50 protein-coding genes and 1 pseudogene (1 of these 51 running past the window's edge) are annotated in these 53,159 nt (G+C 69.4%); 13 read left to right on the plus strand and 38 right to left on the minus strand.

The features are described 5' to 3' along the window. A protein-coding gene (locus tag CHC08_RS13340; RefSeq protein ID WP_089207559.1) for a hypothetical protein crosses the window boundary here: on the minus strand, nt 1-699 show its 5' portion. It extends 687 nt beyond the left edge of the window; the window shows 699 of its 1,386 coding nt (coding positions 1-699); its start codon is at nt 697-699; its stop codon lies off the left edge, out of view. Beyond that, nucleotides 686-1,204 (minus strand): SigE family RNA polymerase sigma factor, encoded by a 519-nt coding sequence (locus CHC08_RS13345; RefSeq protein WP_218825300.1) that lies wholly within the window; start codon nt 1,202-1,204, stop codon nt 686-688. The genes CHC08_RS13340 and CHC08_RS13345 overlap by 14 nt, the downstream gene beginning before the upstream one ends. A 146-nt stretch (nt 1,205-1,350) precedes the next feature. On the opposite strand from CHC08_RS13345, the gene CHC08_RS13350 reads away from it, so the two are divergent. Then, entirely contained in the window at nt 1,351-1,665 is a 315-nt protein-coding gene (locus CHC08_RS13350; protein WP_089207561.1) for a winged helix-turn-helix transcriptional regulator, read from the plus strand. Nucleotides 1,666-2,135: 470 nt separating this feature from the next. Here the strand turns inward: CHC08_RS13350 and CHC08_RS13355 are convergent, their stop codons facing one another. The 8 genes from CHC08_RS13355 to CHC08_RS13390 all read right to left on the minus strand — a co-directional run bounded on the left by CHC08_RS13355 (nt 2,136) and on the right by CHC08_RS13390 (nt 10,187). Further along, nucleotides 2,136-2,804, minus strand: coding sequence for a M15 family metallopeptidase (locus CHC08_RS13355; protein ID WP_245878292.1), 669 nt, complete (start codon nt 2,802-2,804; stop codon nt 2,136-2,138). A gap of 177 nt (nt 2,805-2,981) precedes the next feature. Beyond that, a complete protein-coding gene (locus CHC08_RS13360) occupies nt 2,982-4,187 on the minus strand; it encodes an ABC transporter permease (protein ID WP_089207562.1) in 1,206 nt (401 codons plus the stop codon). Then, complete coding sequence (locus tag CHC08_RS13365) at nt 4,184-4,873, minus strand: ABC transporter ATP-binding protein (protein WP_089207563.1); 690 nt, start codon at nt 4,871-4,873, stop codon at nt 4,184-4,186. The genes CHC08_RS13360 and CHC08_RS13365 overlap by 4 nt, the downstream gene beginning before the upstream one ends. Then, nucleotides 4,870-5,970, minus strand: a complete 1,101-nt coding sequence (locus CHC08_RS13370; protein ID WP_089207564.1) for an efflux RND transporter periplasmic adaptor subunit — start codon at nt 5,968-5,970, stop codon at nt 4,870-4,872. Before CHC08_RS13370 ends, CHC08_RS13365 begins: the two co-directional genes overlap by 4 nt. Then, nucleotides 5,967-6,458, minus strand: coding sequence for a hypothetical protein (locus CHC08_RS13375; RefSeq protein WP_089207565.1), 492 nt, complete (start codon nt 6,456-6,458; stop codon nt 5,967-5,969). The genes CHC08_RS13370 and CHC08_RS13375 overlap by 4 nt, the downstream gene beginning before the upstream one ends. A 412-nt stretch (nt 6,459-6,870) precedes the next feature. Beyond that, a complete protein-coding gene (locus CHC08_RS13380) occupies nt 6,871-8,130 on the minus strand; it encodes a sensor histidine kinase (protein ID WP_089207566.1) in 1,260 nt (419 codons plus the stop codon). Between the two features lies 1 nt (nt 8,131). Beyond that, entirely contained in the window at nt 8,132-8,860 is a 729-nt protein-coding gene (gene cseB / locus CHC08_RS13385) for a two-component system response regulator CseB (protein ID WP_089207567.1), read from the minus strand. A 220-nt stretch (nt 8,861-9,080) separates the two neighbouring features. Then, the gene (locus CHC08_RS13390; protein ID WP_089207568.1) at nt 9,081-10,187 is read right to left on the minus strand and encodes a DNA alkylation repair protein; all 1,107 of its coding nucleotides are present in this window, start codon (nt 10,185-10,187) and stop codon (nt 9,081-9,083) included. A gap of 178 nt (nt 10,188-10,365) precedes the next feature. Here CHC08_RS13390 and CHC08_RS13395 point away from each other — a divergent pair, with 178 nt between their 5' ends. Together CHC08_RS13395 and CHC08_RS13400 are read left to right on the plus strand one after the other, a co-directional pair. Further along, on the plus strand, nt 10,366-11,028 hold the full coding sequence (locus CHC08_RS13395; RefSeq protein WP_089207623.1) for an MmyB family transcriptional regulator: 663 nt from the start codon (nt 10,366-10,368) through the stop codon (nt 11,026-11,028). 188 nt (nt 11,029-11,216) lie between these two features. Next, a complete protein-coding gene (locus tag CHC08_RS13400) occupies nt 11,217-11,960 on the plus strand; it encodes an SDR family oxidoreductase (protein WP_089207569.1) in 744 nt (247 codons plus the stop codon). A 22-nt stretch (nt 11,961-11,982) separates the two neighbouring features. Here CHC08_RS13400 and CHC08_RS13405 read toward each other — a convergent pair whose 3' ends face one another. The 4 genes from CHC08_RS13405 to CHC08_RS13420 form a co-directional block, all read right to left on the minus strand. Beyond that, a complete protein-coding gene (locus CHC08_RS13405) occupies nt 11,983-13,038 on the minus strand; it encodes a lytic transglycosylase domain-containing protein (RefSeq protein WP_089207570.1) in 1,056 nt (351 codons plus the stop codon). A gap of 298 nt (nt 13,039-13,336) precedes the next feature. Further along, entirely contained in the window at nt 13,337-14,248 is a 912-nt protein-coding gene (locus CHC08_RS13410; RefSeq protein ID WP_089207571.1) for a carbohydrate ABC transporter permease, read from the minus strand. A gap of 2 nt (nt 14,249-14,250) precedes the next feature. Beyond that, nucleotides 14,251-15,177 carry a carbohydrate ABC transporter permease gene (locus tag CHC08_RS13415; protein ID WP_089207572.1) on the minus strand — a complete coding sequence of 309 codons (927 nt, stop codon included), beginning with the start codon at nt 15,175-15,177 and terminating at the stop codon, nt 14,251-14,253. After that, a complete protein-coding gene (locus tag CHC08_RS13420; protein WP_245878293.1) occupies nt 15,174-16,523 on the minus strand; it encodes an extracellular solute-binding protein in 1,350 nt (449 codons plus the stop codon). Before CHC08_RS13420 ends, CHC08_RS13415 begins: the two co-directional genes overlap by 4 nt. Before the next feature lie 359 nt (nt 16,524-16,882). Between CHC08_RS13420 and CHC08_RS13425 the strand changes: the two genes are divergently transcribed. Both CHC08_RS13425 and CHC08_RS13430 read left to right on the plus strand, forming a co-directional pair. Beyond that, a complete protein-coding gene (locus CHC08_RS13425; RefSeq protein WP_089207574.1) occupies nt 16,883-19,339 on the plus strand; it encodes a glycoside hydrolase family 3 N-terminal domain-containing protein in 2,457 nt (818 codons plus the stop codon). Further along, nucleotides 19,323-20,369, plus strand: coding sequence for a LacI family DNA-binding transcriptional regulator (locus tag CHC08_RS13430; protein WP_089207575.1), 1,047 nt, complete (start codon nt 19,323-19,325; stop codon nt 20,367-20,369). The genes CHC08_RS13425 and CHC08_RS13430 overlap by 17 nt, the downstream gene beginning before the upstream one ends. 14 nt (nt 20,370-20,383) lie before the next feature. On the opposite strand, the pseudogene CHC08_RS51475 reads toward CHC08_RS13430, so the two are convergent. After that, nucleotides 20,384-20,649: pseudogene (locus tag CHC08_RS51475) on the minus strand (TetR/AcrR family transcriptional regulator); the annotation flags it as partial. Between the two features lie 163 nt (nt 20,650-20,812). Further along, nucleotides 20,813-22,471, minus strand: coding sequence for a cytochrome c biogenesis protein DipZ (locus CHC08_RS13440; protein WP_089207576.1), 1,659 nt, complete (start codon nt 22,469-22,471; stop codon nt 20,813-20,815). A gap of 401 nt (nt 22,472-22,872) precedes the next feature. On the opposite strand from CHC08_RS13440, the gene CHC08_RS13445 reads away from it, so the two are divergent. Then, nucleotides 22,873-23,187, plus strand: coding sequence for an isochorismatase family protein (locus CHC08_RS13445; RefSeq protein WP_089207577.1), 315 nt, complete (start codon nt 22,873-22,875; stop codon nt 23,185-23,187). Between the two features lie 122 nt (nt 23,188-23,309). Here the strand turns inward: CHC08_RS13445 and CHC08_RS13450 are convergent, their stop codons facing one another. The 6 genes from CHC08_RS13450 to CHC08_RS13475 are packed head-to-tail and all read right to left on the minus strand — an operon-like array spanning nt 23,310 to nt 28,820. Continuing rightward, nucleotides 23,310-23,858, minus strand: coding sequence for a hypothetical protein (locus CHC08_RS13450; protein ID WP_089207578.1), 549 nt, complete (start codon nt 23,856-23,858; stop codon nt 23,310-23,312). Further along, nucleotides 23,855-24,313, minus strand: coding sequence for a hypothetical protein (locus tag CHC08_RS13455; protein ID WP_089207579.1), 459 nt, complete (start codon nt 24,311-24,313; stop codon nt 23,855-23,857). Before CHC08_RS13455 ends, CHC08_RS13450 begins: the two co-directional genes overlap by 4 nt. A gap of 39 nt (nt 24,314-24,352) precedes the next feature. Next, entirely contained in the window at nt 24,353-25,135 is a 783-nt protein-coding gene (locus CHC08_RS13460; RefSeq protein ID WP_089207580.1) for a hypothetical protein, read from the minus strand. A gap of 25 nt (nt 25,136-25,160) precedes the next feature. Next, on the minus strand, nt 25,161-25,658 hold the full coding sequence (locus tag CHC08_RS13465; protein ID WP_089207581.1) for a hypothetical protein: 498 nt from the start codon (nt 25,656-25,658) through the stop codon (nt 25,161-25,163). A 49-nt stretch (nt 25,659-25,707) separates the two neighbouring features. After that, complete coding sequence (locus CHC08_RS13470) at nt 25,708-27,249, minus strand: phenylacetate--CoA ligase family protein (RefSeq protein WP_089207582.1); 1,542 nt, start codon at nt 27,247-27,249, stop codon at nt 25,708-25,710. Then, nucleotides 27,246-28,820: a pyridoxal phosphate-dependent decarboxylase family protein gene (locus CHC08_RS13475; RefSeq protein WP_179282026.1), complete on the minus strand. Its 1,575-nt coding sequence runs from the start codon at nt 28,818-28,820 to the stop codon at nt 27,246-27,248. Before CHC08_RS13475 ends, CHC08_RS13470 begins: the two co-directional genes overlap by 4 nt. 770 nt (nt 28,821-29,590) lie before the next feature. Between CHC08_RS13475 and CHC08_RS49525 the strand changes: the two genes are divergently transcribed. Then, complete coding sequence (locus CHC08_RS49525; RefSeq protein ID WP_179282027.1) at nt 29,591-29,755, plus strand: hypothetical protein; 165 nt, start codon at nt 29,591-29,593, stop codon at nt 29,753-29,755. A 235-nt stretch (nt 29,756-29,990) separates the two neighbouring features. Here CHC08_RS49525 and CHC08_RS13480 read toward each other — a convergent pair whose 3' ends face one another. The 5 genes from CHC08_RS13480 to CHC08_RS13500 all read right to left on the minus strand — a co-directional run bounded on the left by CHC08_RS13480 (nt 29,991) and on the right by CHC08_RS13500 (nt 35,268). Beyond that, nucleotides 29,991-31,046, minus strand: coding sequence for an aldo/keto reductase (locus CHC08_RS13480; RefSeq protein ID WP_089207584.1), 1,056 nt, complete (start codon nt 31,044-31,046; stop codon nt 29,991-29,993). A 113-nt stretch (nt 31,047-31,159) separates the two neighbouring features. Continuing rightward, nucleotides 31,160-31,867 carry a type 1 glutamine amidotransferase domain-containing protein gene (locus tag CHC08_RS13485; protein WP_089207585.1) on the minus strand — a complete coding sequence of 236 codons (708 nt, stop codon included), beginning with the start codon at nt 31,865-31,867 and terminating at the stop codon, nt 31,160-31,162. A 347-nt stretch (nt 31,868-32,214) separates the two neighbouring features. Beyond that, nucleotides 32,215-33,720, minus strand: a complete 1,506-nt coding sequence (locus CHC08_RS13490; protein ID WP_089207586.1) for a tripartite tricarboxylate transporter permease — start codon at nt 33,718-33,720, stop codon at nt 32,215-32,217. Nucleotides 33,721-33,740: 20 nt separating this feature from the next. Beyond that, nucleotides 33,741-34,202 carry a tripartite tricarboxylate transporter TctB family protein gene (locus CHC08_RS13495; protein WP_089207587.1) on the minus strand — a complete coding sequence of 154 codons (462 nt, stop codon included), beginning with the start codon at nt 34,200-34,202 and terminating at the stop codon, nt 33,741-33,743. A 1-nt stretch (nt 34,203) separates the two neighbouring features. Beyond that, nucleotides 34,204-35,268 carry a tripartite tricarboxylate transporter substrate-binding protein gene (locus CHC08_RS13500; protein ID WP_218825302.1) on the minus strand — a complete coding sequence of 355 codons (1,065 nt, stop codon included), beginning with the start codon at nt 35,266-35,268 and terminating at the stop codon, nt 34,204-34,206. A gap of 173 nt (nt 35,269-35,441) precedes the next feature. Here CHC08_RS13500 and CHC08_RS13505 point away from each other — a divergent pair, with 173 nt between their 5' ends. Beyond that, a complete protein-coding gene (locus CHC08_RS13505) occupies nt 35,442-36,125 on the plus strand; it encodes a response regulator transcription factor (RefSeq protein ID WP_089207588.1) in 684 nt (227 codons plus the stop codon). Nucleotides 36,126-36,131: 6 nt separating this feature from the next. Then, nucleotides 36,132-37,685 carry a sensor histidine kinase gene (locus CHC08_RS13510; protein ID WP_089207589.1) on the plus strand — a complete coding sequence of 518 codons (1,554 nt, stop codon included), beginning with the start codon at nt 36,132-36,134 and terminating at the stop codon, nt 37,683-37,685. Nucleotides 37,686-37,828: 143 nt separating this feature from the next. On the opposite strand, the gene CHC08_RS13515 is transcribed toward CHC08_RS13510, so the two are convergent. The 9 genes from CHC08_RS13515 to CHC08_RS13555 form a co-directional block, all read right to left on the minus strand. Beyond that, nucleotides 37,829-38,788: a TAXI family TRAP transporter solute-binding subunit gene (locus CHC08_RS13515; protein ID WP_089207590.1), complete on the minus strand. Its 960-nt coding sequence runs from the start codon at nt 38,786-38,788 to the stop codon at nt 37,829-37,831. A 102-nt stretch (nt 38,789-38,890) separates the two neighbouring features. Beyond that, entirely contained in the window at nt 38,891-39,538 is a 648-nt protein-coding gene (gene prfH / locus CHC08_RS13520) for a peptide chain release factor H (RefSeq protein ID WP_089207591.1), read from the minus strand. Beyond that, nucleotides 39,535-40,725, minus strand: coding sequence for an RNA ligase RtcB family protein (locus CHC08_RS13525; protein ID WP_218825303.1), 1,191 nt, complete (start codon nt 40,723-40,725; stop codon nt 39,535-39,537). The genes prfH and CHC08_RS13525 overlap by 4 nt, the downstream gene beginning before the upstream one ends. Before the next feature lie 273 nt (nt 40,726-40,998). Further along, entirely contained in the window at nt 40,999-41,643 is a 645-nt protein-coding gene (locus tag CHC08_RS13530) for a DNA alkylation repair protein (RefSeq protein ID WP_218825308.1), read from the minus strand. A gap of 163 nt (nt 41,644-41,806) precedes the next feature. Beyond that, nucleotides 41,807-42,184: a VOC family protein gene (locus CHC08_RS13535; protein WP_089207594.1), complete on the minus strand. Its 378-nt coding sequence runs from the start codon at nt 42,182-42,184 to the stop codon at nt 41,807-41,809. Between the two features lie 431 nt (nt 42,185-42,615). Continuing rightward, entirely contained in the window at nt 42,616-43,773 is a 1,158-nt protein-coding gene (locus CHC08_RS13540) for an alpha/beta hydrolase family protein (protein WP_089207595.1), read from the minus strand. Nucleotides 43,774-43,785: 12 nt separating this feature from the next. After that, nucleotides 43,786-45,204 carry a S41 family peptidase gene (locus tag CHC08_RS13545; RefSeq protein ID WP_089207596.1) on the minus strand — a complete coding sequence of 473 codons (1,419 nt, stop codon included), beginning with the start codon at nt 45,202-45,204 and terminating at the stop codon, nt 43,786-43,788. After that, entirely contained in the window at nt 45,201-46,253 is a 1,053-nt protein-coding gene (locus tag CHC08_RS13550; protein ID WP_089207597.1) for an ABC transporter permease, read from the minus strand. Before CHC08_RS13550 ends, CHC08_RS13545 begins: the two co-directional genes overlap by 4 nt. Beyond that, nucleotides 46,250-47,140 (minus strand): ABC transporter ATP-binding protein, encoded by an 891-nt coding sequence (locus CHC08_RS13555; RefSeq protein WP_089207598.1) that lies wholly within the window; start codon nt 47,138-47,140, stop codon nt 46,250-46,252. The genes CHC08_RS13550 and CHC08_RS13555 overlap by 4 nt, the downstream gene beginning before the upstream one ends. A gap of 264 nt (nt 47,141-47,404) precedes the next feature. Here CHC08_RS13555 and CHC08_RS51480 point away from each other — a divergent pair, with 264 nt between their 5' ends. Both CHC08_RS51480 and CHC08_RS13565 read left to right on the plus strand, forming a co-directional pair. Further along, on the plus strand, nt 47,405-49,027 hold the full coding sequence (locus CHC08_RS51480) for a sensor histidine kinase (protein ID WP_245878294.1): 1,623 nt from the start codon (nt 47,405-47,407) through the stop codon (nt 49,025-49,027). Then, entirely contained in the window at nt 49,024-49,695 is a 672-nt protein-coding gene (locus CHC08_RS13565) for a response regulator (RefSeq protein WP_089207625.1), read from the plus strand. The genes CHC08_RS51480 and CHC08_RS13565 overlap by 4 nt, the downstream gene beginning before the upstream one ends. Before the next feature lie 25 nt (nt 49,696-49,720). Here the strand turns inward: CHC08_RS13565 and CHC08_RS13570 are convergent, their stop codons facing one another. Next, a complete protein-coding gene (locus CHC08_RS13570; protein WP_089207600.1) occupies nt 49,721-50,023 on the minus strand; it encodes a helix-turn-helix domain-containing protein in 303 nt (100 codons plus the stop codon). Nucleotides 50,024-50,093: 70 nt separating this feature from the next. On the opposite strand from CHC08_RS13570, the gene map reads away from it, so the two are divergent. After that, nucleotides 50,094-50,864: a type I methionyl aminopeptidase gene (gene map, locus CHC08_RS13575; RefSeq protein WP_089207601.1), complete on the plus strand. Its 771-nt coding sequence runs from the start codon at nt 50,094-50,096 to the stop codon at nt 50,862-50,864. Between the two features lie 322 nt (nt 50,865-51,186). Next, on the plus strand, nt 51,187-52,218 hold the full coding sequence (locus CHC08_RS13580) for an NBR1-Ig-like domain-containing protein (protein ID WP_143653209.1): 1,032 nt from the start codon (nt 51,187-51,189) through the stop codon (nt 52,216-52,218). A gap of 59 nt (nt 52,219-52,277) precedes the next feature. On the opposite strand, the gene CHC08_RS50675 is transcribed toward CHC08_RS13580, so the two are convergent. Next, a partial coding sequence (locus CHC08_RS50675; protein ID WP_218825304.1) for a SpoIID/LytB domain-containing protein occupies nt 52,278-53,159 on the minus strand: 882 nt, incomplete at its 5' end.

Genomic DNA, 53,159 nt, shown 5'->3' on the forward strand with positions numbered 1-53,159 from the left:
CATCTGGGTCCAGGAAGCGGAGCCGCCGATGGAGGTGGGCCCGTCCAGATACAGACCGGAGGGGAGATAGGTGAGGAATAGGCCCTCGAAGACACCACCGGTGCGACCCTCGGGTTCGAGGCCGTCGGCGATGGCCCGGAGATCGCTCCGGTGCCGGGTGCCCACGGCGACGCGCAGGACCAGGTCCGGCCGCTCCACCCAGAGCAGGTCGTCGTCCGCGAGTGTGGTGAGCCCCGGGCGCCCACGCACCAGGACGCCTCCTCGCAGTGTGCCGTCGGACTCCTTGAGCCTGGCCAGCAGGCGCTCGGAATCTCCGACCCCAAGGCTCGTGGGACGGTAGACCGTGACGAGGACCTCGTCGTCTCCCGAGCCCCAGGTCGCCCTGGTCCCCGGGATACCTCCGTCGCGGACCTTCTCCTGCTCGGGCGTGCCGAGGTCGGGGGGAAGGTATCCGACCTGGACGCCGTCGACGATGGCCGACCGGGTGGGAGAGGCCAGGCTGCCTGCCTGCACCCCCAGATAGACGGGTACGGCCACCACCCCGACCACGATCGCGGCGGCCACGGCCAGTGCCTTCAGATGAGACCTCCTGCGCTGACGCGCGCGCCGCATCGCCTGATGGGCGAGATCGGGCGGGGCTCCCAGAGCGGTGGTCTCCTCGATCATCGCTTGACGGAGTTCGTTCTCAAGGTTCGGCATGGGGCAACGCCTCATCGAGGAGATCGGCGCCGATCAGGGCGCGCAGACGGGTCAGGGCCTTGGACGTCTGACTTTTGACCGTTCCGGTGGAGCAACCCAGGACCTCTGCGGTCTGGGCCTCGGTCAGATCCTCGAAGAAACGCAGGACCAGGACCGCCCGCTGGCGAGGCGCCAGGGCGCGAAGGCCGACTATCAGGATCTGGCGGAGTTCGACGCCGGACAGGGCGTCGGGCGCGGGGGTGTCGGGCGGCGCGGGGGTGAAGAGGATCTGCAGGATCGCGTGTCGGCGGGCGCGACTGATCGCGGTGTTGACGATGATGCGGCGCACGTACGGTTCGGGGTCGCTGCCCGCGTGCAGGCGGCCCCAGTTGAGGTAGGCCTTCTCCAGCGCGCTCTGCAGCACGTCTTCGGCCTCGTCACGGGACCCGCAGGTGAGGTGAGCGATCCTGAACAGGCTGGTTCCCCGCGCCGCGACGAACTCGGTGAACTCCTGATGGCTGCTCACATAGCCGCCTTCGGTCTCATACCCGTCCATACGCCCGGCCGGCCCAAAGGGTTGTCGCTACCCGGGTTTTCCGCCGAACTCGACCACCTGGGGGTCGTCGGCGGCCGAATACCGGTTCATTCCGGATCTTCCAGTTTGATCATCAGATGCGTCACCAGCCGATCCGGTGGCGTGGTGGCGGGGTGCTGATCCTCTGGGCGCTCAACGAACGGGCGTGCCGCTTCGGTGAGCTCCGCAGATTGGTGCCGGGGGTGACCGAGAAGGTGCTCGCCTCCCACCTGCGGGAGCTGGAGGTGGACGGCATCGTGCACCGCGAGGCGTACGACGAGGTGCCGCCCCACGTCGAATACTCGCTGACCTCGCTTGGCTTCTCGCTCAACGAGGCACTGGCGCCGCTCGGCGCATGGGGGCGGGAGCACATCCTCGGCAACGTGGAGGACGCTCACCACGCCCCGCATTAGGGCGTACGTCAGAAGTGATCTGGACGGAACGGCAGATCGTCGAGGGCATCCGCTGACGGATCGGGGCGGCGCGGCACAGGAAGCCCAAGAATGTGCGCCGCTACCTCCCCTCACGGCCGAGGCGATCGCGGACGTGGCCGGCCCGTGGGCCCGGTCACGGGCGGCGCCTGCGCCGTCAGCTTTCGGGTGGCTGCGACGGCGCGGGTCTCAGCCCGTCCAAGGTGAGGTCGAGGAGGCGTTCGGCCTGCTCTCGCCGCCGTCGGCGTACCCCTGGGGTCACTGCTCTCCTGGGTCGAGGACAACGTCGAACGCTTCCCCGATCTCCCCTGACCATCGTCCGGCCTCCTGGCGCAGGCCGTACAGCACACCGCGGACGGTGGGTGCCGGCCTTCCTTCGACGGCCGTGGTCGATCGCGGCCATGAAGATCCGCCGGCCCATTCGCTGTGCGCCGTACGGCGCAGCCGTAGATCTACTCTGTTGGGGCCGACCCGCCGTCGCTCGCGTCGGGGAGCATCTCGGGGCAGACACCTCCCGGCGTCGTGGCGAGTTCGAAGTGCCACATCTCGTTCCCGTAGGTCTGGCACAGCCCATAGTCGGTTCCGTGCTGGCTGAGCCAGCTGTCGGCGTCGGTCGGACCGATGTCCACCGCCTCACCGGTGACGTGGTGCGACTGTTCGGGAGTGCCGACGTAACGGCGGGCCTCTCGCTCGCTGCCGTATTTGACGACTGCCTCGTCGAGCAACCGCTGCTGGTACGCCTTGCTCCGCCAGCCGGTTGTCAGGAACATGTCGACGCCGTCTTCGGCCGCGTCGTCCGCCGCCTCCTGTACGGCGTGCAGGAGCTTCGGGTCCAGATTGGCGATCGCGGGCAGTTCGGTGTCGCGGGGAGAGAGATGTCCGCCGTCCGGCACGAAGCCGTCCTGGACGCCGACGGTGTGGCCGGTGCTCCACCCCGGGAATCCGTCGGTGAATGAAGAGGTGTCCATCCATCGGACGCCGAAGACGAATGCCGCCCAGCCGAGGCCGGCCGTGACGGCGATCGCCAATACGGCGACGAGCACGCGCCTCGGCCACTTCCCCCGCGTGACGGCAGGGGGCCGGGGAGGCGGAGCGAACGGCGGGCCGAGCTTTCTGTCCATGAGTGGTTCCCTTCCTGATCGACATCGGAGCTGCGCATACCTGCGTGAGCGGCCTGAGCCGCGACGGCATTTGTTCGGCCCCCGAATGGGATCGTTCGGCCGTCGAATGGGAGGGGCGCGACGTGTCCCCTCCCATTCGGGGGTGAATAGGGTTCCTGCCGCCGGTGCGGTTATCGGTTATCCGTTCAGGGCGGCCGTCGGAGGGGTTCTCGCCGCACGGATCGCCGGGTAGAGGCCGGCGACGGCTCCGATCAGCATGGTCGCGCCGATTCCGCCGGCGAACACGGCGGGCGGTACGGAGATGGGCCAGTCGTTCGTCTCGGCGAACACCGCGATGACTCCGAACCCGAGGGCTGTCCCGGCGAGGCCGCCGAGTGCCGACAGCAGGAGGGCTTCGGCGAGGAACTGGGTCCGGATGTGTCCCCGGGTGGCGCCGAGGGCGCGCCGTAGCCCGATCTCCCTGCGACGTTCGAGTACGGAGATCACCATTGTGTTGGCGACGCCGATGCCTCCGACGAGCAGTGCGACGGAGCCCAGCCCGACCAGCAGGCCGGTGAAGGCGAGGTCCGCGGCGTTCTTCGCCGCCAGGGCGTCGGAGGGCCGTGAAACGCTTACGTTCTCGGGATTCTCCGGGTTGACCGTGCGCGGCAGGAGGTCGCGCACGGCTTCCACCGCGGCGTCGGCCGAGCGCTCGAAGATGACGGTCGGTTTGCCGTCCCAGCCGAAGCGCGAGGTGGCGAACGCCTCCCCGACGAACGCGGAGGTGTCCAGTTCCGGGGCGAGCGGCAGGGCGTCGAGGATCCCGATGACCGTGACCTGGGTGTCGCCGAGCCAGATCTGGCTTCCCGGGCTCACGATGCCGAGCCGGTCGGCGGCGATGCCGCCGAGCACGGCGGTGGGGTAGCTCGCGGTCGCCTCGGTGAACCAGGTTCCCTGGCGCGGCGTGCCGTCGAGGAGGCCGAGAAGATCGAGGCCGGCCGCCTGGACCTCCATGCCACCCGACATGCTCGGGTCGATGAGCCGGTTCCGATACACGTTCACGTCCGGCAGCGTGGCGACCGCTCCGGTTTTCTCGACTCCCCGGATCAGCCCGACCTTGCCGGTGGACTCGGCCGGCAAGGTGACGTCCTCGCCCCCGAACGACTTACCCGGCTGGACGGTCAGCAGGTTCGTGCCCAGTGACGCCAGCTGGGCGTCGAGCTTCGCCCGGCTGGAGGTGGAGATGCCCACGACGGCGATCATCGCCGCGATGCCGATCGCGATGCCGAGCGCGGAGAGGATGACCCGGGTGGGCCGTGAGCTCAGTCCCGACGCGCCCACGCGGTACACGTCGGAGCGGAGCAGGCGTGACCGGCGTATCTCGGTCTGGTTGCCGCGCCTCATGCCGACGCCTTCCGATCGTCGTCGACGACGCGGCCGTCACGGATGGTGATCCGTCTCGGCATCTGCCGGGAGAGCTGCACATCGTGGGTGATCACGACGACGGTGGTGCCCGTGGCGTTGAGCTCGTGAAGCAGCCCCATCACGCTCGCGCCGGAGCTCTGGTCGAGATTGCCGGTGGGCTCGTCGGCCAGCAGCAACGTCGGATCGGACACCGTCGCCCTGGCGATGGCGACGCGCTGCCGTTCGCCGCCGGACAGCTGGTGGGGCCTGTGGCCGAGGCGGTGCGCGAGGCCGACGCGGGTAAGGCTCGCCTGCGCCCGGCGCCGACGCTCGGCGCGGGGCGTGCCCGTGTAAAGGAGGCCGTCCGCGACGTTGTCGAGCGCGCTGACCCCGTCCGCGAGGTGGAACTGCTGGAAGACGAACCCGATCCGGTAGGCGCGCAACGCCGAGAGTTCGGCGTCGCTCATCGCGTCGACATCGTGGCCGTCGATGGTCGTACGCCCACTCGTGGGCCGGTCAAGGGTGCCGATGATGTTGAGCAGGCTCGACTTGCCCGAGCCGCTGGGTCCCACGATGGCGACGAACTCACCGCGGACGACCGACAGCGACACGTGGTCGACCGCTCGCACCGGTGGACTGCCGTGGTCGCGAACCACCTGATCAAGCTCGATGACGGAATCGCTCATAGTACGGGGACCACGACTTTCTGCCCGGTGTCGAGGCCGTCGCCGGTCACTTCCACGGAGCCGCCGGCGAACAGTCCGGTCTTCACCGCGATCGTCTCGGTCGCTCCCGTGTTCCGCACCACCTCGACGCCGTATCCACCCTTCGGCAGGGCGATGAGCGCGGCGATGGGCACGGTCAAGACGTTCTTGCGACTGGCGGTGGGGAAATCGACCGACACGGAGATCTCTTGGAGACGGCCCGCGGCGGCAGGGTGGTCGAGGGTGATGGTCACCGGAACGACGATCCCTTTCCCGTCGCTGCTCTTCTGCTGCCGGGGAGCGCCGACCTTGGAGATGGTGCCGGTCGTCGCCTTGCCCACGAGCAGGTTCACGGTCACCTTGCCCCGCACCTTGGCGAGAGCCTGCTTCGCGGTCGCGAGCTCGACAGTAACGATCTTGTCGAGCCCGGACAGTCTCAGCACGGCGGTGCCCGTCCCGACCTGGTCGCCGACCCGTGCCACGGTCTCCGCCACGCGCACCTCGCCCGGGGCGAAGACGACCAGACCATGGTCGATCGATCCCGTCTCCTTCACCCCGAGGGCGTCCTGCCAGCGCAGGATCGCCGCCTTCGTGTACCAGTCGAAGCGGGTGTCGGGAGTCCCGGTGAAGTAGCCGAGAGTTTCGAGGTTCCGTTCCAGCTGTTGCACATCCGGTCCGTCGCTCATGTCGCTTTTGAAGGCCCGCCATGCGGGGAGCCTGCCGCGCAGCAGCACCACGGGCTGATTGTCGATCGCGTACAGGACGCCGCCGACCTTGACCCTGCCGCCTTCTCGCGGCAGGCGGGTGATCGTGCCGGTACGGCCGGCGTCGATCCCGCTCGCCCCGCCGTAGCTCAGCGATCCGGGCGAGGTGACGGTCTCCTGGAGCGTCTTCCGCTCTACGAGAGCGGTGCCCGCCACACGCTTGTGCTGGGTCTCCTCGGCGACGTCACCCGCAGGCCGCGTGACCGCGATCGCCACGGCGGCGCCGACGACCACGACGGCCGCGATCGAGCAGACCCAGGCGCGGCCGCGCTTTCGCGGCGCCGGTTCGATTACGGGCTGTCCGGAACGCGTCATGGCTTGAAGCACTCATCCAGATCGCTCTGCTTGACGTCCTCGGGCACGACCATGGCCGTTCCCGGCTTGGGATCGTCGACCTTGTATCCGCGGTCGCGGAGACACTTGGTCCGCTCGAGATTCAGGGACTGCACTTCCTGGTCGGTCAGCTTGGGCCCGTCATCAGCCGTCGGCGGTTTGCCGATCTTCTTCAGGCAGGCGTCCTCCGCGACCTTGTAGGCGTCCTGCCGGTCGCCGAAGTCGATCTGCCCGGCCTCCTTGGGAAGCTCGAAGCCCGCCTCGCTCAGGCACGACCGGAACTTGGCCTCCCACGCGTCGTACTTCTGGTCGGCCGTGCCGGCCGAACCCGAATCGGAAGTGGAAGCGGAGGACGAGGTCGACGAGTCGCTCGCCTCATTCGCATTACTGCAACCGGCCAGCAGGCCCGCGAGGCAGGCGAAGGCCGCGAACGCGACGCGAGTACGAGGGAGGTGGAGTGTGCTGGGCATGATTCTTTCTTTCGGTGGCTGTGGTCGCCCGGTGATCAGGCGAGGAGCAGAGCACGTGAAAAGCCCTGGTTCTGAGAGGTTGGTACGCCGTTGCGGCGCACTTCAGCCACCATGCGCGGTGCGGGTGTCCGCGCTGCCGCGGTCGCGTATCCACGGCCGCTTGGATACGCATCGGGCGTGTATCAGCCCTCGGCCGCGGACGAACCCGGCTTCAGGAGTCGCTGGGGGAGCGCCGGACCCGGTATCGGTCCTCGGCGGTGAATCGCCCGGCCTCGGAAGCCCACGGGGAGTGCAGGACGGACGCCGGCCCTTGGCCGCGGGTCGCCCGGCTTTGGAAGTTCTCGGGGAGTGCAGGACGGACGCCGGTCCTTGTCACGGGTCGCCCGGTCTCGTCGGGAGCGCCGGGCAGGTGTCAGCTCTCGGAGCCGACACCGTCCCGCAGGTGGAGCGTGGCGATCGCGCCACCGTCCGGGGCGTTGCCGAAGGTGAGCTCGGCGCCGATCACCTGGGCCTGGCCGGCGGCGATGGTCAGGCCCAGGCCGTGACCCCGTCCGCGTTCGGCCGCGCCGGTGCGGAAGCGCTGCGGCCCCGTCGCCAGCAACTCGTCCGGGAATCCGGGGCCGTGGTCGCGTACGACGATCGTCGTGCCGTTCACGGTGACCTCGACCGGAGACCGTCCGTGGCGGTGGGCGTTGGCGACCAGGTTGGCGACGATCCGGTCGAGGCGGCGAGGATCGGTGTCGGCGACCGGATCGCCGTTCACCGCCAGCCGGACCTGGAGCCCCGTCCGGCGTACGGACTCCTCGACGACCTGGTCGAGCGGCACCGAAGCACGATCGGCGCGTTCCGCGCCCGCGTCGAGGCGGGAGATCTCCAGCAGGTCCTCGATCAGCGCCCTCAGCACCCGCACCCGGTCCCTGACCAGCTCGGTGGCCTCCCCCTCGGGGAGGAGCTCGGCGGAGGTGACCAGGCCCATCAGCGGGGTACGCAGCTCGTGGGCCACGTCGGCGGTGAAGCGTTGCTCGCTCAGCAGCCGGTCCTGCAGGCTGTCCGCCATCGAGTCGACGGCCGCCGAGATCTCGGTGATCTCATCGCCGCCCCGGCCGCCCACCCTGGTCCGGGCGTTCAGGTCGCCGTCCGCGATACGCCGCGCGGTTCGGGCCACCCGCCTCAGCCGCCGGTTGGGCAGCTCGGCGGCCAGCGCCGCCAGGGGCACGACAACGGCGAGCACGGCCAGCGAGGCCATCACGATGTGCCGGTCCAGGGCCCGCAGGCTGCGCATCTCGGTGCCCATGTCGATCTGCACGGCCAGCACCTGGCCGTCGATGGGCTCAGCCCCCCACATCCAGAGACTCTCCGGCTGGCGACCGTCGTACCAGGTGCTGAATCGCCCGGTGCTCCTGACCTGCTGGAGCAGTGCGGGCGGGATCTCCCCGCTGTAACCGGCCGACGCGTCGCCCGTGCGCCGGTAGTCGTTCTCCGCCTCCCCCATCGCGACGTAAGCCCGGCCCTCGCCCAGGCTCATGGAACGCTCAAGGGTGCTCCGGTGGACCAGTATCCCGACGGCCAGCGCGACCGCGCAGGACGCCATGGCCACCAAGGCCGCGATCTTCCAGCGCAGCGACCTCCAGTTCAGCAGCCTGCGCGCCGCCTGGACGATGGCGTGTCCCATCTCAGCGCCGCAACTTGTAACCGAAGCCGCGGACCGTCTCGATCCGGTCGGGGCCGATCTTCTTGCGCAGCCGCTGGACACACAGGTCGACGACGCGGCTGTCCCCGTCCCAGCCGTAGTCCCAGACGTTGCGCAGCAGGGTCTGCCGGTCCAGCACGATCCCCGGGTTCGCCGCGAACTCCAGCAGCAACCGCAGCTCGGTGGGGGCCATCCCCACCGGCTCACCGGCCCGGCGCACCTCCAGGCCCTGGGGATCGATGGTCAGGTCCCCGAAGACCAGGTCGCCGGCGCCGCCTGCAGCGGGCTCCGGAGCGTGCTCGGGGCTCGGGGCGAAGGAGGCCCGGCGCAGCAGGGAACGGATCCTGGCCACCAGCACGGAGGTGTCGACCGGCTTGACGACGTAGTCGTCGGCCCCCGCCTCCAGACCCGACACCACGTCCAGGGCGTCACCGCGCGCGGACATCATCAGGATCGGGGCCAGGCTCGACTCCCTGATCCTCCGGCACAGCCCGATGCCGTCCAGCCCCGGCAGCATCACGTCCAGCAGCAGCAGGTCGTGCGGCTGGTCCCTGAACAGTTCGAGGCCGGTCAGACCGTCGCCCGCGGTGCTCACGCGATAGCCGTAGCGTTCCAGGGCCATCCCGACCGCCCTGCGGATCACCTCGTCGTCCTCGACGAGCAGTACCGTGACAGGATCTGGTGGGCCACCGCCGACCTCTGAAACCGACATTTCTCCCCAAATATGACTAAAAAGGTATAAAAGACAATATAAGGACTCTCTCCGTGGGGGCGCGAAGGCGTCGCCGGACCTCCTCCGGCGACCGGTACGCCGCGGCGGCGCGCACCCCGGCCACCCCGCGAGATCCGCAGGTGCCCATGGTGTCGGTGCCGGACCTCCGTGACGGCTCAGCCGTGTATCAGCCGTGAATCAATCCGTCGGATCACGCGTATCAGGGGGCCGCCAGGAGGGTGAACTCGCTCCGGCCGGAGACGACGCCGTTGATCTGGAGCTCGATCGCGTGCTCGCCGGGATAGTAGCGCCGGGTGGTGATCTCGCGGAAGGAGTGCTCGCGGGAGAGCTGCCGTCGTTCGCCGGGGGCGAGCGTCACAGTGGTGAGCTTGAAGGTCTTGCCGCGCTGACTGCCGTTCGCCTTCATGTGGTGCACGATGTAGTCGATGGCGAGCGTCGCCGGCTCGGCCGCGGTGTTGGTGATCGTCGCGGTGAAACCGACGGTTCCGCCGAACGGGATCCGCGTCGTCGCCAGGGCCGGCCCGACGATGTCGATGGCGGCGTGTGTGAAGCCCAGCAGGCCGAGCGCGCCGGGGTGGCCTTTTTTGACGAGGGTGCGGAGCCCGTGCCTGACGAGGCGCGGGGTGTTCTCGTCCGGCTCCGAGAGCCAGGCGGCCGCGGTCTCGACGACGATCTCCGGTTGCTGCCTGCTCAGGTCGTTCAGATGATTGGCGACGGAGCGTCGCACGTATTCGCTCTCGTCGCGATACAGGGCGTTGATGATGGGGAGGGTCGCCCGGGGATCGACCATGATCGCCGGAACCCGCTTCGCCCAGGGCAGGAACGCCCGGGTGCCCTCGGACGCCAGGCGGCGGACGTGTTCGTCGGGCGAGGCGGTCCAGGTGAGGACGGCGGCGAGGGCGCGGTCGAAATCATGGTCGAGGAGCGCGCGGATGGCGAACTCGGACGTGAGGCGGGAGGTGAGCTCGGCGAGCATGGCCATGGCGTCGTCGAAGGCGTCGGTGCCGCCGTCGTCGATCGCCTTCGCGGCGATCGCGCCGGTGACCGGCCAGATCAGCCACCCGCTGAAGGGCGGCAGCCCGTCCCGCGCCGCGCGGATCGTGCGGGCGAACGCGTCGTAGTCGCCGGGCAGGTCCCGCAGCAGCGCGTCCCTGAGCAGGTCGCTGCGTTCCCGCAGCGACAGGGGCGCGAGCTCGCCGGCGGCGGTGCGGAGCGCGGTGAGCGGTGCGCCGGGCGCGGCCGCCGCGATCGCTTCGATCAGCGCCTTGGCGGTGTGATCACCGATGAGCTCGTCGGCGAAGGGCATGGGTTCCTCCCGTGTGTCGAGTCGGCATCCGGCTGCCACCCGTATGAATTCTCTCGTGCGCCGAGCCGATATCCGGCCGCCGCCGGTGCCGGCGAGATCAATCGCGGCGGATGGCGAGGGGGAGCCGTACGGTTGCCTGGGCGCGTCGCACCTGGAAGCGAGGAGTAGCGTGGTCGTCATGCCGGCCGCGTCCACGAACAAGCTCGGGGAGTTCCTCCGGGCCCATCGCGCGCGCCTCGATCCCGTGGACGTCGGCCTGCGCGGGGGAGGCGACCGCAGGGTCGCCGGGCTGAATCCCCACCTGGCACCGGGCGGCTCACGAGACCTGGTCCACCCGGCGCTGCTGCGGCTGCTGGACTCCTTCCCCTCCGCGGCCGCATACGTGCTGAGCCCCGCGTTCGAGGTGCTCGCCACCAACGCCGTCGCCGCCGCGCTGCTCTTGCCCTTCTCCGGCATGACCAACATGGTCCGGGTGCTGTTCCAGCACCCGCAGGCGCGGACCGTGTTCGTCGAATGGCCCACCCTGGCGGGGCAGACCGTCCATGCCCTGCGTCTCAACGCGGGTTACCACCCGGACGATCCGGAGATCAGGGCGCTCGTCGACGAGCTTCTGCGGACCTCTCCCGAGTTCCGGGCCCTGTGGCAGGACCAGGCCGTGAGCGGGCTCCCTCGCACGTTCAAGGTCTTCGTCCATCCGGAGGTGGGTCGCGTCGAGCTGACCTACCAGACCTTCGACGTCCGCGACGCTCCCGGCCAGCAACTGCTCGTCGGCACACCGGAGCCCGGAAGCCGCAGCGCCGACGCCCTCGCCTACCTGGGTTCCGTGCACGCCACGGCCTGAGCCGCAAGACGGATCCCCCGGGACATCGCTCTGCCCCGATCCTGCGTGACCGCGGGCGGGCGGAGAAGGCCGTGTCTTCCCGGGTGCGGCGCACCTAGGAAGACACGGCCTTCTCCCGGCGCGGCGGCGGACGCACGCTTGGTCTCGCGGCACTCCCGCCGCGAGACCAGCGTTTTCCAGGAGTTCTCATGAGCAGCCCGTCGACCGCCGACAGCAAGATTGTCCTCATTACCGGTGCCAGCAGCGGCATCGGTGAGGCGACCGCCCGTCGCCTGGCCGCCGACGGCCACCACGTCGTCCTCGGCGCGCGGCGCGTGGACCGGCTGGAGGCGCTCGCCGGCGAGATCCGCACCGCGGGCGGCCGAGCCGACCACGGGGAGCTCGACGTGACGAGCCTCGACAGCGTGCGTGCCTTCGCCGAGACCGCCCACGAGCGTCACGGTCGCATCGACGTGCTCGTCAACAACGCGGGCGTGATGCCGCTGTCGACGATCGACGCGCTGCGCGTCGACGAGTGGAACCAGATGATCGACGTGAACCTGCGCGGCACCCTGTACGGCATCGCGGCCGTCCTGCCGCACATGCGTGCCCGGGGCGCCGGCCACATCGTCAACGTCGCCTCGACGTCGGCGCACCGGGTCGACCCCACGGCGGCCGTCTACTGCGCCACCAAGTACGCCGTCCGGGCGCTCTCCGAGGGACTGCGCCAGGAGAGCCGGGACATCCGCGTGACCGTTGTGAGCCCGGGCTTCACCCGCTCGGAACTCACCGACCACGGCGGCGACCCGGAGACACAGGCCGTCGCGCGGGCCGCGATGGAACAATTCGCCATCCCGGCCTCCGCCGTCGCGGACGCCATCGGATACGCGATCGGCCGGCCCGGCGACGTCGACGTCAACGAACTTGTCGTCCGCCCCACCGCCCAGGGCTGATCGCGATGCGCAAGGAGCGAGGTCAGGGGCCGGTGAGGCGGCGGTCGCCACGGGTGGTGACCACGAACACCTGCCAGTTGTAGTAGGCGTAGTAGTTTCTGATGTCCTGCTTGATCTGGCGGGCGTGCAGCAGCACCGCGTTGACGTACGCCTGGGAGTGGTTGTAGGCGTACAGCGCACGCCGGTAGTCGCGCGGCGCCCCCGAGGCGTGCAGGTAGTTGGCCGCGGCGAGCAGGGCGTCCCGGGTGTCCTGGACGTCGCCGCCCATCCCGTAGGCCTTCCACGTTCCCGGCATGAACTGCATGGGGCCCTGGGCGCCCGTGTAACTCGGTGACCTCACGCGGCCGAACTTGGTCTCGACGAACATCACCGCCGCCAGCACCTCCCACTCGACGCCGAACCGGCGCTCGGCATACCGGAAGTGGTCGAGCAGGACATCCGCCGGCTTGGGCGGCTGGACGCGGAATTTCGCCGACCCGCTGATGGGGTGGACCAGGGAGAGCAGGTCCCGGGCGGCCGTCACGTTGTCCTTCGCCTGCCCGGCCAGGGCCTTCGGCAGCTTGGCGTAGGTGCGGGAGGCGACCTGTGGATTGCGGGCGAGGTAGCGGTAGATGCGCTGCTGCTGCAGGGCCAGCAGCACCATCGGCTCCGGAGGCTGCCCCTTGGCGGGGTCTCCCTTGCGCGTCCAGTCGTCCGTGGCACGCCGGAGCGCCGCGACGGTGTCGGTCAGGGAACGGGCCAGCCGCGCCGGGTCCTTGGGGATCGGAGCGTCCGGGTCGGGCAGGGCGGGCGCCTGGCGTACGGGCTCCTTCGCCGGGGGCGTCGCCGACCGCTCCGGAGCCGGTTGCGTCGCCGTCTGGAGGGGAGCACCCGATGAGGCGGCGCTCTGCGCGCCGGCACAACCGGAGATCGCAACGGTCAGGCCGACGAGTGAGGCGACCATCGGCCTCGCGCGCGATCGGCCCGCGCGCATGCCCGGTGGCCTGTCACCCGGGGCGTCTCCCCGGGCGGGCGTCGTCCGCCCGCCCGGCCGGTGGCCGTGCTCCGGCTGTGCGATCTCCGCGCGCTGATCCTTCATCGGCCCCAACGTATCCCGAGCACGATCTCTCAGGTGGGTTTTCCGAGTGCTCTGCGGGGATCGCGCCGGTTCGGACGATCCCGGAACCGCCGGCGGGTGGCGACGCCATGCGTGCCGAGGGGTGACCCGTGTCAGTCCCGGGACATGCGGGGCATCGGGAAGGCCGTCGACACGACGGGAACCGATCCCGATCGCGCCTTCTCAGCTGACCGAGGTCCGCCCCCGCCGTTCCGGCGCCGCCCGCGGACCCGAGCATTCGGACGGGCCGCGAGACGGTGAGCCGGACGGCCGGGTGCGGTCACTTGCTGAAACCGGCCGTCAGGCCGCTGAGCAGTTGACGGCGGCCGATGATGTACATGGCCAGGATGGGGAGCGAGGTCAGCACGACGGAGGCGAGTACGGCGGGCACGTTCACGCTGTACTGCCCCTGGAAGCTCCACAGCGCGAGCGGCAGCGTGCGCTTGTCGGGGCTCTGGGTGAGGACCAGCGGCAGCAGGAACCCGTTCCAGATCGTCAGTGCGTTGTAGATCGTCACTGTCACCACGGCCGGCATGGTGAGCGGCAGGGCCAGACGCAGGAGCGTCGCGACCTCGCCCGCGCCGTCCAGCCGCATCGACTCGAACAGCTCCTTGGGCACGTCACGGATGAAGTTGGCCAGGATCAGCACCGACAGCGGGATCGCGAAGGCGATGGACGGGAGGATCAGCCCCAGCAGCGAGTCGTAGAGGTGCAGCCGGATGATGATCAGGAAGACCGGGATGATGGTCGCCTGCAGCGGGATGGCCAGCCCCATGAGAAAGAGCGAGTTCACCCCGCGCAGGAAGCGGCGGCCGCCGCCCCGGACGATCGCGTACGCCGCCATGAACGAGACCGCGACCGCCGGGATGACCGCGCCGACGGTCACGATGAGGCTGTTGACGAAGTACAGCGGGAAGTCGGACTCGACGACCATCTGGTAGTTGGCGAGGGTCGGCTCGGTCGGCGGCAACAGCGGGTTGGTGGCGTAGTAGGAGCTCTGTGCCTTGAAGCTGGTGATGACGATCCAGTAGATCGGCACGATCACGATCGCCAGCCACAGCCAGCTCACGGCCCCGCCCAGCCAGTTGGGGCCGTCGCTGCCCGGACGCCGCCGGCGCTTGCGGCGGTGCCCGTGCGGTTCTGATTCGAGCGTCTCGGCCCGCTTGATCCCCGTCGTCTGGGTCAAGCTCATGGTCAGGCCCCTTCCATCTGGCTGGCGTTGGCGTCACGGCCGCCGAGCCGCCGCAGGAGCAACGCGAGGGCGAGGCCCACGAGGACGAGGATGACGGCGATGGCGCTGGCCGGTCCCATCTGGCTGGCCTGGAACCCGCGCTTGTACATGTCCAGGGCGAGCACCCGGGTGGCGTCGGCGGGACCGCCCGCGGTCAGCACGAAGATCAGGTCGAAGAAGGTCAGGGACCCGACGACCATGAGGGTGGAGGACGTGATGATCGTGTACTTGAGCTGCGGCAGCGTGATGCTGAAGAACTTGCGGACGCGGCCCGCGCCGTCTATTTCGGCGGCCTCGTACAGGGACTGCGGGATCTGCCGTACGCCGCCCTGGTAGATCAGCGAGTGGAAGGGGATGAACTGCCACGACACCACGAAGATCACGACGCTGAAGGCGAGGATGGGTTCGCCGAGCCAGTCCTGGATGAGCAGGTCGATGTGCAGCCCGGCGCCGAGCCCGAAGTTCGGGTCGAGCAGCGCCTTGTAGGCGATGGCGATGGCGGCCTGGCTGAGCAGCAGGGGGATGAAGTACAGCACCGCCAGCACCGCGCGGTAGCGCTGGCGCCCGGCCAGGAACACCCCGAGCAGGATGCTGGCCGGCGTCTGGACCGCCCAGGAGACGACCATCACCAGCAACGTCACCCACAGCGAGTGCAGGAGGTTGGGATCGCCGAGAACGGCCCGCCAGCTCGTGAGCCCGGACAGCTGGATCTCGCCGAGCCCGTCCCAGGACGTGAAGCTGAGGAACAGGACCCCGATCAGCGGAATTACCCCGAAGGCGACGAAGAGCACCAGGGCCGGCACGGCCAGCCACGGCAGGACGCCGCCGCGGGCCTTTCGTGCGGCGGGCGGCGGCGTCCCTCTCCGAGCAGGGGTGGTGAATGTGCTCAACTGCCGATGACCGCGTTCATGTTGGTCACGAACTCCTGAGGCGTGATCGACAGCTGGAACAGCTTGGCGATGTTGTCCAGCAGCACCTCGGCCGCGGCGGGGCTGAGCGCCTGGTCCCAGGACTGGGCGAACGTCTTGGCGTTACTGGCGATGCCGTAGACGAACTTCAGGAAGTCCGCGTCCTCGGAGGTGGCGAACGCGCTGTCGGCGCCGTTGACGATCGGCACCGCGCCCGTGCCGGCCCACTCCTTGACGTCCTCGTCGTTGAGCACGGCGGTGGCGAAGAACTTCTTGGCGATCTCCTTCTGCTCGGGGGTCGCCTTGGAGGAGATCGACAGGTACTGGCCGGGGTTGCCGACGGTGTTGCTGGGGTCGCCCTTGCCGCCGTCGACCGGCGGGAAGTTCATGTAGCCGAGGTGGCCGCCGGAGACGAAGTCGCCGCCGTCGGTCTTCATGCTGCCGTACGTCCAGCCGCCGTGCAGCATCATCGCGGCCTTGCCGGTGTACAGCAGGGCCTGGTCGGCGTTGGAGTCGGCCGTGATCGAGGAGAAGCCCTTGATGAACCCGTTCGCCTTGACGAGCTCCTGCAGCTTGGTCAGGGCGTCGAGGGCGGCGGGGTTGGACCAGGCGTCCTTCTTGGCGTCGAACACGGCCTGGAACACCTCGGGGCCGCCGATGCGGTCGAAGAGGAACTCCAGCCACATCATGTTCGTCCAGCGGGACTGACCGCCGAGGGAGAACGGGGCGATGCCGGCGGCGTTGAACTTGGGGACCAGGGCCATGATGTCGGCCCACGACTCCGGCGGCTTCACGCCGACCTGGTCGAAGACCTTCTTGTTGTAGTACAGGACGATGGGCTGCATGGTCTCGGCCGGCATCGCGTAGATCTTGCCGTCGATCGTGGCCGCCCCGAAGGAGGAGGCGAACAGCCGGTCCTTCACGGCGGGGTTCTGCTCGAACCACGGGGTGAGGTCCTCCACCTGGCCGGCCTGCACGTACGTGCGCAGGGTCCCGCCGCCCCAGCCCCAGATGATGGTGGGCGCCTGGCCCGCGCCGATCGACGTCTTGATCTTCGTCTTGTACGCGTCGTTCTGGAGGGCCGTGAAGGCGATCTGCCCATTGGGGTTGGCCTTGTTGAAACGCTCCACGGCCCTGGTGCGCACACCCTCCTGCGGCTGGACCGACAGGAACCAGTAGGTGGCCTTGTTGTTCGCGGTGCCTCCGCTGGAGGCGCCCCCACCTGCGGGAGTGGGGCCGGAGGTGCCGCAGGCCGCTAATGCGGCCCCCAGCGGAATGCCCATGGAAAGTGCGAGGAAAGTGCGGCGAGATGGTGTCTTCGAATCCACGCTGATCTCCGTATGTCGAATGCCCGGGCTGGGCGCGGCTCCATGTGAAACATCAGTGGCGGTGGCCGTCGGTCGTGGATCAGCACCTCCGATGCCAGGCGTCCGCTCTTCGTGAGCCCAGCATGTCGAAACATTTCCGAAACAGGCCGCGTGGCACGTCAATTTAGATTTCCGCTACGTGTCTGTCAAGGGGTGGTCTCATGTCGGTATGAGCTCTATATCTTGGATATGTAAGGTACTCTCATCTGGGATTTTGCTGGTCACCTCGCGTGCTCCAGAATGTTGCGCAGAGCTACCGAAACATGCCGAAACGTTTCGAAAAGTTGCGAGAATTAATTTTTTTCTTGAGGAGATGGCAGATGACGGCGCTAGATGGGACTTCCGCGGCGGGGCGGATCCTCCGTCCGTGGCAGGACCCGGCACTCCCCGTGTCCGACCGGGTCGACGCCCTCCTCGAGGAGATGACCCTGGAGGAGAAGGTCGGTCAGCTCGGCAGCCGGTGGCTCGGCAACGACATGGAGGCCGACCAGGGCGGGGAGTCCGAGGCGGAGGCCGAAGGCACGGCGAACGTGGCCCCGATGCAGGACGTCTTCGCGGCCTCGGGGAGCGTGCCCATCGAGGAGGCGGCCCGCCACGGGCTCGGCCATCTGACGCGGGTGTTCGGCAGCGCTCCGTTGACCGCGGCGGAGGGCGCCGCGGAGGTGGTACGGCTGCAGTCCGAGGTGGTGAAGCAGTCCCGGCTCGGCATCCCGGCGCTGGTCCACGAGGAGTGCCTGACCGGTTTCACCACCTACGGCGCGACCGTCTACCCGGCGGCCATCGCCTGGGGTGCGACGTTCGACCCGGACCTGGTGGAGCGGATGGCCGCCGCCATCGGGCGGGACATGTACGCCGTGGGCGTCCACCAGGGCCTGTCGCCGGTGCTGGACGTGGTGCGCGACTACCGCTGGGGCCGGGTCGAGGAGACCATGGGCGAGGATCCGTACCTCGTCTCGATGCTCGGCGCGGCTTACGTGCGCGGCCTTGAGAGCGCCGGGATCATCGCCACGCTCAAGCACTTCGCCGGCTACTCCGCCTCCCGGGCGGCCCGCAACCACGGCCCGGTGCCGATGGGCCGGCGCGAGCTGATGGACATGATCCTGCCGACGTTCGAGACCGCTCTCGTCGAGGGCGGCGCGCGTTCGGTCATGAGCTCCTACTCCGACGTGGACGGCGTCCCCTCCACGGCCGACTCGTGGCTGCTGACCGACCTGCTGCGCGACGAGTGGGGGTTCACCGGGACGGTGGTGTCGGACTACTGGGGGATCCCGTTCCTCGCGACGATGCACCAGATCGCCGTGGACACCGAAGAGGCTGGGGCGCAGGCGCTGACCGCGGGTGTCGACGTCGAGCTGCCCGACACGCTCGGCTTCGGCCGGCACCTCGTCGAGCGGGTGCGGCGGGGCGAGCTGCCGGAGTCCCTGATCGACCGCGCCGCCCGGCGCCTGCTCACGCAGAAGGTGCAGCTCGGGCTGCTGGAGGAGGACTGGACGCCGGAGAAGTCGGTGACCGGGGCGGGGGCCGTGGACCTGGACTCGCCGTCCAACCGGGCACTGGCCCGGGAGCTGGCCGAGCGGTCGATCGTGCTGCTCGACGCGGGCACCGCGCTGCCGTTGCTCGGCGAGGGGCGTCCGGAGCCGCGCCGGGTGGCCGTGGTCGGCCCCTGCGCCGACGACGCGCACACGTTCATGGGCTGCTACGCCTTCCCCAACCACGTGCTGCCCCGCTACCCGGGGCTCGGGCTCGGCGTGGCCGCGCCCAGCCTGATCGACGCGCTGCGGGCCGAGCTGCCCGATGCCGAGCTGATCCACGAACCGGGCTGCGACGTGCGGAGCGACGACCGCTCCGCCTTCGCCGCCGCGCTCCAGGCAGCCCGTGAGTCCGACGTGTGCGTGGCCGTCGTCGGAGACCGGGCGGGGATGTTCGGGCTGGGCACGTCGGGCGAGGGCTGCGACGCCGAGGACCTGCGGCTGCCGGGCGTGCAGGAGGACCTGCTGACCGAGCTGATCGCCACCGGCACGCCGGTCGTGGTGGTCGTCGTCTCGGGCCGCCCGTACGCGCTGGGCGCCGTGTCCGAGACAGCAGCCGCGCTCGTCCAGGCGTTCATGCCCGGCGAGGAGGGCGGGGCGGCCATCGCCGGAGTCCTGTCCGGCCGGGTGCAGCCCAGCGGGAAGCTGCCGGTGCAGATCCCGCGCGGCCCGGGCGGGCAGCCGGGCACCTACCTGCAGCCGCCGCTGGGCTCCAACAGCCACGGCATCAGCAACCTCGACCCGACCCCGCTGTTCCCGTTCGGGCACGGCACCTCCTACACCACCTTCGCGATCGACTCCTTGAGGATCAGCGATGCCGAGGTGCCCACCGACGGTGAGTTCACCGTGTCGGTGCGCGTGCGCAACACCGGGGAGCGAGCGGGCGAGGAGGTCGTCCAGCTCTTCCTGCACGATGCGGTCGCCCAGGTCACCCGGCCGACGCGGCAGCTCACCGGGTTCGCCCGGGTCCGGCTGGAGCCCGGCGCGAGCGCATCGGCGACCTTCACCGTGCACGCCGACCGGACCGCGTTCACCGGGCGTGACCTGCGGCGCGTCGTCGAACCAGGGGACCTTGAGGTGTTCGTGGGCACGTCGGCGTCCGACCTGCCCTGCCAGGGCCGCATCCGGTTGACCGGCCCGCTGCGTCACGTCGGCCCAGGCCGGCGACTGGTCACCCGCGTGGACGTGGAACCGGCACCGGGCTCTTCCGCCACACAGCAGGGAGGAACAGATGCCGGCCAGTCCTAGACGGGCCACGCTGGCCACGGTCGCGGCCTCGGCAGGTGTGTCGGTCGCGACCGTGTCGAAGGTGCTCAACGGCCGGGGCGACGTCTCCCCGGTGACCCGCTCCCTCGTGGAGTCGTTGCTGGAGCAGCACCACTACGTCGCGCTGCCGCAGCGCCGCCGGGGCGACGTGGCCGTGCTGGACACGATCGAGGTGGAGCTCGACGCCGATCTCAACGCGTACTCGACCGAGATCGTCCAGGGCGCGGTGCGGGCCGGGGCCGAGGTCGACGCTGCGATCGTGGTGAGCATCCGGACGAACGCCGACCGCACCGAATCCTGGGCGCGCAGCCTGGCCACGGCCGGACGGCGGGCCCTGGTCGCCGTCACCAGCGAGCTGACCGCCGGGCAGCTCGCCGCCCTGTCCCGCGTGCGGTTGCCGCTGGTCGTGATCGACCCGATGAACCTGCCGCAGACCAGGGGAGTCACCAGCGTCGGTTCGACGAACTTCGCCGGGGGCCTGGCCGCGACGCAGCACCTGCTCACGCTCGGGCACCGGCGCATCGCCTATCTCGGCGGCCCGGCCACCGCCGCCTGCAACCAGGCCCGGCTGCACGGCTACCGCGCCGCCATGGAGACCGCGGGCGTGCCGGTTCTCCCGGGCTACGTACGGTCGGGACACTTCGTCTACCAGGAGGGTGTGACGGGCGGCGCGGCTCTGTTCGACCTGCCCGAGGCCCCCACGGCCATCTTCGCCGGCTGCGACAACATCGCGCTCGGCGTGCTGGAGGCGGCCAGGGCGCGAGGGTTGCGCGTGCCCGAGGACCTCAGCATCGTCGGCTTCGACGACACCATGGTCGCCCGCATGGCCTCGCCCCCGCTGACCACCGTGCGCCAGCCGCTGCGAGAGATGGGCGGCGTCGCCGTACGCACGGCACTGCGCCTGGCGGCGGGCGAACGCGTCGACTCCCACCACGTCGAACTCGCCACCGAACTCGTGGCACGCGCCTCCACCTCACCCGTCTCGCCCGAGAGCTCCTCCGGCCACCGCTAGCCGTCCACGATCTTGGCCGACACGCGTTCGCGAGGTGGGCCGGTGGGACCGAGGGGCGCCGGCCCCGACTCCACAGCCTCGCGCAAGGGTTGGATACGCGCTTCGGCCGGCGCGCGGATGAGGCCGGTCCGGTCGCCGAACCGGCGGAAGGAGTGCCCTTGCCGACTCCTGCCGCCGCCGCGACGTCGTCCATGGAAACGCTGCCGGGGCTCTGGCTGCGAGCGAAGAGATCGTCGGCCGCGGCCAGGACGGCGCCCAGGCCGTCCGCTTCGACTGGCACGACTCCGCCACCTACGGCGGCGCACTGCACGGTGCGGACCGGGTCTACCTCGTTCCGCCCATCGGCGAGCCGTTCGAGGACCCCGGTGGTTGAGCGGCGTTTTCAAGCCGCTGCGGTCAGGCGTGTTTCACGCGGTGCCCGGCCCGCTCCGCTCCCCGGTCTCTCAGCCGAAGGTGAACGAGTAGGCCCGCACACCCGGGCTCATCAAAAGGGTCAGGACCGCGTGCTGCGAAGCGGCCGCGTTCACCACGGTGTAGAGCTTCGGAACTCCGGAGACCGGCAACGTCGTCGTCTGCCCTCCGCTCCGTCGCACGGTGACCGTGCCGCTCCCGCCGAGCACGACGTGGACGTCGCGGGCGTGGAAGTCGAGTTCGAGCTTGGCGTCCGTGCCGGCGGTGAGGTATTCCGGCGCGGTGGTCCAGGAACCTGCGAGCGCGAACGTGTCCGGCTCCAGCGAGGGCGGAAGCTTGTAAACACCCGAATGTTCCTGCCCCGGCTCGGATCCGCTGACGCGCAGCGGCGCGTACCGGTAGCCGAGGTAGATTTCCGGGGTCTGTTCCTCGGTGGGGGTGGTGTCGGGCAGATCGGTCGCCGCAGGCAGCGTGCGGGCCGGGTCCGCCTCGGACAGCAGCCGGCGGATCAGCCCTTCGGTCCCGGCGTAATCTCCCTCACCGAAATTGGTGTGCCGGATTTTCCCGGAGGCGTCAATGAGATATTCGGCGGGCCAGTACTGATTTTCGTACGCGTTCCAGGTGGCATAGTCATTGTCGATTGCGATCGGGTAGTGCACGCCGAGCGAACGTGCCTGGTCGGCGACGTTCGAGACCTCGTGCTCGAAAGCGAACTCCGGGGTGTGCACGCCGATGACGACCAGCCCGGATTTCTGATAAAGCTGATACCAGCTTTCGACATGCGGGAGCGCCCGCTGGCAATTGATGCAGCTGTAGGTCCAAAAATCGATGAGCACCACCTTGCCGCGCAGGCTCGCGAGGCTCAGCGGCCGGTTGCCCGGGGTGTTGAGCCAGCCGTTCAGGCCGGTGAGTTCGGGTGCCGCGCCGGTCAACCGCCGAACCTGGTTCGAGGCCAAGGAGCCCGCCTCGACCGATTGCTGCAACGCGCTGGTGTAGCCGGGAACGCTGCGCTGCAGCCCGTCGGTGAGGTTGAAGCCGATCGCGGCGGCAACCATGATCATCACTACTCCGGCGGCGACCCTGACCGTTCGCGCGTGGGCGCGTACGAGCCTCGCCCGCTGGGTGATCGCCTCTCCCGCCAACGCGAGGACGAGCAGCGGAACACCCGCCCCGACGCCGAAAGCGGCGGTCAGCACGATCGCACCGAACCCGATGTCGTGGCTTGCCCCGATCACCGCGATCGTCGCGAGCACCGGGCCCGCGCACGGCACGTACAGCAGACCGAGCGCGAGGCCCAGCACAAAACCGTTGCCGTCAGGGTTGACCCTGCGACCGCGTATGCGGGCGAACGGCCTCTCCAGCAGATCCCCCACCCGGGGCACGACCAGCCCGAGCCCCATGAGCACAAGGACGACGATTCCCGCGTCCCGCAACAGATCCTGCGGCAGGTGCAGCGCGCTGAGCGCCAGCGAGCCGAACAACGTCGCCAGGCTGAAACTGAGGACGAGACCCGCCACGACACCGTAGGGCCGCCGCGACCTGACCCGCCCGCGCCGGGGCGCGGCGGCCGGTCCGGTTTCGCCGGCGCGAGTGGCGCCCGCCGTCAGCACGACCGGCAGCACCGGCAGAACACACGGAGAGATGCTCGTGATCACCCCCGCGAGAAACCCGACGAATACCAGCGTGAACACACAATCCCCCGAGGTCGTCCAGCGATTCGGTTTCGAAGCTACAAGTGGATGACCGCCCGGTGACTCTTCCGGGCGATTACCGATTTCTTACAGCGTGACCGCATCGCCTCGGGTGGCGTTCGCTCCAGGCCGGTCCGGTCGGCCGGTCGCGCATGGGGAGACGGCCTGCCCCGGTGATCACGGCGTACGGACCGAGCCGCACCCTCCCGCGAACGCGGCACCGCACAGCCGGGACTCTCGGCCGGCCCTCTGAGCTGCAAAGACTCGGCAGCCGGCCTCGGTCCCGGCGGGCACCTGACAGTTTCCGGCCGACCGGAAGGGGTATGCCTCGCAGCCTAAGCCGTCCGGATGGGGGCCGGTCTTGCCGACGGCGAGCCGGGAACGGTAAAGGGGCCGGGGCAATGGAAATTCAGCGGTTCGATACCGCGGTGGTGTTCATCGACCCGCAGAACGACGTGCTGAGCGAAAAAGGAACGAGCTGGGCGGTAGTCGGTGCGAGCGTCACTGAAAACGGCACGGTCGAGAACATGTGCGTCGAATCCCACCTGCGCGAATTTCTCGAGCAGGGCTTCGAGACAGCGGTTGTCAGGGACGCGACCGCCGGACCGCGGCATCCGGACTGGGGCGACGGCTACGAAGCGGCGATCATCAACTACCGATACCTCGCTCATGCGGTGCCCTCGACCGAGGAAACAGTCGAGCGCATGCTCCGGTAGGTCCTCCTCCCGGCACCGGCACCCGTGGGATCGGGCCGCGCGCACCGGCCGGCCATGGCCGCCGCCCGACGGCGACCATGACCTCCCCCTTCACCACACCGCGTTCGCGGCCTCGGAGACCGTCAGACGGGCAGTACCCGCAGGGCGGGATAGCGGGCCGAGTTCAGATACAGCTTGTCGGTGCCGTGCTCCTTCTCCAGCTCCAGGACGAACCGATAGCGGTAGAGCCCCGGCCGGGCGTCGCTCATCACCGCCCCGGCCCAGTAGTAGTAGACGGCGGTGTACTGGTCGCGCATCCGGTCGGGAGCGCCGTAGACCTTGAGCTCGGTCATGATCCGGCGTTCGGCGACGTCGTCCTCGTCACCCTTCTCGATGTCGAGGAAGACCAGATTGTTGATCTTCGGCATCGGAGGCCAGGTGCCGTCGGGACGGCGGTGCATGTCGATCGGGCGGATGATCCAGTTGATCACCTGACCCTGCTTGCAGATGGTCTCCAGGTTGTCGGCGCCCTGCCCGACCCCGCCGACGCTGTTGTCCATCATGTAGAGGCAGCCGTCCAGGGATTTCGTCGCGGCGGCCTTCTCCATGTCGACGAGGGTCACCACGTTCAGCTGGACGGAGTTGAGCTGGCCGTGCTCGGTGAAGTCCGAGGCCGCGTACGCCTGGGTCATCGGCCTTCCTTTCCCTCGTTGGCGGGACCGGCCAGGGCCGGCCGGGCGTTGGGGGTGAACGGCGTGCTGACGGTGCCGAGCAGGAACGAGAGCCGGTACGGGAGCGGTTCGGTGAGGTCCTGCTTGACCTCGGCGGTCCAGTACGCGATGTCGGTGCCGGGATACACCTCCCGCGTGGGCTCGGCGATCCGCGGGTCGATCTCGACGTCGGTGAGGGCCACGTAGGTCTCGCACTCCAGCGGGATCACGTTCCAGAGCAGGGTGTCGCCCTTGCGTACCCGGCTGTGCAGCTCAGGGGTGCCGAAACCGGTGGACCCCGCGGCGATGTTGGTGTCGTAGAGATAGAGGTTGTCGTCCAGGTTCTCCGACGCCAGTGCGGCCACGGGGTCGACCACCGCGGTGATCGTCACGGGCCGGGCGGGCCGGCGTTCGGACTGTCTGTTCTTCGGGGGCATGCGGCTCCTCCATTCGAAGATGCTCTGGCGTAGGCCGGGTCAGCCGGCGGCGGGGACGGGCGGGAGGGGGAGCACACCCAGCCCGTTGCCGGTGAACCCGTTGCGCTTCGGATCGGTGATGACCTTGAGGCTGGACTCGCAGGTCATCTCCACGGACTCCCAGACCAGCTCGTCGTTGTGCGCGACCAGCTCGTGCAGCTGGATGTGCAGTATGTACGGGTAGACCCCGGGCCGGCTCGTGTCCACGGTCGCGGCCCAGTACCAGCCGTCGTAGACCATGTCGGGCGACCCGTACTGGGCCGGGTACATGATCTTCTCGGTGACGGCGGGGCCGGTGATATCGGTGATCACCGGAGACGGATAGTTGTACGCGCCGGGGCTGCCCGTGGTCTTACCGGTGACGTCCAGCAGCTTGGCCTCGGTGAGGCCGCGCCCGCTGCCCGACTTGCGGGCGCGCTGGCCGACCTGTTTCTGCAGCCGCTTGAGCTCGGTGCCGCTCGCACCGTCCTCGCCGCCGAGCGCGGCCAGTTCCGCCAGCGTGCGCCGGTCGTCGGCGCGTTCCTGCTCGGCCAGATAGTTGCGCGGCACCGTCGAGGGGATCGCCCCCAGCGCCTCGGGCAACCAGTTCAGCACCTGCTCGGTCGCCTGCGACCCGTCGAGGTAATGGGTGCCGGGCACGATCGTCACCAGCTGCTCGGTGCCCACTCCCTCCGAGCCGAACAACTTCATGTTGTCGAACCAGTACGTGTTGCCGTCGAGCGACCGCGTCCGAAGCGCGTTCTCGACGTCGAAGAGCACGATGATCCCGTGTTGCTGGGCCATGAAACCGCCTTTCGCAGAACGTGGCTCACACGCGCAGCAGCGCGGGCGAGTCGATGTGCAGCACGCTGTTGGGTCCTTCGTGGAGCCTGAGGGAGAGCCGGTACCGGTAGGGGACGCCGGGCGTCATGTCGTAGGGCACGACGCCCTCCCACACCAGGAGGTCGTGGTTCTCGTATCCGTTGGAAGCCATGGCGTCGGCCCCCGTCGTGGGCACGGCACCGGGTGCCGGAGCGGGGGGTTCCACCGGGTGCGGCGGCACGGCCTGGTCGGCCGTGAGCGGGACGGCGCCGCCGGACAGGAACTCGATGGCCTGGATCTCGACCGGAGTCTGCACGTCCACGTGGATGGGCGTCCACTGGACGACCTGCCCCGGGACCACCGCCGTGATGAGATCGGGGGTCCCCTGGAGCCTGCTCCCCGCCGGGCTGTCGTCGACCAGCGAGAGGTTGCCGTTGTGCAACGTCCTGTCGGACAACGCCCCGACGGCGTCGACCATCACGACGATGCTGATCCTGTCTTTCATCGATCCTCCCTTATGTGGATGTCACTCGGGTGTACGGGCCACCGCGTGCTCAGCCCCGGTCCCTGACCAGTGGCGTCTTGCCGACGGTGGTCCGTTCGATCTGGGGTGAGGAGGGCGGCACGAACACCAGCCGGAACCCGTATCCGGTCTGCTCGATGGCCGCCGCGTTGGCCTCCCGGTCGTTGAAGAGGGACAGGGAGCTCGGCAGCGCCTGGGTGAACAGCCGCCGCGTCCCGCTCGGGCCGAGGGCGTGCTCGACGGCCGCGGCCGTGCCCTCGGCGTCGTCCACCGCCACCAGCAGGGTGAGGGTGCGGTCCTCACGGTGGTTGTGGAACTGGACCTCGTGCGCGATCAGGTCCAGGTCGACGCCGGCCGTCGAGCGCAGCCGTCCGCGCAGGGCCGCGTAGGCCAGCGTCGCCGAATACTGGCTGTCGTTGAGGTGCAGCACGTCGGCGGTGCGCCCGGCGAACTCGAATCGCTCGGCGCGCAGCCCCGGCCCGTTCAGGGTGGGGCGGCGGATCATCCGGTCGCCGAGCTTGAGCCGGAGCAGCGGCGTCTCGTCGGCGTGCAGCCGGGTGACGACCAGCTCGCCCTCCTCGCCTTCGGCGACGGCACGGCCGTGCTCGTCCACGATCTCCACCAGGTGCAGCCCCGGCACGGCGGAGAGCGCCGGCGAGGTGTGGTCGAGCTGGAGCCCGACGCACTCGGCCTGGGTCGCGGCGAAGTAGCTGAGGATCGACACGTTGGGGAAGAACGCCTGCAGCTCGTCGCGCTTGCGCTGCGGCAGGGAGCCGCTGCCGTACATGGCGACCCGGAAGCTTGCCCTGGCCTGCGGGGTCAGGCCCGCGCCCAGCTCGGGCAGGAGCGCGATGCCGGCGGTGATGCCCATCAGCGCCTTGTGGCCCGGGTAGGAGAACATGTGCTCCAGCACCGGCGCGCTCACCGGTCCCGCGCCGATGTAGTTGACCTCCGGGACGTGGGACAGGACGCCGCCGACCATGGTCCCGCTGCTCCACATCTGGTAGTCGGCCAGGGTGGTGAACAGCCAGCGCGGCGCGGGGCCGCGCAGGTAGCGGCCGAGCTGGTAGGCGCCCATGAACTCCCCGGCGATGCGGTAGGTGTCGCGCAGCTCCCGCAGGGAGTACACGATCTCCAGGGGCATGCCGTCACCGGTGCCGCCGCTGGCCACCACCTCGAACCCGCCGTGGCCGAGCGGCACGACCATCCCGGCCCGCGCGCCCATGAACATGTCCCGCTGAACGGCCTTGTCCGAGAGAGGGATCCGCTCCCACTCGGACATGTCGGCGGGGGCGCTGCGGATCCCGAAGTAGTGCAGCCGCTCGCGCCACAGCGGGTTGAGCAGGGCGATGCCGACGAGCTGCTGAAGCCGGCGGAACACCAGCGCGTTCTGGAGGTCGAGCGAGGACTCGCAGTACGGGGATCCGGTGAGCCGCCCGCACTCCTCCAGCTTCTCCGCGAACGACGGCAGCCGGGTGACGTCGTCCACCGAGCGGGGCCGCAGCTCCTCCTCGGGGATCAGCTGTGCCGCCAGCTCCGTCGAGGCGGCGATGTCCAAATCCGTCATGGTCATGAGTAACTCCCATTCCGCTGGTCGTGCCGGGCCGCGGCGCTCGCGCGCAGCACCCGTTGCCCGATGTCCCTGATTTCGGCGATGAGCATGGCCAGATGGTCGGCGTCGATCAGGTGGTTCATCACCACCACGCGCAGCGCCGCCACCCCGTCGATGTCGACCTTGGAGATGAAGAAGCGCCCGCCGTCCCGGATCCGGTTGCGGATCTCCAGCTGCAGCCGGTGTACGGTCGCCGGTTCGAGGCCGTCCGGCCGGTACCGGAAGCACAGGATGTTGGACTCCGGCTCGTGCACCACGGCGAAGTCCGGCTCGGCGTCGATCATCCGGTACGCCTGCCGGGTCACCGCGCACAGCCGGTCGATCTTCTGCGCGAACAGCGCCGGGCCGTAGACCGACCAGACCGTCCAGAGCGGCATGATCATCGGGCGTTTTGTGCACTCGAAGTTCTTGTCCGCGCTGTCGTAGGCGCTGTAGATGTCCGGTTCCTCGTCGAAGACGTAGCTGGCGCGCTGCCGGAACGCACCGCGCGCCGCCGCGCCGTCGCGGTAGAAGAGCAGCGTGCACGGCGCCGGCATGAACAGCATCTTGTGGGCGTCCCAGGTGAGCGAGTCGGCCTGCTCGATGCCGCGCAGCCTGTCCCGGTGCCGGTCCGACAGCAGCAGGCTCGCCCCGTGCGCCCCGTCCACATGGAGCCAGAGCCCATGCCGGCGTGCCACGGCCGCGAGCTCCTCCAGCGGGTCGAAGGCGCCCATCGACGTGGTCCCGGCCGAGGCCACCAGGCAGAACAGTCGCAGCCCGCGCCGGTGCGCCTCGTCCAGTACGGGGCCGGCCAGATCGGGGCGGATCCGCCCGGCCCGGTCGACCGGGAGGCGGACGATCTGCCGTTCGCCGATGCCGAGCACGCCGGCCGCCCGGGTCACGCTGTAGTGGGCCTCCTCGCTGACCGCGATGGCCGGGAGACCCGACATGCCGCCGGTGCCGCGCGTCCAGATCTGCGGGAAGGCGCGGTCACGGGCGGCCAGCAGCGCGGTCAGGTTGGCCAGGGAGCCCCCCGAGGTCGTCACCATGGCGAACCGGTCGCGGTTCCAGCCGATGAACCGGTTGAGCTCCTCAGCCATGAGCCGCTCGGCGACGCTGGGGAGCTGCCCGGCCTCGTAGAAGGATGAGGGTTGGTTGACCACCGAGCCGACCAGGTCGATAAGGCTGGCCAGCGGCACCACGCCGGAGAACTGCCGTCCCATGTAGCCGGGTGAGTAGACCGGGATGCCGGTCCCCGTGTACAGGTCGACGATCTGGTTCACCCGGTCGGCGTCGAAGTCGGCGATGCGCTGCCGTTCCGGGGTCATCAGTCCCCGTGCGGCCTTCAGCAGCACCGCCGGATCGAGGAGGTCGAGCCCCCGGACCGACCGGTCGCCCAGATACGTCGTCAGGCGGCTGACGATGTCCACGGCGCCGTCGTGGAAACGTCCGGGATCGAAGGCCGCGGTGAGGCCCGGCGTGGGTGACCGGGAGCCTTCGCCGGTCGTCGGCTCTGGAAAGGAACTGTGGACATCGGAAAGCGAATTCGTCACGGAGGAGACTCCAAACGATCCGGCATTGAGAACGCCCATGTGGTCGCGCCCGGACAAGAGTTCGGACATGGTGAATTGAACTCCGGGAAATCACATGAAGGTTCTCGCGAATAAATGCATGATCTGCGGTGGTGCGTCGAGCGGGAAAAGGATCCCCGGCATCCGGGGACACGAGACGGATTTCGTGCCGTCGCTGGGCCGTTCTGGCAGGCTGGAACGGTCCATTTTCGGGAGGGGATGTCGATCGATGATGGTGGGAGATGGTACGAGAGGGCTTCGCCGCCCTCTGCTCACGCCCTGTTCAAGCGGTTCGAATCAGTCCGGAGATGATGTCGCCGGCAGTCAGGGTTTGGAGGAGACGCGTCGTGGATGAATCGCGATTGATTCGACCTGAATTTCAGCCGCAATATACGTTGGCACGCCCGTCATGTAAGGGAGCTAATCATTGATGGCGGGAGAGGCGCAAGACCTCGGCTGCAGGTGGAGTGGCAGATTCCGGCCACGGCTACTTGCTCATAATGATTGAAATGGGGAGATCCTCGGTGAGTCTCAGCTGCTTTTGAGCCTATGAGTTTTTCTCACAAACTTAGACCAATCCCGGCATGTGAGACCGCCGCCTCGGCGGGCGATCCTATTAGCGGGACATTATTATTTAATATGGTTGCATTCGCCAAAATATGGTAGAAGTCTCAATGAGGGTGATGTATCGGTTTTTCACGGCGCATCGGCGCTAAGGGGGGTCGTATGCGTCGCGGGAGGCGTACGAACGTGTGCAGGGGGAGACGGACTCGTTCGACGCGGTGATGGAGGCCACGGTGCCCGGGATGGACCGGCCCGGCCGCCCGGCGGGTGAGAACTGGGACGTGGATGACGAGGAGGAGACCCGCCGGCGCCTTCCCCGCCTCGCCGCTCTTTTTCTCGATCAGGAGAACTGAAACCGAACGATGAGTTCGACCGGGAACACCCTGAACCGGTGGAGACGCTGACCTACCGCGACATGACTTCACCACCCAAAGGGGACCCGCTCTGACATTCACGGATGAGGCCGAGACCCATTCTCGCTACGGTTCACGTCCGGCAGAGTCTCCCGAATTGGCCGTCATGCTGGGCCGGCGTGGGCGGCAGGCCCTTCTTAGCGCGGGGTCGTAGCCGCTCCGAAGGGCTCTCAGATCAAGCCGTATGTGATGGGTTGTGAAGCGGCACAGGGGCACGGTCGCCGCTGTTGTCAGGCCGTTCGCTGTCGAGAAGGCTGAGGAGCGGTGCCATGTAGCGTTCGCCGGCGGCCGCACCGAGTGGTACGGCCTGTTCGGCGGCGGTGAGTGCGCCCGGGTCGAGGTCGATGGCCGTGGCACCCAGGGCTTCTGCCAGCTGGCGCCTGGTACGCGCCCCGACGAGCGGGATGACGTCCGGGCCCTGGGCTGCGACCCAGGCGATGGCCAACTGGGCCACGGTGACTCCGTACGTCGTCGCTGCTCGGCGAAGTGCCTCGACGAGCGCCAGGTTATGGGTCAGGTTGGCCCCCTGGAAACGGGGCAGAGCGGTGCGGAAGTCCTCGGGGGGCAGCTGTCGCTGTCGTGTTTCGGACCAGTGCCCGGAGAGCAGCCCGCGCGAAAGGGGTCCGTAAGCTGTCACGGTGATGCCCAGTTCCCGTGCGGTCAGGAGGATCTCCTGCTCTATGCCGCGGGAGAAGAGCGAGTACTCGATCTGCACGTCGGTGACAGGATGGACCGCGTGGGCCCGGCGTAGCGTGTCGGCGCCGACCTCGGACAGGCCGATGCCCCGGATGTATCCGGCCTTGACCAGTTCGCCGAGGGCGCCGATCGTCTCCTCGATCGGCACCTCGGGATCGGGCCGTCCGGGCCGGTAGACGTCGATGTAGTCGGTGCCCAGCCGACGCAGTGAGTAGGCGAGCGCGTTCTTGACGGCGACCGGCCGGCTGTCCGACCCGGTCCAGCCGCCCCCGGGCTCCCGCAGCGCACCGAATCTGATGCTGATCAGGGCCGACTCGCGGCGGCGCCCGCGTAGCGCGTCCCGCAGCAGCAGTTCGCCGTGGCCCATGCCGTAGGCGTCGCCGGTTTCGAACAGGCGGACCCCGTGATCCAGGGCGGCCTGGATGGTGGTTACGGATTCCGCGTCGTCGGCGGGGCCGTACAGCTCGGACATGCCCATGAGGCCGAGTCCGAGGCTCGGCGCTCGCAAGGGGTCGCTCGCCGGGTGGACGTTCATGTGCCTTCTCTTTCCGGTGGGTGGGTCGCCTGGACCGAGGCGGCGTGATCCGGTGGTGCGATACCCCTGGGACAGGATGTACCGGACCACCGCGACCACGCCGCGGACGGTGGTCAGACTGCCAGGGCCTTGACCATCTCGTTCGCCAGCGGGGCGGACGAGGCCGGGTTCTGACCGGTGTAGAGGTTGCGGTCGACGACGACGTGGGGCGCGAACGCCTCGCCCTCCTGGAAGTCGATCCCCAGCGCGACGAGCCGGTCCTGGAGAAGCCATATGGCCCGGTCGGCGAAGCCTGAGCGGGTCTCCTCGACGTTGGTGAATCCGGTGGCACGATATCCGGCGAAGGGGGACCTGCCGTCGTCCGAGGCGGTGGCGAGCAGTGCGGCGGGGCCGTGGCACACGATCCCGAGCGGTTTGCCCGACGCGAGCGCCGCGACCAGCAGTCTGCCGGAGACGGCGTCGACGGCGAGGTCTTCCATGGGGCCGTGCCCGCCGGCGTAGAACACCGCGTCGTACGCATCCAGGTCTTCGGGACCGACGTCCTCCAGCCTTGCCGGATGCTGGAGCTGGGAGATCTCCGCGAGTTTCCGCGCGATCCGGTCCGCGTTTTCCTGACCGCCGTTCACCTGCGGTGACAGGCTCCTGGCATCCACGGTCGGTACGACGCCTCCGGGTGTGGCCAGCGTGATCTCGTGGCGCGCGTCGTGGAAAATCTCGTAGGGGGCGACGAGTTCCTCGGCCCAGAAGCCTGTCGGATGCTTGGTCCCGTCGGCCAGCGTCCAGTGGTCGGTACCCGTCACGACAACAAGGATCTTGGACATGGTCTCACTTTTCCTGTAAGGCCGGCACTGCCGAGCCTGGGACTGGTCCGGAGTGAAGAGGATCTTCTCCGCTGGATGAGACGGTCTCGCCGCCCACGGCGGTGAGTCTGAGGGGACTCATGTCAGTGGTTCTCCGGGGGATTGCAAGGAAGGCAGTAATGGTCTTTAGCATTTTGCCGCGTACATATCTATCACGGGGCACCCGGCATGTAAAACTCTATAGTTAATAGACCATGTCTCAGGAGATGTGGATGCCCAAGACGGCCGGTCACATCACCCCGGGCGTCGCCGATGAGAGGGGGAGCGGCGACGGGGACTCGAACCCCGGACCCGCGGATGAGGAGTCCCTACTCGTCCTCGGTGAACACGACCTCGCGGCGCCTGCGAATCGCCGGGAGGACGGCGACGACGAGCGCTGCCACGGCCAGGGCCAGGAGCACCGCGGAGATCGGCCGGGTCAGGAAGACCGACGCGTCGCCGCGGGAGATGATGAGCGCCCGCCGCAGGTTCTCCTCAAGCAAGGGGCCGAGGACAAAGCCGAGCAGCAGCGGCGCCGGCTCGCAGCCACACTTGATCAGGATGTAGCCCAGGATCCCGAAGAACGCGATCGCGTAGACGTCGTACGCGTTGAACTCCAGGGAGTACGTGCCGATCGCGGCGAACAGGATGATCATCGGGAACAGCACCTGGTACGGGATGCGCAGCATGCGCACCCAGACGCCGATCAGCGGCAGGTTCAGCAGCACGAGCAGCACGTTGCCGATCCACATCGACGCGATCAGGCCCCAGAACAGCGCCGGTTCGTCGGTGATGACGTTCGGGCCGGGGGTTATGCCGTGGACGATGAACGCGCCGACCATCAGTGCCATCACCGGGTGGGCGGGCAGACCCAGGGTGAGCAGCGGGATGAACGACGTCTGTGCGGCGGCGTTGTTCGCCGACTCGGGGCCGGCGACGCCCTCGATCGCGCCGCGCCCGAACTCCTGCGGACGCTTCGAGACCCGCTTCTCGACGGCGTACGAGGCGAACGAGGCCAGCACGTGGCCACCGCCGGGCAGGACGCCGAGCGCGGCGCCGAGACCGGTGCCCCGCAGGATCGGGGCGATCATCCGGCGCCGGTCCTCGCGGGTCGGCCAGAGGTTCTTCACCTTGCTGATGACCGCCGTGCGGGTCTGCTCGTTCTCCAGGTTGCGCAGGATCTCGGCCACCCCGAACATGCCGACGGCGACCGACACGAAGTCGATGCCGCCGTACAGCTCGCGCTGGCCGAACACGAACCGGGGCGTGCCGGTGTAGATGTCCTGGCCGACCGTGCCGAACAGGACTCCGAGCGCGATCATCGCCAGTGCCTTGAGCGTCGAGCCACGCGCCAGCGTGATCGACACGATCAGGCCGAGCAGCACCAGCGAGAAGTATTCGGCCGGGCCGAACTTCAACGCGACGCGGGCCAGTGGCGGGGCCGCGACGGCCAGCACGACGGTGGCCACCGTACCCGCGATGAAGGAACCGATCGCGGCGGCGGCCAGCGCCGCGCCGGCCCGGCCCTGCCGGGCCATCTCGTGCCCGTCCAGCGCGGTGACCGCCGCCGACGACTCACCGGGCAGGTTGATCAGGATGGCGGTCGTCGAGCCGCCGTACTGCGCGCCGTAGTAGATGCCGGCCAGCATGATCAGTGCCGTCACCGGCTCGAAGCTGAACGTGATCGGCAGCAGCATCGCCACCGTCGCCGTCGGCCCGATGCCGGGCAGCACGCCGACCGCCGTCCCGAGCAGCACTCCGACGAAGCAGTAGAGGACGTTCTGGATCATGAAGGCGGTCGAGAAGCCCAGCGCGAGGTTGTCGAGAAGTTCCATGCCTCAATCCGGATGCCGCGTCAGAATCCCAGCCACGGGCCCCATAGCGGGATCCGCAGCTGAAGTCCGATGACAAAGATGAGCGTGCCGGCCACGGTCAGTCCGGCGGCCACGGCCACGGCCGTGAGCAGCCGTACACGCGAGCTGGCCAGCGTGGTGAGCAGGGCGGTCACCGCCGACGTCGGGACGAATCCGAGGCCCTCGACGGTGAATCCGAAGAACAGGACCGCGAGCACGATGACGGCGACCGCACGCCAGGGGATCGGCCCGAACGAGACCACCTCGCCGGCGATGAATCCCTTGATGACGATCGCCAGGCCCAGGGTGATCACGGCCGCGCCGACCAGCGCGGGGAAGGCGCCGGGGCCCATTCGCAGCGGGGTGCCCAGCTCGTAGCCGAGCGCCCCCACCACGAACGCGCCACCGATCAGGACGAAGACTCCCCCGGCGAGGACGTCCGGGAAGGACCGGCGACGCTCCACCTCAGGAGGCCTTGACGCCGGCGTCGGCGATGACCTTCGCCCAGGTGCCGAGCTGCTCTTCGAGCTTGGTCCGGAGCGCCTGCGGGGTCGCGTCCCCGGCCGGGACCGGCGCGGTGCCGAGCTTGGCCATCCGGTCGATGACCCCCGGGTCGGCCAGCGCCACCTTCAGCGCCTCGGACAGCTTCTGGATGTCCCCCTGCGGCGTACCCTTCGGGACGTAGAGACCGTGCCACACGCTGACCTGGAGCTGGGGCAGCCCGGCCTCGGTCGTGGTGGGCAGGTCGGGCAGGCTCTTCACCCGCTCCGGCGTGGTGACCGCGTACGCCTTCACCTCGTTCGCGGAGATCTGGCCGCTGGTGTTGGTCGTCTGGTCGCACATGAAGTCGACCTGGCCGCCGACGAGATCGGTCAGCGCGGGGCCGGTGCCCTCGTACGGGACCTCCTGGAGCTTGACCCCGGCGGCGGTCTGGAACAGCAGGCCGCACAGGTGGGACGCGGCGCCGATGCCGGCGTTGGCCAGCGTGACCTTGCCGGCGTTCGCCTTCACGTAGGTCACGAGTTCCTGGAGCGTCGCGGGCGCGAAATCCTTGCGGGCGACGACCGTCATCGGCACCTCGGTGACGAGCCCGACCATCTCGAAGTCCTCGAGCGGCTTGTAGCCCAGGTCCTTGTACAGGGCGGGCGCCGTCGACATGCCGATGTGGTGCATGAGCACGGTGTAGCCGTCGGGCTTGGCCCGCGCGACCTCGCCGGCGCCGACCGTGCCGCCCGCGCCCTCGACGTTCCGGACGACGATCTTGCCACCGAGTTTGGCGGCCATCGGCTCGGCGATCATGCGGGTGACGGTGTCCGTAGGGCCGCCCGCGCTGAACGGCACGATGAAGGTGATGTTCTGGTCCGGGTAGCCGCCGGCGTCGCCTCCACCGGCACCGCCTCCACCGGCACCGCCTTCACCGGTGTTGCCGCCGCCGGCGGCGCCTCCGTTACCGGCACAGGCGGCGACAAGGGAGATGACGCCGATCGCGGCGATCATCCGCGCGGCACGGTATCTGCTGGTCGTTCTCATATCGCGGCCTCCTCGTCAGCGCATGCGCATTGGTCGGTGAGTGCGTGGACTCAGTCTCAGCTGGCGGGGACGCGGATGGTGTCAGAGAAATCCCAAGAATGCGCCGGATGCCAGAAATCCCAGGACCTGAGGGGCTAACGCAAGCGTCGATCCGGGCCGTACAATCCGCCGGTATGCGGATCACCATCATTGAGGATGACGACCGCGTGGCGCGGGGTCTGGTGACCGTCCTGACCCAGGCGGGCTTCGAGGTCCATCGCATCGCCACCGCCGCGGAGGCCGTGTGTGCCGCCCCGTCCGATGTGGTCCTCGTCGACCTGGGCCTGCCCGACGGCGACGGACTCGACGTGATCCGCAAGCTGCGTGACCGCCCGGAGACCGCCGTCATCGCCGTGACAGCACGGTCGGAGGAGCACGAGCGAGTCCGTGGCCTGCGCGCCGGCGCGGACGACTACATCGTGAAGCCGTTCGGCACCTCGGAGTTGCTGGCCCGGATCGACGCCGTCCTGCGGCGCACCCGGGTGGCCCGGGCCCTGAGCCACCCGGATGAACCGCTCGTCCTCGGCCCGATGCGGATCGGCGTCGGCACCCGCGAGGTCACCGTCGACGGCACGCCCGTGACGCTGACCCGCAAGGAGTTCGAGCTGCTCCTGCTGCTGGCCCGGCGGGCGCCGAACGTGGTGAGCCGCGACGTCATCCTCGACCAGATCTGGGGCGCGACCTGGGAGTCATCGAGTCGCACCCTGGACACCCACATCGCGGCGTTGCGGCACAAGCTCAGGCCGTCCGTGCTCATCCGCACGATCCACGGGGTCGGCTATCGGCTCCTGGCCGACCAGCCGGAGCTGATCGGCTGACGCGCCGTGCACCGTCGCCTGCTCGCCGTCCTGGTGCCCCTCGCGGTGCTGCTCGTCGCGGCGCTCGGGGTGCCGCTCAGCGTCACCGTGGCCGAGCGGGAGATGCAGGAGACCTACGTCGACCGGCTCAACGACGTCGGCCGGTTCGCGTCGCTGGCCGAGACCGCGCTGTCGACCGGGCGGACCGAGGCGCTCCACCAGGAGCTGGCGCGCTACCACGAGCTGTACGGCATCCCGGTCGCGGCGATCGACACGTCGGGCACGGTGCTGCTCGGACCGGCCGGTGCGTACCGGGAGGCGGCGCGGGCCGAGCCTGCGCTGCCCCGGATCGTGACCGCGGCGCTGGCCGGGGCGAGGTCCGAACCGTCCTGGGAGTGGGCGCCGTGGGACGACTCCGCACTCGTGGTCGCGGAGCCGGTGGGCCGGGACAGCGAGGTCGTCGGCGCCGTCGTGACGATTTCCGACCTGTCGAAGACGCGCTACCGCATCCTCGTGCGGTGGGCCCAGCTCGCCGGGCTCGGACTGCTGCCGTTGATCGCGCTGGTGGCCGTCGCCTGGCCGGTGTCGGCGTGGGTGCTGCGGCCGGTGCGGGAGCTGGACGCGGCGAGCTCACGGATCTCCCGGGGCGACCTCACCATCCGGGCGGACGCCGAGGCCGGTCCGGTCGAGCTGCGGCGGCTGGCGGAGTCGTTCAACACCATGATGGACGCGGTCGAGAACGCCGTGCAGCGGCAGCGGGCGTTCGTGTCCGACGCGTCCCATCAGCTGCGCAATCCGCTGACCAGCCTCCGGCTCGCCGTGGAGAGTCTGGAACCGCATCTGCGCGCGGCCGGCGACGGGCGGCAGTTGTACGACGTCGCCGTCGACGAGCTGAAGGCGATGCAGCGGATGCTGAACTCGCTGCAGGCCAGTGCGCGGATGGAGAGCATCCGGACGGCGTCGCCGGTGGATCTCGACGCGGTGCTGGCGACCCGGGTGGACCGGTGGCGGGCGTTGACGGCGACGGCGGGGCAGACGCTGGCGGTCGACGTGCCGCCGGGGCTGCGGTTGCTGGAGCCGCCGGGCGGACTGGGCAGCATCCTGGACGAGCTGATCAGTAACGCGTTACGGCTGTCGGACGCGCGGGTGGTGGAGGTGACCGCCCGAGTCGTCCCCGGTGGTGCGGGCTCCGGACGCGGTATCGCTTCCGCGACCGGACACGGCAACGCGTCCGCGGCCGAATACGGCGACGCCTCCGTAGCCGGACACGGTGACGTCTCCGCGACCGGAGGCGTGGTCACGATCGCTGTCCGTGACGACGGCCAGGGGATCGACGCGTCCGAGCGGGCCCAGGCGCTACGGCGGTTCTGGCGGTCGCCGCGGCACCAGAACGTGCCAGGGACCGGCCTGGGACTGGCGATCTGCGCCGACCTGGTCGGGGCGGCCGGGGGCGAGCTGCGGCTGGAGGAGGGCCTGCCGCGTCCGGACGGGTCCGGGTACGGATTCGCCGCGGTGGTCGCGTTGCCGATCGTTTCGCGGGGGGCGTCGCCGTCCGGCGCCCCGGCTCCGTCGCCGGTCTGAGGACCTGGGCTCCGTCGCGGGACTGAGGACCTGGGCTCCGTCGCGGGACTGAGGACCTGGGCTCTGTCGCGGGACTGAGGACCTGGGCTCTGTCGCGGGACTGTCGCCGTCCCGGGTCGGGGCCTGCGGTTCGCTGTCCCGGGTCAGGGCTTGCGGTCGCGGAACCAGGCGGCCGCGCCCGGATGGAGCGGGATCGATGCGGTGGAGATCCCGGTGCGCACGTTGATCTGCCACGCTTCGGGAACGGCCTCGGCGTCGTCGCGGCCGCCGGAGGCGATCGTGCCGGTGTGCGTGAAGATCGTGTCGGTGATGGCGTGGACCAGGTCATCGGACAGGTCGTTGCGCACGAGAAGCACGTTCGGCACCGCGATGGTGCGGGTGGCCGGGACGCCGGCATAGGCGGTCGCGGGGATCATGGCCGGGGTGTAGGGACATGGGAACGCCGTGAAGAGCGCGTCTGCCTGTGTGTCCAACGGGATCAGCCGGATTGGGTGCCGCTGCGCCAGCTCCGTGATGGCGGGGGTCGGGACGCCGGTCAGGGAGAACATCGCGTCGATCTCGCCGTCGCGCAGTGCCGCCGCCGATTCGGCCTGGCTGAGGTATCGGCCGTCGGCGTTCACCAGGCCGAGCTTCAGAACCCGCAGCGACGTGAACTCGGTACCCGAGTCGCGGGCACCGAGGGATACGCGCTTCCCCTCGAGATCCCGGAACCCGTCGATCGCCGAACCGGCCATGACCACGAGATGCAGGTGACTGTCGTAGAGCCGGCATATCGCCGAGAGCCCCTCGGGCACGCTGCCGTCGGTCGTGATCAGCGCGTCCAGGCTCGTCAGCCCAAGGTGCACCTCACCGGCCCGCAGCATCCGGATGTTGTCGGTGGACGCCCCGCTCGGCACGGTGACCACCGTGGCACCCGGCACCTGCTCGGAGATGCGTTCGGCCAGCGCACCGCCGATGCGCCGGTATACCGCCCCCGCCGGCCCGGTGGCCAGTCGCAAGTTGATCTTGTCGACCTCGGGCTGCCGGGAGCAACCGACGAGCAGCCCACCGGCGGCCAGGAGCACCGCCCGCCGGCCGAGCCGTAGCTCCGGGTTCAGCGCCATGCCGAGATGATACGGACGACGGCGCCGCCTTTGGCCCCGCACGCCCCGCACCCGCGCCGCTTCACCGTCGGAGACCGCGGCGTCAGGGACCGCGGCCCGGGCCTATGGCTGCATATGACGGTGCTGGTCCTGCTTCGACGTCTCCGGACGTTCGACACGGGTGGGGTTGCCGCGTACGAGCTCATCGTGGATGCGCCAGCGGGCGGTGGCGACGGCGCGCCCCGCCACCTCGTCGCCGTGTTCGAGGCGCTGTCGCAGCAGTTGCATGGCGATGCGGCGGTTGAGGCTGAACTGCCGCTCGGTGTCGACCACGACGACGATCCCCGAGGGCCGGTGGGTCGCCCGTACCGCGGTGCTGGCCTTGTTGCGATGCTGACCGCCGGGGCCGCCGGTACGGCAGGCGACGATGTCGACGTCTGCTTCCGCGAACGTCGTGCGCGGGGTGTCGACCTGGCACGATTGGGCGATGACGTACCAGTTCTTTCGGCTCGTTCTGGGCCTGTACGGACTGGGAGCCTGCCAGCACAGAGTTCCGGTCCACGATGCGGCGAACGCTTCGGCGCCGACTCCTGAGATCTGAACCAGGACCGATTGGTAGGTGCCGGGCCGCTCTCCGGGAACGGTCTGAACTCGATGGGTCTCCAGATTCTGCCGGGTGGCGTCGGCTTCCAGGCGGCGCAGCAGCCGGGCCAGCGCCCAGGCACATTCCTGCGGGCCACGCCCGGCCGACAGAAGCAGGTGGACGCTCACGACCGGCCTCGCTTGCGGCGCTGGTCCCGTTGGGGCGTGGACCCGAGGTCGGGCGTTTTGTAGGTGACCAGAGGGACCGTGGTGGCCACGGGCGTGGCCAGGCCGTGGTCGACGAGGTCGGAGATCACTTGCTCGATGCGCTTGTAGGCCGTCGGTGCCTCCTCGAAGAGCAGCTGGCGGTCGCCGCACACCACCAGCGACCCCACCGGTGTGCGGCGCAGCTCCTCGACCGTGTGCTTGGCCCGGCCCCGGCGCAGGGCGTCCGCACGCGACATCTTGCGGCCCGCGCCGTGCGCGACGGAATGGTTGGCGTCCGGCCCGGCGTGGGCGGCCACGAGGTAGGAAGGGGTGCCTCGCGTACCGGCGATGAGCACGTCGCGGCCGTCACCCGGCGCCGCCCCCTTGCGGTGCAGGTAGACCCCGTCGCGGATCTCGACCAGGTTGTGGCACTGGTCGACGATCGGCTCGGTGGGTTCGGTCCCCAGAGCATGGGCGACGCGGGCGGCCATCAGCCGCCGATTCAGTGATCCCCAGCGTACGGCGTCGTCATGCATCGCCAGGTAGGCGCCGGGATCAGGGGCGGGGCCCGCGCCATGGACCGCGGTGTGCGCCCGCAGGATCCGTTCGCCCAGCCCTCGGGAACCGCTGTGGACGATGAGAACCAGGTCGCCGGCGGCGAGCCCGAGACGGCTCGCGTGGTCCGGATCGAAGACGGTCCCGATTCGCGCCAGCTCGACGAAGTGATTGCCCCGGCCGACCGTCCCGAGGCCCTCGGTGTGACCGGCGGGAATCGTGCCATTCACAACGGCCCAGGCCGGGTCGTCGGCATCCCGCTCGGGATCCAGCGCGCGATCGAGGTCGGGGAACCGGGCGGCGAGCTTCTCGGGTACGGCGCGCTTGAGCTTCATGGGAAACACGGCGATGCCGCAACCGATGTCGGAGCCCACCAGGAACGGGTACAACACGGTCGATGCCATGGCGGCGCCGATGGGAGCGCCCTTGCCGGGGTGCAGGTCCGGCATGGCGGCGACGTGCGTCATGCCGTCGAGGGCGGCCACCTGGTGGCACTGCGCGAGGGCGTCGGACTCGATCCAGCTCGTGGGGGAGGCGAATACGGTGACGGTGGCCGAACCCATGGCCGCGGTGGACGACAGCGGGGGCTCCTGCCGGGAGCGTTGCTGGGACAAAAAGGTTCTCTTCCCTCAAAAGGGTGTGGACGAGAGCATGGCGGCGCGAGTCGGCACTGTGGCATCTCGGAGTGGCGGGGTGCTGTCCGTTAGAACATCGTGGACACCACGTTCCCTGAGCCCCGCCACGTGAGGCAAACGGTTTTCGGCTTGTGATCGCCTTACGGGGTGGCCTCCCACGCCTGTTGGGCCATGGCGAAGAGTGGGGTGCGCGGTCGCTACGTGCTCCAGTCCTGACCGGTGACTTCCAGGGGAGCAGTCGCGCGAACCCTCCTACCTGTCGTGTTGCCGGCGCACCATCTCGGTGATCCAGATGGGCGCGAACGGAGACGTGCAGCCCGGGGACGTCGGGTAGTCCTCGAGCACCTTCAGGCGCTCACCGATGTCGATCGCACGAACGCGGTGCTCGGCGCGCTCGATCCCGATCTGAGCCAGGCAGTGGTTCATCGCCCACTGCAGGCGATCCGGGGCGTCTTTCATCTCCGCCTCGATGACGTCGAGCAGTCCTGCGAGGTCGAGACCCTCGGGCTTCTTCGCCACGCGTTCGGTGGTCAGCGCCCAGCCGGCACTCGCGACCACCGGATCCGGATCGGCGGACCAGGTCAGGCGCAGCTCTTCGGAGTGCGGGTTCTTCTTCACCACGTAGTTCACGAGCCAGTCGTGCACCTTGGGTACGCGCGCCTCGCGCAGCATGACGTCCAACTCCTGCCGCCCGAACGCCTTCGGGCGGCAGATCAGGATCGCCAGCAGTCTCGCCGCGGTGTCATCCGTCTCCCAGAGCCGGCACGCGAGCCCCTGCTGCGTCTTCAGCCGCTTCGCGATCGCGCGCAGCTTGCCGAGGTTCACACCGTGATCGTCACCGTGTCTCTCGTTCACCGCGCGTATCTTCGGATCCTCAAGCTCGGCCAGCTCGGCCATCACCTCGGCCACCGTCGTCTCGGTCAGCGTCGTCTCGGCCACTTCGGACTCCTGTCCATCACGTGCGAGCAGACTACGACGGAAGTCGGCCTCCTGTCGTGCACGCCGGCTCGGCGGCCACCGATACGAACGGCTGGGGAAGCACAGCGCCGAGCGCGGGGAGTCACTCCCAGACGAGGCAGAAGGGATGGCCCGCGGGGTTGGCGTAGACGCGCCAGCAGCGGGTGGCGTCACCGGGGTCGAGAATCGTGGCACCGAGAGCGAGGACCTGCCGTTGGGCCTCGTCGAGGTCCTTGACGCCGATGTCGAGATGGAACTGCTGGGGGCGGGTGGGATCCGGCCACTGCGGCGGCCGATGGTCGTCAACGCCCTGGAAGGTGAGCACCATGCCGGTCTCGAGGTGGAGGGTCGTCCAGTTGTCATCGAGCGACCACCGGGGATCGGGCTGGTTGACCGTGCCGCCGAGGAGCGACCGGTAGAACCGGGCGAGTTCCAGGGCGTCCGAACAGTCCAGCACCACGCACTGCAGGTTGCCGATCACGTGTCTTCCTTCCGGGGGTGGGATGGGCCGCCTGCGATGATCGCATCGGCCAGGCAGTTCGCCCTACCGCTGCCGATCACGTGGGCGGGAGCGGCGCAGGGGATCGGTCGCGCGGAACGTACCGCGCCGGCTCGTTCCGACGGTCTGGCCGGACGCCGGATCCTCACACGCGACCGCCGTACTAATAGCCGCGGCTCTGCGCGCGGATGCCTGCTCGCCGCACCGAGCGGATGTTTTTCGCCGCGGTGAGATGAACGAACCGGTGAAGACGAGCCGCCCGTCGAGCAGCCGGCCCGGCTCTCGACGTCTCCGCCGAGCTGCGTCGCCTGTGGGCGCTGCCCGGCTTCGTGCAGCTCGTCTATGAGGGTGCGGTCGACCATCCGGCCCCGTCGGCGAGATTCGCGCCGCACCGCGTTCGACGGTGCGGCGTCTCAGGGTCGACCGCAGGTCGCGGGGCAGAATGTGACCTCGGGGTAGCGCGATGACGGCCTGTCCAGGAGGTGCTGCCGCTGTGACTTCAGGTGCTGGTCGAGGAAGGCCGCCACGTACGTGCGGGTGAGCTCTGCGCCACGGGCCGCGGGCATCGTGCCAGGAAGAGGTTTGAGGCCGAGGACGTCCGCCACCAGCGAGATGTCGGTGAAGGACTGGTGTTCGGCGTCCGACAGCACGAGCCAGCGCTTCCACCCGGTCAGCAGCTTCCAGTCACGGTCCCACGAATTGTCGGGGCCGCCCGGGACATGCTCCCGCGAACCCAGGAACATGAACGGCCGCGAGAGACCGCCCTTGGGGATCCGGGCGTAGGTGGTGCCGTCCATGTCGACTCCGGCGCGTATGCGCGGGTCCTTGACCATGGCCGCCACGGCGCCGGCCCCGCCGGCCGACTGGCCCACCATCGCGATCCGGGTGCGGTCGATCAGGTCGTGCCCGTCCCACTCGGAGGTCAGCCGATCGAGGACGAAGGAGACGTCGGTGGCCCGGCCCTGGACCAGTGCGGCGCGGGAGCCTGGGTCGGTGTCGCTGTCGCAGGCGAGGCATTCGACGACCCGCCCGTCGGACAGGGTGGTGGCGTAGCTCTCGTAGGTGTGGTCGATCCCGGCCACGACGTAGCCTCGGCTGGCGAGATCCTCGGCCAGGGACGTGAGCGTGCTCATCGGCTTGGTGAAGCCGGGAGAGAGCACCACCAGCGGAAGCCTTCGCCCCGCCGGTTCGGCGTCCCTGACGGCGTTCGTGCGTGTCCTGCTCAGCGTGTCGTACGGCGTGGTCGCGAGCCCGGAGCCTTTAAGGAAGAGTTCCGATTCCTTGGCCGTCATGTACGGCGCGCGCTCTCCCTCATGCTGCTTGGTCGGATACCACAGGGTGACCTTGAGCTCCCTGGCGTCGACGTCGAGGTCCCAGGGATCGGGGCGGGAGGCGTCGGTCAGATGCAGGGCGGTGGTGCCGACCGGCAGGGGGCCGGTGGGGGCGGGCAGGGTGACGGGGCCGGGCGGTTCGGCCGGCGGGGCGTCGGACCTGGGTGGCGCGGGAGCGGAGCAGGCGGACGCGGCGAGGACGGCCAGTCCCGCGACGAAGGCCAGGAGTCTTCTTCTCATGGCGAGGTCCCTTCACGTGTGCAGCAGGGTCAGGGCCTTGGCCAGGGCGGGGTCGCGCCCGGCGGCCGTGTCCTTCGGGGTCAGGGGCACGTAGTGGTCGGGCGGTACGCCGATCCGGTCGATCACCTCGCGATCGGGTCCCAAGTGGTGCCTGCCGGGGAAGCTCAGGAGGGTGTTGTTGGCGAGCAGGTACCCCCGCGCCGGGCCGGAGATCACACCGGCGGTCCTGGTGCCGACCAGCCGGCCGATGCGCAGGTCCTTCACCGCGGAGCTGAAGTGCTCACACGCCGAGGCGCAGCCGCGGTCGGTGAGCACCGCCAGCGGCAGGTTAAGCAACTCGACGGTGTCGTCGGTCCACGAGGTCAGGCACCTGCCGTCCACGGTGCACTGGTAGGCGGTGACCTTGCCGTGGACAAACGCGCTCAGCAACCGGATCGCCTCCACGGGGCTGCCGCCGCCGTTGCCGCGCAGGTCCAGCACGACGCCCGACAGCGTCCGGCCGGTACGCAGCCTGGAGATCGCTTTAAGGACCCTGTTCGCGGAGCCGGGCGCGAATCCGGTCATCCGCACATAGGCGATGTCGTCTTCCAGCAGCTTCGACCTCACCAGTTGCAGGGTGGCCAGATCCCGCTGGTAGAGGCCGGGCTTGAGCGTCACGGTCCAGCGGCGGCCGATGGTCTGTCGCAGGAGCCGAAGCCGCACCGGGCGCGCGTCCGGGTACTGCGGGTAGAGGGCGGCGATCGCGGGGGTGGGCTTCCCGTCGATGAAGGGCGCCGATCCGTTGATCGACTCGATGACGTCGCCGGGGCGCAGCCCGGCGGCCTGCGCCGCGCCGCCCTGCACGGTGGTGACGAACAGCGGGGGGAGGGCGGCGCCGGGGTCGGCGTCCATCTGCGGGCCGCTGACGTTCGCCTTGAGCCCCAGGCCGTAGCCGTCGCCGTCGTAGTAGTCGGGCGGCCGCTTGACGTCGTGTGTCCAGCGAGCGTGATTGTCGCCGAGGGCGGCCACGATGGATTCGAGGGTGACGACGGCCAGCCTGTCGCGCAGGCCGGGCACCTGGTCGGTGATCTTCCGGTAAGTGGTCTCGAAGGCGGTCCAGTCGGCTCTGCGGTCGCCGGTCAGCGCCGGCATGGTCGCCTCGGGCACGTCGCGCCCGCTGCGGTTGAGCTCCTGCGTCAGAGCGACGAGCCCGGCGGCCAGCAGCGAGCGGGCGTCCAGAGTGGTGCCGCTGTAGTAGTTGCCGAGGATGCAGAGGTACGCCTGCTCGATGACGTCGATCGTGGTGGCAGTCTCCGCTCCGGGGGTCACCTGAGGCGGCGCGCAGACCGTACCGGCTGCCGTGCTCACCTGGCCGCGCGGCGGTGTGGGTGCGGTGCAGGCCGTCGCCAGGAAGAGTGCGAGCCCGGCGGCCGCGGTCCTGAGCATGGTCATGACAGGCGTCTCCGGATCCACCAGAAGGACGACCACGTGAGGCCGAGGGCAAGGAGGGCGTAGATCCCGGTTTCGATCCATTGGAAGGGCCAGAAGCGGTCGAGGGGATGGTAGGTCGCCTGCTGCCGGTAACCGAGCCGGTTGATCTCGACCCAGCACGCGTCCAAGCCCTGTGGCCCCGCCTCCCGCGGCGAGCAGGGGCCCGACGTCACCGAGACGGGGACGGGCGCTTCTTCGCCGCTGCCGGCGACCCTCCGTCCGGACGGATCGAGGAGGTCGCTGAGCAGGACCCAGGAGCCCGCGTGGCCGGGAACCGCGGGTCTCGTGGAAATCTGCACGGGTCCGCCCTGTTCCTCTACGTGGATGCCGCCCATGTTCTCCTGGTTGAGCTCGAAGATTCCGGTGACCGGGGGCATCAGGTGGGGACGGACCAGCAGCGGCATGGCGAACTGGACCGCGGCGAAGACGGCCAGGGTGAGGGCCATGGCGGGCAACGTGCGGTGCACCAGCATTCCCACGGTCACGCCCAGGACGAAGGCGAAGGCCGCATAACCCATCGGGGCGATGCCACGCGCGCCGAACACCAGGGGAGCCATCAGAGCCAGGTCCGGAACGGCAGACTTGTCCAGGGGGCCGGACCACCACGTCACCGCGAGGCCGCTCGCGGCGGCGGCGGCCATGGCCGCCAGGCCGATGAGCCCGAGCTTGACCGCCAGCCAGCGGCCACGGGTGACGCTCTGGTTCCACACCAGCAGGTGTGTGCCCGCCTCCAGTTCGCGGGTGATCAACGGCGCTCCCCAGAAGAGCCCGATGAGAGCGGGCAGGGCCAGCACGACGAAGCTGACGGCCACGAAGGGGAGCTGATATTCGTCGAAGAAGCGGTCGAAGAATCGGTCACAGGTGTCGTCCAGGGTGCAGCCGGCGATCCCGGTCGAGTAGCGGGAGGCAATGTCCGGGCCGGTCAGGGCCAGTACGACGGCGAGAATGACGAGTACGGCCGCCGTCATCATGGCCGAGCCACGGAACTGGCGCCAGGTCAGCCAGATCATCGTTGCGCCTCCGGTGCGACTCGCCGGTTCTCCGCGGTCTGCCTGTCCATGTAGGCCAGAACGAGGTCTTCCAGGCTGAGCCGGGTGACCGTCCAGGCGGGATCGTGGATCGGGGCGTCGGCACGGACCACGAACGTGCTCTGCCGGTCGGTGTGGTGCGCGGAGATCACATGCTGGTCGGCGGGGAGCCGGTCGGGATCGCGACGCGGGCCGGTGAGCCGGTGATGGGTGGCCAGCAGCCTGTCGACCTCTCCCGCCATCTGGACGCGCGAGTCGACGAGAACGATCATGAAGTCGCAGACCCGTTCCAGGTCAGAGACCAGGTGGGAGGAGAGCACGACGTTGAAATCGTGCGCGACGGTGGCCTCCGTCAGCCCCTGCAGGAACTCCCGGCGGGCCAGCGGGTCGAGCGAGGCCACGGGCTCGTCCAGGATCAGCAGCTCGGGCCGCTTGGCCAGGCCCAGGGTCAGGGCGAGCTGGGCGCGCTGGCCGCCGGACAGCTTGCCCGCCCGATGCGTGGGGACGAGACCGAGTTGCGCGATGCGCTCCCGCGCCATGCCGTCGTCCCAGCGGGGGTTGAGCCGCGCCCCCAACCGCAGGTGATCGGCAACGGTCAGTCCCGCGTAGACGGGGGTGTCCTGGGCGACGAACCCGACCCTGGCCAGCTGCGCGGGCGTGCCCCCGGGCCGTCCGCCGAGCACGGTGATGTCGCCCGCCGTCGGTTCGAGCTGGCCGCCGGCCAGCTTCAGCAGCGTCGTCTTGCCGGCTCCGTTGGGGCCCACCAATCCCACGACGTGGCCCGCCGGGATGTCGATGGTGCACTCGCGCAGCGCCCAGCGCTTGCCGTACCTCTTGCCCAGTGCCTGGGCCTGCAAGACAGAAGTCACGCTATGTCCTCCTGAGAGGGGTCCGAGGGGTGGTCATGAACAGCGCCGCGATGCTTTTCGGCGAGGTCGCGGCTCCAGAGCGGCGTGATGGCAGGAACGAAACTAGGCACCGCCCCTGCCGGTGCGCGTCGGCCGTCATACCGAGATCGCGTACCGCCTGAGAACGAAGGGCTGCCAGGTCATCCCTGCGATGTACTCCCGGAGACCATGAGCCCCGTCACAGCGGCCGATGCGGGCCGGACAGGCAGGCGTGACAATGTGCCGATGGAAACCGGTGAACGACCACCGTGGTGGCGGCATGTGCTCAACCTGGACGGCCGGCTGGACGAGGACCACCCGGACCGGCGAGACGTCCGGGACACGCCGGGGCTGGGTGGCGACAGACCTCCGAGGCCGTCTCGCAGGGCATTCGTCGCCGACGCGGTGGTCGCGATCGTCCTGACGGTCATCGCGGTGACCGTATCGGCGAAGTATCCGGTGATCGGCCCGATCGGGGATCAGCCCAAAGTGATCGAGTACTTACAGCTCCGACCTGTCGCCCCGCCCGCACCGCCGCCTCCTGCCACCCGGCCCTCGCCTCCTGATCTCCCGGCCGCTCCTGATGCCCCGGCCGCACCGGCGCCCCCTGCCACCCGGCCCGTACCGCCGCTTCCCGCGACCCGGCCCTCGCCTCCTGATCTCCCGGCCGCTCCTGACGCCCCGACCGGCTACCCACCACCTCCTGGCGTCCTGTCCAACGGCCCATCCCCACCCGCCGGCAACCCGTCCGGCCCGTCCGCACCGCCGGGTCCTGATCACCCGATCGGCTACCCACCGCCTTCTGGCGTGTCAGCCCAGCCCTTGTCCTACGACCCGCCCGTGTTCCTTGTCGCGCTGACGGCGTTACCGCTGGCGGCACGGCGCCGATATCCGCTCATCACCTTCTGGGCGGTGCTGGCCGCGGCGCTGGCCACGCACGCGAGCGCCACCTGGATCACTGTGCTGACCTGCGCCGTCGCCGCGTACGGTGCTGTTGCCTACAGCCGTAACCGGTTCCTGGCAATGGGTGGCCTCGTGCTCGCGGCCGGGCTCGCCGGTGGCGCCTTCCGGGACGTCGCGCCTGCGCTACCTAATTGGATGGGGCCGTTCGTCGTCCTGTTGAGCGTCGGCGTCTTCGGGAGCTTCGTCCGTTTCTGGCGGCGCCAGCTGGGCGCCAGCCGGCATCGGTTCGCCGAACTGCAGCAGGCGCAGGCAGACGCCATGCACAGGGCTGTCGCGGAGGAGCGCTCCCGGATCGCCGCCGAACTCCACGATGTGGTGACCCACAATGTCAGCGTGATGGTGATCCAGGCCGGCGCGGCCCGCAAGGTCATGGACGCGGAGCCGGAACAGTCGAAGCAGGCCCTGCTCGCGATCGAGTCCGGCGGCCGGGCCGCCATGGCCGAACTGCGCCATGTCATGGGCCTGCTCGCCGGCCCGAGTGGCGAGCGTCTCGACGGTCCTTCCGACGGGCTTGAACCCCAACCCGGACTCCACCGGCTCGACGCCCTGGTGGAACGGGTCCGCGCCGCCGGCGTGCCGGTGAGCGTCGAGGTGTCGCCTCCTGGGCCGCTGCCTCCCGGGATCGACCTCGCCGCCTACCGCGTCGTGCAGGAGGCCCTCACCAACACGATCAAGCACGCGGCCGGGGCCGCCGCGTTCGTGAAGATCGGGCATGACGGCGACTGGCTGGAGATCGAGGTGACCGATACCGGCGGGGTACGGGGCGCCGGGCCGCGGACCGGCGACGGCAGGGGGCTGATCGGGTTGCGCGAACGGCTCGGTGTCTACGGCGGGACTCTGGACGCCGGACGGACGGCCGGGGAAGGATTCCGGATCAAGGCCCGCATCCCGTGGAGGACAACATGACTGAGCGGTTGCGCGCCGTCATCGCCGACGACCAGGCACTGGTACGCACGGGATTCCGCATGATCCTCGCCGCTGACGGCATTGAAGTGGCGGCCGAGGCCGCCAACGGGGACGAGGCCGTCGCCGCGGTCCGCCGTACCAGGCCCGACGTCGTGCTCATGGACATCCGGATGCCGCAGATGGACGGTCTCGAAGCCACCCGGCGGATTGTCGCGGGTGGCGCCGAGGAGACCCGCGTGCTGATTCTGACCACCTACGACCTCGACCACTACGTGTACGCCGCGCTCACCGCTGGGGCAAGCGGGTTCCTGCTCAAGGACGTCACCCCCGAACACCTGGTGGCCGCGGTACGCCTGGTGCGCTCCGGCGACGCCCTGCTCGCGCCCACTATCACGCGCCGCCTGGTCGAACGTTTCGCCCGCCGCGACAATGTGAAGCCCACCCTCCACCGCGATCTGTCCCGGCTGACACCTCGGGAGCTGGACGTACTGCGCCTGCTCGCCACCGGCCTAAGCAACGCCGAACTCGCCGACCAGCTGACCCTCAGCGTGGCCACGGTGAAGACCCACGTCGCGCGCATCCTGTCCAAGCTCGGCCTGCGTGACCGCGTCCAGGCCGTGGTGGTCGCCTACGAGACCGGCCTGATCTCCCCCGGCGGCACAGTCTGACCCGACGCGGCTGCGGGATCGAGACCTACGAGGCCAGCCGCTCACGTGCGTTGTGACCGGAGCCGGTCGGTTCGACACCGCGTTCGGGCTGGTTGATCTCAGCCCACACCGCATCGAGGGAGAGGCCGAGGACGTCGGCGATCGCCGCGACGGTCGAGAAGGCGGGGGTCGCCACGCGGCCCGTCTCGATCTTCCGGAGGGTCTCCGGTGAGACACACGCGTCGAGCGCGGTCTCGAGCATCGGGCGCTCTCCCCTGGCGCGACGCAACAGGGCGCCGAGGCGCTGTCCGCGCTCGACCTCCGCGGGTGTGAGCGGCAATCTGACCATGGCTCCGATAGTACCGGGTGTCGGGATAATATTGCCGGGATAGTTATTGGTTGCGCGAGAAAGGCGCCGCATGATCGAGATCCTGAATCCCCCCGCACTGGTTCGAGCAAAAGAGACAGGTGCCCTGGTCGCTCATATCTTGCAGACGCTGAAGAGCCGCAGCGCAGTGGGCACGAACCTCCTGGACATCGACCGGTGGGCCCACGCCATGATCGTCGAGGCCGGAGCGCTGTCCTGCTACGTCGACTACGAGCCATCGTTCGGACGCGGGCCGTTCGGCCACTACATCTGCACGGCCGTCAACGACGCCGTGCTCCACGGACTGCCAACCGACTACACGCTTGCCGACGGCGACCTGCTGACGCTCGACCTCGCCGTCTCCAAAGGCGGTGTCGCCGCGGACTCCGCCATCAGCTTCATCGTGGGCGACTCGAAGCCCCCGGAGAGCGTCGCGATGATCAGCGCAACCGAACGCGCGTTGAGCGCGGGCATCGCGGCCGCCGGGCCCGGAGCCCGCATCGGCGACATCTCCCATGCCATCGGCTCGGTCCTCAGCGAGGCGGGATATCCGATCAACACCGAGTTCGGAGGTCACGGCATCGGATCGACGATGCACCAGGACCCGCACGTCTCAAACAGCGGACGGCCCGGCCGTGGATACAGACTGCGCCCTGGGCTGCTGCTCGCACTGGAACCGTGGGTCATGGCGGACACCGCCAAGCTCATCACCGATGCCGACGGGTGGACGCTCCGAAGCGCGACAGGCTGCCGGGCGGCACACAGCGAGCACACGATCGCCATCACCGACGACGGAGCCGAAATCCTCACCTTGCCGAATTAGGCGCGACCGTGAGGCCGGAGCCACGCGTGTTTCCGTTCTCCGGGCGTCTCATCGCGAATCACCGGCGAAAAGGCGGCCTTCCGATGTCTCCCGTCAACGCCGCACCGGCTCCTCGGCACCGTCTCACCGTCACTCGCCTTGTCGTCGACGGAGGCCGGCCGATGAGTGAGGTCGCGGTTGCGGCCGCCCTTCACGCGATTGGTCAACGTCCCCGATCGGTGCCTCCAGCCCGGTAGCGCCGGCCGCCTTACTTCGCCCACCACTCTTGGTTCGAGCTTGAGTAAATACCGTGGGCGCTGTTAGCTTCACCTGGGTGGACGACATGCCTGCACGGACGGAGACGATCGAGGACTTCGCGGCGGCTCTGCGAGAACTTCGCAAATCAATCGGCAACCCACCTTTCCGGGAGATGTCTGGCCGGTCGGGGGCGATCTCGCACACGACATTGCACGAGGCCACGAAGGGTAACCGGCTCCCGAGTTGGGAGACCACCGTCGAGTTCGTCAAGGCGTGCGGCGCGGACCCGGCCGCGTACCGCGAACGCTGGGAGAGGGCGAACCTGGCGGTCAGATCGGCGAGTGCCGGAGATTCTTCGATCCGCGCGGGCACCTCGGCGGCCCGTCCGCTTGGTGGACTCGCAGGCGCCGCGGAAGGCCGTACCGTGCACGTCGCCATCGGGTCGCAGGCGCCACGATCGGCTGGTGAGACCTCGGCACCTGTGCCCACGCCGCCACCGCCCGGCGAGATCGCGGGCGACGTCCGGCCGGTCCTCCCCGCGCCGGGGGGCCGAGGGCGATTCCGGCTGACCCGCCCGGCTGCGGCCGCACTCGCGGCGGCGGCCGTCGGGATGGGGACGGCGGTCCTCATCGCGGTCGCCGTCAATCGCGACTCCGGGACCGGCGGGCGCATCCCGAACCCGTCCGGCAGCCCATCGGCGGCCTCGCTGTCGGCGGCCGACTGCCCGATGCGCGCGACCAACCCGCCGTGGAGCCCGCCCGCGCAAGAGGGCGATTCGGCGGTGTTCATCGGGGACATCACGCTACCCGACTGCACACGCGTCGGCCCCGGCCAGACCAAGACCAAGGTATGGCGGCTCAAGAACGCCGGAACCGTGCCGTGGGAGGGATATTCGTTGCATCGCCTCGACCTCCCGCAGCAACCTGATCAATGCCAGACCATCTCCGACGTACCGATCAAGGACACGCGACCCGGAGAGATCGTCGACATCCGGACCGACATCACCACGCCGAGGAACCCAGGCCTGTGCTACGTGCGGTTCAAGATGATGGACGCTTCGGGACGGGTCGCGTTCCCCGGAGGCCGGCCGCTCAACTTCCAGGTCATCGTCGACTGACGCCCGTTCCCCGCCGTGCGTCGCACGGCGGGGAACCAGGGGCGGACGGTCTCCGAGGATCAGGAGGTGAGAACGATCCCCTCGTAGTAGTGCTTGAGGATCCTGGAATGGCTCCAGCCCGTCTGGGCCTTGTCGCGAGAGCCGGTCTGCGACATCCAGTCGCCGGTGACCCAATGGCCGCACGCCGTCGTCGTGGAGCAGTACTGGGCCTTGAAGATATTTCCACTGCGCGTCATCCGGGTGCCCCACGTCGCGTCCACCGCGGCGTTCGTCGCCGCCGTCGCGGAGCCGGGCTTGTACACCTGGCTGGCCGTGTGGTCGGAGACGTCATAGCACTGGCCGCTCGGCGTCTTGCTCGCCGATCTCAGCGCCCAGTACCAGCCGAAGTTCTTGACGGCGATCGCCCCGGCCCTGAGGGACTCCGCCGGCCAGTACGACGGCCACTCGTTGGGCAGGACATTCTTGATGTAGGTCTTGAACTCCACCCGGTCCACGCGATTGAGGGATTTCCGATAGACGAGGATCGTCGTGGGCAGCCTGCTGTGCGTGCCGTCGGTCTTGCACCCGGTCGGCGGTACGGAGCTCAGGAGCTGGTGTGAGGCGTTCTGGTTCTTGAGGGCGGCGGTGAGGTTGCCCTTGGCGCCGGCGGCGAAGTCCTGGTAGGTGCTGCCGGCGTAGTTGCTGTTGTAGTAGACGCGGACGGTCTTGGTGGTGCGGTTCCAGACGGAGGCGGCGGCGTTCTTGATGCATTTGCCCTTGCCGGTGCCGGGTCCCTTGAAGTCGAAGCAGGAGGGTTGTGTGGTGCCGTAGTCGCCGGTGGATCCGGTGAAGTCGGAGAGTGATCCTTGGGTGTTGCTGTTGAAGTAGTAGCAGAACTCGCCGGTCTCGCACACGCCGTTGCGGGTGGCCGCCGAGGCGGGTGAGGCGGTGGCGAGCACCGC

The organism is Streptosporangium subroseum, from assembly GCF_900188345.1.
GTDB lineage: Bacteria > Actinomycetota > Actinomycetes > Streptosporangiales > Streptosporangiaceae > Streptosporangium > Streptosporangium subroseum.

What these genes read in the sequence shown, in the direction of transcription:
- CHC08_RS13350 (WP_089207561.1), top strand. Translation starts at nt 1,351, where the DNA reads ATGCGTCACCAGCCGATCCGGTGGCGTGGTGGCGGGGTGCTGATCCTC.
- CHC08_RS13355 (WP_245878292.1), bottom strand. Translation starts at nt 2,804, where the DNA reads ATGGACAGAAAGCTCGGCCCGCCGTTCGCTCCGCCTCCCCGGCCCCCT.
- CHC08_RS13360 (WP_089207562.1), bottom strand. Translation starts at nt 4,187, where the DNA reads ATGAGGCGCGGCAACCAGACCGAGATACGCCGGTCACGCCTGCTCCGC.
- CHC08_RS13365 (WP_089207563.1), bottom strand. Translation starts at nt 4,873, where the DNA reads ATGAGCGATTCCGTCATCGAGCTTGATCAGGTGGTTCGCGACCACGGC.
- CHC08_RS13370 (WP_089207564.1), bottom strand. Translation starts at nt 5,970, where the DNA reads ATGACGCGTTCCGGACAGCCCGTAATCGAACCGGCGCCGCGAAAGCGC.
- CHC08_RS13375 (WP_089207565.1), bottom strand. Translation starts at nt 6,458, where the DNA reads ATGCCCAGCACACTCCACCTCCCTCGTACTCGCGTCGCGTTCGCGGCC.
- CHC08_RS13380 (WP_089207566.1), bottom strand. Translation starts at nt 8,130, where the DNA reads ATGGGACACGCCATCGTCCAGGCGGCGCGCAGGCTGCTGAACTGGAGG.
- cseB (WP_089207567.1), bottom strand. Translation starts at nt 8,860, where the DNA reads ATGTCGGTTTCAGAGGTCGGCGGTGGCCCACCAGATCCTGTCACGGTA.
- CHC08_RS13390 (WP_089207568.1), bottom strand. Translation starts at nt 10,187, where the DNA reads ATGCCCTTCGCCGACGAGCTCATCGGTGATCACACCGCCAAGGCGCTG.
- CHC08_RS13395 (WP_089207623.1), top strand. Translation starts at nt 10,366, where the DNA reads ATGCCGGCCGCGTCCACGAACAAGCTCGGGGAGTTCCTCCGGGCCCAT.
- CHC08_RS13400 (WP_089207569.1), top strand. Translation starts at nt 11,217, where the DNA reads ATGAGCAGCCCGTCGACCGCCGACAGCAAGATTGTCCTCATTACCGGT.
- CHC08_RS13405 (WP_089207570.1), bottom strand. Translation starts at nt 13,038, where the DNA reads ATGAAGGATCAGCGCGCGGAGATCGCACAGCCGGAGCACGGCCACCGG.
- CHC08_RS13410 (WP_089207571.1), bottom strand. Translation starts at nt 14,248, where the DNA reads ATGAGCTTGACCCAGACGACGGGGATCAAGCGGGCCGAGACGCTCGAA.
- CHC08_RS13425 (WP_089207574.1), top strand. Translation starts at nt 16,883, where the DNA reads ATGACGGCGCTAGATGGGACTTCCGCGGCGGGGCGGATCCTCCGTCCG.
- CHC08_RS13430 (WP_089207575.1), top strand. Translation starts at nt 19,323, where the DNA reads ATGCCGGCCAGTCCTAGACGGGCCACGCTGGCCACGGTCGCGGCCTCG.
- CHC08_RS13445 (WP_089207577.1), top strand. Translation starts at nt 22,873, where the DNA reads ATGGAAATTCAGCGGTTCGATACCGCGGTGGTGTTCATCGACCCGCAG.
- CHC08_RS13450 (WP_089207578.1), bottom strand. Translation starts at nt 23,858, where the DNA reads ATGACCCAGGCGTACGCGGCCTCGGACTTCACCGAGCACGGCCAGCTC.
- CHC08_RS13455 (WP_089207579.1), bottom strand. Translation starts at nt 24,313, where the DNA reads ATGCCCCCGAAGAACAGACAGTCCGAACGCCGGCCCGCCCGGCCCGTG.
- CHC08_RS13460 (WP_089207580.1), bottom strand. Translation starts at nt 25,135, where the DNA reads ATGGCCCAGCAACACGGGATCATCGTGCTCTTCGACGTCGAGAACGCG.
- CHC08_RS13465 (WP_089207581.1), bottom strand. Translation starts at nt 25,658, where the DNA reads ATGAAAGACAGGATCAGCATCGTCGTGATGGTCGACGCCGTCGGGGCG.
- CHC08_RS13470 (WP_089207582.1), bottom strand. Translation starts at nt 27,249, where the DNA reads ATGACCATGACGGATTTGGACATCGCCGCCTCGACGGAGCTGGCGGCA.
- CHC08_RS13480 (WP_089207584.1), bottom strand. Translation starts at nt 31,046, where the DNA reads ATGAACGTCCACCCGGCGAGCGACCCCTTGCGAGCGCCGAGCCTCGGA.
- CHC08_RS13485 (WP_089207585.1), bottom strand. Translation starts at nt 31,867, where the DNA reads ATGTCCAAGATCCTTGTTGTCGTGACGGGTACCGACCACTGGACGCTG.
- CHC08_RS13490 (WP_089207586.1), bottom strand. Translation starts at nt 33,720, where the DNA reads ATGGAACTTCTCGACAACCTCGCGCTGGGCTTCTCGACCGCCTTCATG.
- CHC08_RS13500 (WP_218825302.1), bottom strand. Translation starts at nt 35,268, where the DNA reads ATGAGAACGACCAGCAGATACCGTGCCGCGCGGATGATCGCCGCGATC.
- CHC08_RS13505 (WP_089207588.1), top strand. Translation starts at nt 35,442, where the DNA reads ATGCGGATCACCATCATTGAGGATGACGACCGCGTGGCGCGGGGTCTG.
- CHC08_RS13515 (WP_089207590.1), bottom strand. Translation starts at nt 38,788, where the DNA reads ATGGCGCTGAACCCGGAGCTACGGCTCGGCCGGCGGGCGGTGCTCCTG.
- CHC08_RS13530 (WP_218825308.1), bottom strand. Translation starts at nt 41,643, where the DNA reads ATGGCCGAGCTGGCCGAGCTTGAGGATCCGAAGATACGCGCGGTGAAC.
- CHC08_RS13540 (WP_089207595.1), bottom strand. Translation starts at nt 43,773, where the DNA reads ATGAGAAGAAGACTCCTGGCCTTCGTCGCGGGACTGGCCGTCCTCGCC.
- CHC08_RS13545 (WP_089207596.1), bottom strand. Translation starts at nt 45,204, where the DNA reads ATGACCATGCTCAGGACCGCGGCCGCCGGGCTCGCACTCTTCCTGGCG.
- CHC08_RS13550 (WP_089207597.1), bottom strand. Translation starts at nt 46,253, where the DNA reads ATGATCTGGCTGACCTGGCGCCAGTTCCGTGGCTCGGCCATGATGACG.
- CHC08_RS51480 (WP_245878294.1), top strand. Translation starts at nt 47,405, where the DNA reads ATGGAAACCGGTGAACGACCACCGTGGTGGCGGCATGTGCTCAACCTG.
- CHC08_RS13565 (WP_089207625.1), top strand. Translation starts at nt 49,024, where the DNA reads ATGACTGAGCGGTTGCGCGCCGTCATCGCCGACGACCAGGCACTGGTA.
- CHC08_RS13570 (WP_089207600.1), bottom strand. Translation starts at nt 50,023, where the DNA reads ATGGTCAGATTGCCGCTCACACCCGCGGAGGTCGAGCGCGGACAGCGC.
- map (WP_089207601.1), top strand. Translation starts at nt 50,094, where the DNA reads ATGATCGAGATCCTGAATCCCCCCGCACTGGTTCGAGCAAAAGAGACA.
- CHC08_RS13580 (WP_143653209.1), top strand. Translation starts at nt 51,187, where the DNA reads ATGCCTGCACGGACGGAGACGATCGAGGACTTCGCGGCGGCTCTGCGA.